This is a genomic window from Pseudomonas sp. (genome assembly GCF_040514055.1).
Classification (GTDB): Bacteria; Pseudomonadota; Gammaproteobacteria; order Pseudomonadales; family Pseudomonadaceae; genus Aquipseudomonas.
In genome coordinates, this window is the sequence record NZ_JBEVDL010000074.1 from 1 (window position 1) to 57,237 (window position 57,237).

Annotated in this window: 50 protein-coding genes (1 of these 50 only partly in view); 30 read left to right on the forward strand and 20 right to left on the reverse strand. The window is 64.0% G+C overall.

The features are described from left to right. Window positions 1–312: 312 nt before the first annotated feature. Window positions 313–960: a hypothetical protein gene (locus tag ABWY06_RS19160; protein WP_353927172.1), complete on the reverse strand. Its 648-nt coding sequence runs from the start codon at window positions 958–960 to the stop codon at window positions 313–315. A gap of 100 nt (window positions 961–1,060) precedes the next feature. Between ABWY06_RS19160 and ABWY06_RS19165 the strand changes: the two genes are divergently transcribed. Continuing rightward, the gene (locus ABWY06_RS19165) at window positions 1,061–1,846 is read left to right on the forward strand and encodes a TSUP family transporter (protein ID WP_353927173.1); all 786 of its coding nucleotides are present in this window, start codon (window positions 1,061–1,063) and stop codon (window positions 1,844–1,846) included. 584 nt (window positions 1,847–2,430) lie between these two features. Here the strand turns inward: ABWY06_RS19165 and nudC are convergent. The 7 genes from nudC to ABWY06_RS19200 all read right to left on the reverse strand — a co-directional run bounded on the left by nudC (window position 2,431) and on the right by ABWY06_RS19200 (window position 10,467). Beyond that, a complete protein-coding gene (nudC, locus tag ABWY06_RS19170) occupies window positions 2,431–3,261 on the reverse strand; it encodes an NAD(+) diphosphatase (RefSeq protein ID WP_353927174.1) in 831 nt (276 codons plus the stop codon). Between the two features lies 1 nt (window position 3,262). Continuing rightward, the gene (locus ABWY06_RS19175; protein WP_353927175.1) at window positions 3,263–4,945 is read right to left on the reverse strand and encodes a FimL-related protein; all 1,683 of its coding nucleotides are present in this window, start codon (window positions 4,943–4,945) and stop codon (window positions 3,263–3,265) included. 39 nt (window positions 4,946–4,984) lie between these two features. Continuing rightward, a complete protein-coding gene (locus ABWY06_RS19180) occupies window positions 4,985–5,797 on the reverse strand; it encodes a crotonase/enoyl-CoA hydratase family protein (RefSeq protein WP_353927176.1) in 813 nt (270 codons plus the stop codon). A gap of 288 nt (window positions 5,798–6,085) precedes the next feature. Next, window positions 6,086–8,335 carry an Orn/Lys/Arg family decarboxylase gene (locus ABWY06_RS19185; RefSeq protein ID WP_353927177.1) on the reverse strand — a complete coding sequence of 750 codons (2,250 nt, stop codon included), beginning with the start codon at window positions 8,333–8,335 and terminating at the stop codon, window positions 6,086–6,088. A gap of 148 nt (window positions 8,336–8,483) precedes the next feature. Continuing rightward, window positions 8,484–9,227, reverse strand: coding sequence for a DNA polymerase III subunit epsilon (gene dnaQ, locus ABWY06_RS19190; protein WP_353927178.1), 744 nt, complete (start codon window positions 9,225–9,227; stop codon window positions 8,484–8,486). A 23-nt stretch (window positions 9,228–9,250) separates the two neighbouring features. Continuing rightward, window positions 9,251–9,691 (reverse strand): ribonuclease HI, encoded by a 441-nt coding sequence (gene rnhA / locus ABWY06_RS19195; RefSeq protein ID WP_353927179.1) that lies wholly within the window; start codon window positions 9,689–9,691, stop codon window positions 9,251–9,253. 17 nt (window positions 9,692–9,708) lie between these two features. After that, window positions 9,709–10,467, reverse strand: coding sequence for a class I SAM-dependent methyltransferase (locus ABWY06_RS19200; protein ID WP_353927180.1), 759 nt, complete (start codon window positions 10,465–10,467; stop codon window positions 9,709–9,711). Between the two features lie 102 nt (window positions 10,468–10,569). On the opposite strand from ABWY06_RS19200, the gene gloB reads away from it, so the two are divergent. Both gloB and ABWY06_RS19210 read left to right on the forward strand, forming a co-directional pair. Continuing rightward, window positions 10,570–11,343 carry a hydroxyacylglutathione hydrolase gene (gloB, locus tag ABWY06_RS19205; protein ID WP_353927181.1) on the forward strand — a complete coding sequence of 258 codons (774 nt, stop codon included), beginning with the start codon at window positions 10,570–10,572 and terminating at the stop codon, window positions 11,341–11,343. Window positions 11,344–11,441: 98 nt separating this feature from the next. Continuing rightward, a complete protein-coding gene (locus ABWY06_RS19210; protein ID WP_353927182.1) occupies window positions 11,442–13,004 on the forward strand; it encodes a lytic transglycosylase domain-containing protein in 1,563 nt (520 codons plus the stop codon). A gap of 177 nt (window positions 13,005–13,181) precedes the next feature. Here the strand turns inward: ABWY06_RS19210 and ABWY06_RS19215 are convergent, their stop codons facing one another. Beyond that, window positions 13,182–14,609 carry an HDOD domain-containing protein gene (locus ABWY06_RS19215; protein ID WP_353927242.1) on the reverse strand — a complete coding sequence of 476 codons (1,428 nt, stop codon included), beginning with the start codon at window positions 14,607–14,609 and terminating at the stop codon, window positions 13,182–13,184. A 168-nt stretch (window positions 14,610–14,777) separates the two neighbouring features. On the opposite strand from ABWY06_RS19215, the gene ABWY06_RS19220 reads away from it, so the two are divergent. From ABWY06_RS19220 to fabI, 6 genes are read left to right on the forward strand one after another with little or no spacing between them, the layout of a single operon-like run. Further along, a complete protein-coding gene (locus tag ABWY06_RS19220; RefSeq protein WP_353927243.1) occupies window positions 14,778–16,607 on the forward strand; it encodes an extracellular solute-binding protein in 1,830 nt (609 codons plus the stop codon). Beyond that, complete coding sequence (locus ABWY06_RS19225; protein WP_502948230.1) at window positions 16,604–18,448, forward strand: extracellular solute-binding protein; 1,845 nt, start codon at window positions 16,604–16,606, stop codon at window positions 18,446–18,448. Before ABWY06_RS19220 ends, ABWY06_RS19225 begins: the two co-directional genes overlap by 4 nt. 1 nt (window position 18,449) lies before the next feature. Continuing rightward, entirely contained in the window at window positions 18,450–19,535 is a 1,086-nt protein-coding gene (locus ABWY06_RS19230) for a microcin C ABC transporter permease YejB (RefSeq protein WP_353927183.1), read from the forward strand. 1 nt (window position 19,536) lies between these two features. Next, complete coding sequence (locus ABWY06_RS19235; protein WP_353927184.1) at window positions 19,537–20,556, forward strand: ABC transporter permease; 1,020 nt, start codon at window positions 19,537–19,539, stop codon at window positions 20,554–20,556. Between the two features lies 1 nt (window position 20,557). Next, complete coding sequence (locus tag ABWY06_RS19240) at window positions 20,558–22,180, forward strand: ABC transporter ATP-binding protein (protein ID WP_353927185.1); 1,623 nt, start codon at window positions 20,558–20,560, stop codon at window positions 22,178–22,180. A gap of 18 nt (window positions 22,181–22,198) precedes the next feature. Beyond that, the gene (fabI, locus tag ABWY06_RS19245) at window positions 22,199–22,996 is read left to right on the forward strand and encodes an enoyl-ACP reductase FabI (RefSeq protein WP_353927186.1); all 798 of its coding nucleotides are present in this window, start codon (window positions 22,199–22,201) and stop codon (window positions 22,994–22,996) included. 231 nt (window positions 22,997–23,227) lie between these two features. Here fabI and ABWY06_RS19250 read toward each other — a convergent pair whose 3' ends face one another. The 7 genes from ABWY06_RS19250 to ABWY06_RS19280 all read right to left on the reverse strand — a co-directional run bounded on the left by ABWY06_RS19250 (window position 23,228) and on the right by ABWY06_RS19280 (window position 32,136). After that, window positions 23,228–25,102 (reverse strand): SurA N-terminal domain-containing protein, encoded by a 1,875-nt coding sequence (locus ABWY06_RS19250; protein WP_353927187.1) that lies wholly within the window; start codon window positions 25,100–25,102, stop codon window positions 23,228–23,230. A gap of 223 nt (window positions 25,103–25,325) precedes the next feature. After that, window positions 25,326–25,598: a nucleoid-associated protein HU-beta gene (gene hupB / locus ABWY06_RS19255; protein ID WP_010490206.1), complete on the reverse strand. Its 273-nt coding sequence runs from the start codon at window positions 25,596–25,598 to the stop codon at window positions 25,326–25,328. 135 nt (window positions 25,599–25,733) lie between these two features. Then, a complete protein-coding gene (gene lon, locus ABWY06_RS19260) occupies window positions 25,734–28,130 on the reverse strand; it encodes an endopeptidase La (RefSeq protein WP_353927245.1) in 2,397 nt (798 codons plus the stop codon). A 145-nt stretch (window positions 28,131–28,275) separates the two neighbouring features. Continuing rightward, a complete protein-coding gene (gene clpX / locus ABWY06_RS19265) occupies window positions 28,276–29,556 on the reverse strand; it encodes an ATP-dependent Clp protease ATP-binding subunit ClpX (RefSeq protein WP_353927188.1) in 1,281 nt (426 codons plus the stop codon). 99 nt (window positions 29,557–29,655) lie between these two features. After that, entirely contained in the window at window positions 29,656–30,300 is a 645-nt protein-coding gene (gene clpP / locus ABWY06_RS19270; RefSeq protein ID WP_353927189.1) for an ATP-dependent Clp endopeptidase proteolytic subunit ClpP, read from the reverse strand. A gap of 91 nt (window positions 30,301–30,391) precedes the next feature. Beyond that, window positions 30,392–31,702, reverse strand: a complete 1,311-nt coding sequence (gene tig, locus ABWY06_RS19275; protein WP_353927190.1) for a trigger factor — start codon at window positions 31,700–31,702, stop codon at window positions 30,392–30,394. 179 nt (window positions 31,703–31,881) lie between these two features. Then, window positions 31,882–32,136 carry a hypothetical protein gene (locus ABWY06_RS19280; protein ID WP_353927191.1) on the reverse strand — a complete coding sequence of 85 codons (255 nt, stop codon included), beginning with the start codon at window positions 32,134–32,136 and terminating at the stop codon, window positions 31,882–31,884. Window positions 32,137–32,330: 194 nt separating this feature from the next. Here ABWY06_RS19280 and ABWY06_RS19285 point away from each other — a divergent pair, with 194 nt between their 5' ends. The 3 genes from ABWY06_RS19285 (at window position 32,331) to ABWY06_RS19295 (ending at window position 34,700) form a co-directional block, all read left to right on the forward strand. Next, the gene (locus ABWY06_RS19285) at window positions 32,331–33,014 is read left to right on the forward strand and encodes a heavy metal response regulator transcription factor (protein ID WP_353927192.1); all 684 of its coding nucleotides are present in this window, start codon (window positions 32,331–32,333) and stop codon (window positions 33,012–33,014) included. Continuing rightward, complete coding sequence (locus ABWY06_RS19290; protein WP_353927193.1) at window positions 33,011–34,381, forward strand: heavy metal sensor histidine kinase; 1,371 nt, start codon at window positions 33,011–33,013, stop codon at window positions 34,379–34,381. Before ABWY06_RS19285 ends, ABWY06_RS19290 begins: the two co-directional genes overlap by 4 nt. A 130-nt stretch (window positions 34,382–34,511) precedes the next feature. Next, on the forward strand, window positions 34,512–34,700 hold the full coding sequence (locus ABWY06_RS19295) for a hypothetical protein (RefSeq protein ID WP_353927194.1): 189 nt from the start codon (window positions 34,512–34,514) through the stop codon (window positions 34,698–34,700). 48 nt (window positions 34,701–34,748) lie between these two features. On the opposite strand, the gene ABWY06_RS19300 is transcribed toward ABWY06_RS19295, so the two are convergent. Continuing rightward, a complete protein-coding gene (locus ABWY06_RS19300; RefSeq protein ID WP_353927195.1) occupies window positions 34,749–35,966 on the reverse strand; it encodes an MFS transporter in 1,218 nt (405 codons plus the stop codon). Continuing rightward, entirely contained in the window at window positions 35,963–36,403 is a 441-nt protein-coding gene (locus ABWY06_RS19305) for a RidA family protein (protein WP_353927196.1), read from the reverse strand. Before ABWY06_RS19305 ends, ABWY06_RS19300 begins: the two co-directional genes overlap by 4 nt. Before the next feature lie 88 nt (window positions 36,404–36,491). Here ABWY06_RS19305 and soxR point away from each other — a divergent pair, with 88 nt between their 5' ends. Beyond that, window positions 36,492–36,959: a redox-sensitive transcriptional activator SoxR gene (soxR, locus tag ABWY06_RS19310; RefSeq protein WP_353927197.1), complete on the forward strand. Its 468-nt coding sequence runs from the start codon at window positions 36,492–36,494 to the stop codon at window positions 36,957–36,959. Between the two features lie 157 nt (window positions 36,960–37,116). Here soxR and ABWY06_RS19315 read toward each other — a convergent pair whose 3' ends face one another. After that, window positions 37,117–38,334 carry an MFS transporter gene (locus ABWY06_RS19315; protein ID WP_353927198.1) on the reverse strand — a complete coding sequence of 406 codons (1,218 nt, stop codon included), beginning with the start codon at window positions 38,332–38,334 and terminating at the stop codon, window positions 37,117–37,119. A 231-nt stretch (window positions 38,335–38,565) separates the two neighbouring features. On the opposite strand from ABWY06_RS19315, the gene ABWY06_RS19320 reads away from it, so the two are divergent. The 17 genes from ABWY06_RS19320 (at window position 38,566) to ABWY06_RS19400 (ending at window position 56,533) form a co-directional block, all read left to right on the forward strand. Continuing rightward, window positions 38,566–39,138, forward strand: coding sequence for a TetR/AcrR family transcriptional regulator (locus ABWY06_RS19320; protein WP_353927199.1), 573 nt, complete (start codon window positions 38,566–38,568; stop codon window positions 39,136–39,138). 29 nt (window positions 39,139–39,167) lie between these two features. Next, complete coding sequence (locus ABWY06_RS19325; protein WP_353927200.1) at window positions 39,168–39,866, forward strand: dienelactone hydrolase family protein; 699 nt, start codon at window positions 39,168–39,170, stop codon at window positions 39,864–39,866. A 422-nt stretch (window positions 39,867–40,288) separates the two neighbouring features. Further along, window positions 40,289–40,960 carry a GntR family transcriptional regulator gene (locus ABWY06_RS19330; protein WP_353927201.1) on the forward strand — a complete coding sequence of 224 codons (672 nt, stop codon included), beginning with the start codon at window positions 40,289–40,291 and terminating at the stop codon, window positions 40,958–40,960. Between the two features lie 109 nt (window positions 40,961–41,069). Then, a complete protein-coding gene (locus ABWY06_RS19335; protein ID WP_353927202.1) occupies window positions 41,070–42,002 on the forward strand; it encodes a 4-hydroxyproline epimerase in 933 nt (310 codons plus the stop codon). After that, window positions 41,999–43,114, forward strand: a complete 1,116-nt coding sequence (locus tag ABWY06_RS19340; RefSeq protein ID WP_353927203.1) for an NAD(P)/FAD-dependent oxidoreductase — start codon at window positions 41,999–42,001, stop codon at window positions 43,112–43,114. Before ABWY06_RS19335 ends, ABWY06_RS19340 begins: the two co-directional genes overlap by 4 nt. Further along, entirely contained in the window at window positions 43,107–43,343 is a 237-nt protein-coding gene (locus tag ABWY06_RS19345; protein WP_353927204.1) for a (2Fe-2S)-binding protein, read from the forward strand. The genes ABWY06_RS19340 and ABWY06_RS19345 overlap by 8 nt, the downstream gene beginning before the upstream one ends. Next, entirely contained in the window at window positions 43,340–44,596 is a 1,257-nt protein-coding gene (locus ABWY06_RS19350) for an FAD-dependent oxidoreductase (protein ID WP_353927205.1), read from the forward strand. The genes ABWY06_RS19345 and ABWY06_RS19350 overlap by 4 nt, the downstream gene beginning before the upstream one ends. Window positions 44,597–44,669: 73 nt before the next feature. After that, window positions 44,670–45,419 carry an AraC family transcriptional regulator gene (locus ABWY06_RS19355; protein WP_353927206.1) on the forward strand — a complete coding sequence of 250 codons (750 nt, stop codon included), beginning with the start codon at window positions 44,670–44,672 and terminating at the stop codon, window positions 45,417–45,419. A 1,237-nt stretch (window positions 45,420–46,656) separates the two neighbouring features. Further along, a complete protein-coding gene (locus ABWY06_RS19360; protein WP_353927207.1) occupies window positions 46,657–47,475 on the forward strand; it encodes an ABC transporter substrate-binding protein in 819 nt (272 codons plus the stop codon). Window positions 47,476–47,486: 11 nt separating this feature from the next. Next, a complete protein-coding gene (lhpI, locus tag ABWY06_RS19365) occupies window positions 47,487–49,268 on the forward strand; it encodes a cis-3-hydroxy-L-proline dehydratase (protein ID WP_353927208.1) in 1,782 nt (593 codons plus the stop codon). Continuing rightward, window positions 49,261–49,926 (forward strand): amino acid ABC transporter permease, encoded by a 666-nt coding sequence (locus ABWY06_RS19370; RefSeq protein WP_353927209.1) that lies wholly within the window; start codon window positions 49,261–49,263, stop codon window positions 49,924–49,926. The genes lhpI and ABWY06_RS19370 overlap by 8 nt, the downstream gene beginning before the upstream one ends. A 10-nt stretch (window positions 49,927–49,936) precedes the next feature. Further along, complete coding sequence (locus ABWY06_RS19375) at window positions 49,937–50,587, forward strand: amino acid ABC transporter permease (protein ID WP_353927210.1); 651 nt, start codon at window positions 49,937–49,939, stop codon at window positions 50,585–50,587. Further along, a complete protein-coding gene (locus ABWY06_RS19380; protein ID WP_353927211.1) occupies window positions 50,580–51,302 on the forward strand; it encodes an amino acid ABC transporter ATP-binding protein in 723 nt (240 codons plus the stop codon). Before ABWY06_RS19375 ends, ABWY06_RS19380 begins: the two co-directional genes overlap by 8 nt. A gap of 77 nt (window positions 51,303–51,379) precedes the next feature. Further along, window positions 51,380–52,408, forward strand: coding sequence for a trans-3-hydroxy-L-proline dehydratase (locus ABWY06_RS19385; RefSeq protein ID WP_353927212.1), 1,029 nt, complete (start codon window positions 51,380–51,382; stop codon window positions 52,406–52,408). Between the two features lie 123 nt (window positions 52,409–52,531). Beyond that, window positions 52,532–53,449, forward strand: coding sequence for a dihydrodipicolinate synthase family protein (locus ABWY06_RS19390; protein WP_353927213.1), 918 nt, complete (start codon window positions 52,532–52,534; stop codon window positions 53,447–53,449). A gap of 73 nt (window positions 53,450–53,522) precedes the next feature. After that, the gene (abaF, locus tag ABWY06_RS19395; protein WP_353927214.1) at window positions 53,523–54,917 is read left to right on the forward strand and encodes a fosfomycin efflux MFS transporter AbaF; all 1,395 of its coding nucleotides are present in this window, start codon (window positions 53,523–53,525) and stop codon (window positions 54,915–54,917) included. A 26-nt stretch (window positions 54,918–54,943) separates the two neighbouring features. Further along, window positions 54,944–56,533 carry an aldehyde dehydrogenase (NADP(+)) gene (locus tag ABWY06_RS19400; protein WP_353927215.1) on the forward strand — a complete coding sequence of 530 codons (1,590 nt, stop codon included), beginning with the start codon at window positions 54,944–54,946 and terminating at the stop codon, window positions 56,531–56,533. 31 nt (window positions 56,534–56,564) lie between these two features. Here ABWY06_RS19400 and ABWY06_RS19405 read toward each other — a convergent pair whose 3' ends face one another. Further along, on the reverse strand, window positions 56,565–57,237 hold the 3' portion of the coding sequence (locus tag ABWY06_RS19405; RefSeq protein ID WP_353927216.1) for an Ldh family oxidoreductase. The gene runs 335 nt beyond the window's last position; 673 of the gene's 1,008 nt are visible here — the last part of the coding sequence; the start codon falls outside the window, past its right edge; it ends in the stop codon at window positions 56,565–56,567.

The following is a 57,237-nucleotide window of genomic DNA, read 5'->3' on the forward strand; positions in this document are numbered from 1 at the left end:
ATACGGCCGAAAACACGCCACCTCCCTCAGTGGGAACGTCCTGGAAGACCTCGAGCGCCGACTGCGCTACGAAGCGCAGCAACAAAGCCGAGTGGTGGGCTAAATATGTGGGGATCACTCAGACTCCGACCCCAATAGCTTGCGGTTGAGTGCTTAAACCGGTGTCCACGATTGCTGGGTAAGATCAATCCCGGAATAAGCTGAATGCATACCACCCGCTCTCCATCAGCCGTGCAAGGTGCCACCCCGTCCCCGGGTCGATACTCGCCCCACTAAGGTCTGCAAGAACGGAGCGCACCGCCCCAGGGCAAACTACCAGTCCTTCAGCGCCTGGGTCGCCGCCTGATTCATCGGCTGCGCCAGCAAGCCGGTGGGGGTTTCGCTGACCGCGTAGACGGCGCCATCGGCGATCGGCAAGTAGGTTACCCGCTGCGCCTGGGCGTCGAACAGAAACAAGTCATGCTGGCCCAGACGCAACCAGCGCCAGAAATCCACGTCATAGGGACTTTCCGCCAGCGGTACCTGGGCATGCTGGGCCAGGTCCTGCTGCTCGATGGCCAGGAAACGTCCGGAGAGCTTTTCCAGCCGGTAGCCTGGCTCCAGGCCGATCAAGGACGCCAGACCCTTCCACCTGAACAGGCGGGTGTCCAGCTGCCACATGTCGCCGTCCAGGGTGACCGAGCGTTCGCCAGCGCCTTCCAGCAGATTGACCCGATAGCGTTGCGGGCCTTCCGCCTGGAAACTGAGGGTTACTATGGGCTTGCCCAGGGGCAGCGCCGAATAGCTCACCAAGTCGTAGGCAACCACCCCGACCAATGCCGCCAGCCCCAGAAACGCCAGGCCGAAGGTGCCGCGCAGCCAGCCGAGAAACCAGTGTCGATTGAACAGGATGCGCGCACTGACCAGGGCCGCCAGGCCCGCCAGCAACGCGATAAACCATGCCAGGCCGTCATACTGCATGTGTGCCATTCCTTCTGCGTAAAATTGCCGGCATTATGCGCAGCTCCCTGGCTGCAGGCCAGCCGTCACGCCCTTCAAATGGACACAGGTCGACGTTTTCATGCCCTTTCCCTTCGAACTCGCCGTCGATCCCGCGACCCTGGCCATTCTCGCACTAGTCGCCTTCGCCGCCGGCTTTATCGATGCCGTCGCCGGCGGCGGCGGCCTGCTGACCATTCCCGCACTACTCACCGCCGGCCTGCCTCCGCACCTGGTGCTGGGTACCAACAAGTTATCCGCCACCTTCGGCGCCTGCGTCGCTAGCTACACCTTCTACCGACGCGGGCTGTTCGATCCGCGGCAATGGCGCAACGGCCTAATCGCCACTGCCGTGGGCGCCCTGCTAGGGGCGGTATTGGCCCAGTGGCTGCCGGCGGAATGGCTAAACCAGATGCTGCCGGGTGTGGTGTTCGCCTGCGGGCTATACCTGCTGTTCGGCAAGACGCCCACGGTGCCGCCACCGGCGGATGCCGTGATCCCTCGCCGCCGACAATGGCCACAGGGCCTGGGCCTGGGCCTGTATGACGGCGTGGCCGGCCCCGGCACCGGTGCCTTCTGGACCGTCAGCAGCCTGCTGCTGTACCCGCTGGACCTGCTGCGCGCCAGCGCCGTGGCGCGCAGCATGAACTGCGTCAGCAACGTCGTGGCATTGGCGGTGTTTATCGCCTCCGGGCAGGTGGCCTGGCTGCTGGGCATCTGCATGGGCCTGGCGCTGATGGGTGGAGCCTTTTTGGGCGCGCGCACGGCGATCCAGGGCGGCTCCCGGTTTATTCGCCCGGTGTTTATCCTGGTGGTGTTCGCGCTGACCGCACGCCTGGCCTGGCAGCACTGGTTCGCCGGCCCTTAAGGCCGGTTGTTGGCAGGACCAGTCTGCTTGCATAGGGGCAGCCTGCCCGCGTGGGTTACGCCGCGCGCCGGCCGCAGCGTGATCTGCCGGTCCGCTTTCCTCGCGGCTAACACCACCCTACGGCGCTTCGGTGACCACAGGATCGGGTTGCAATCAAAACACGCTGGTCGGGCGCTGGACTGCGCGCCGAGGCCACCCTACGAATAACTGGACACCTGCCCGCGTGGGTTACGCCGCGCGCCGGCCGCAGCGTGATCTGTCGGGCTGCTTTCCTCGCGGCTAACGCCACCCTACGGCGCTTCGGTGACCACAGGATCGGGTTGCAATCAAACACGGCGGGCTGGCGCTGGACAGCGCGCTGATAGCACCCCACGAATGACTGGCGCCTGCCCGCGTGGGTTACGCCGCGCGCCGGCCGCAGCGCGATCTGTCGGGCTGCTTTCCTCTCGGCTAACGCCACCCTACGGCGCTTCGGCGACTGCAGGATCGGGTTGCGATCAAAACACGCGCGGGCGCTGGACTGCGCGCCGAGGCCATCCTACGAATAACTGGACGCCGTCCGCGTGGGGTTTCGGTAAGCTCGGTCAGTCAGGCAGCCGAGGCTCGGGCTGGCCCAGGCGACGCGCCAGGTACAGGTCGATCAGATAGCGGGCGATGGAGCGCTGCGACGGCAGCGGCGGCAATGCATCGAGGGCGAACCAGCGTGCGTCTTCGATCTCTTCCGGTTGCGGGACTATGTCGCCACCGGCGTATTCGGCGTGGAAACCCAGCATCAGCGAATGCGGAAAGGGCCAACCCTGACTGCCCAGGTATTGCAGGTTGCGCACCTGCAGGCCGACCTCTTCGTGGACCTCGCGCGCGACGCAGGCCTCCACCGACTCCCCCGGCTCAACGAAACCCGCCAGGGTGCTGTAGACCCCGGTGGCGAAGCGTGGCGAACGGGCCAGCAGGATTTCCTCACCCCGGGTCACCAGCACGATCATGCTCGGCGACAGGCGCGGGTAATGGTGCACCGCGCAGCGCGGACACTGCATGGCCCGCTCGCCAGGCAGCTGCAGCAGGGTGCCGCCGCAGCTGCCGCAAAAGCGGTGCTGGCGGGCCCAGGTACCGATCTGGGTGGCATAGGCGAGCAACTTGAAGGTGGCGGGATCGCCCTGCAGCATAAACTGGCGTAGCCCCTGCCAGGCACAGCCCGCCACGCTCAATGGCTGCTCCAGCTCCAGCAGGAATACCGGCTGGTCGTCGAAATAGCCGAGGCCGTGTTCGGCCAGAGTCGGCAGCTCCTGGCGCTTGATCCAGTCCCGCGGGAACAACACCCCGTTGGCATCGCCCAGGAATTGCTGCTGGCAATGCACCACGGCCCAGCCGCCGGCCAGGTCGTTGTCGAGTATAGCCGCGCGCCAGCCGCTGCTCATCTCAAGCCGCCACGGACAAGCCCAGGGCCCGAACGCTCTCGGCGGCCAGGTCCAGCACACTCGGCTGGGTTTCCGGTCGCAATACGGCACCGGCTTCAAGGTAATACTCGAGGCTGGTCAGCGCATCGGCCAGGGTTTCCAGCATCTGTTCGGACGGCATCTGCTCAGCCTCCAGCATCTGCTTCTGGATATAGTCCGCGCACGCCCCCACCAGCACCGCCGCGCGCTCCTGGTCGAGGAACCAGAGGCCGCCGCGCACCGCCAGCAGGCTGAACGGCACGTTGGCCAGGTGCAACTTGTCGCCGTTGGACTCCAGGTAGGCGGTGATCGCCCGCTTGGACATGGCCAAGCCGGCCTGGGCCTCGTCGACCACTACGATGCGCGCTTCGTTGAGCTGGTGATTGGCGAACGACTCGCCCTCCTGCCCCGGCTGCACCGGTTGCCCGCGGTGATCACGGCGCTCGCCGCGCTCCAGGCTGGCAACCATGCTTTCGACATAAAGCACGGCATCGGCCAGCTTGTTCAAGGCCTCGGAGTCGATAGGCGTGGCATCGTTCCAGGCAGCCACCACCTGCAGCTGGGCGGCCAGCGCATTGCCGGCCGAGCTCAGGCCGACCATGCCCAGCGTCTTGCTCAGTTTGCCGAGCAAGGCATGCAAGTTGGTCAGGCTGTCGGCCTGGACGATGCCACGCTCCATCAGGTCGAGCATGTCCTTGACGCTGGCCATTTCCTCGCGAATTGCCGACGACAATGAACGCATCACCGCTTGACCCGGGCCCGACAGGCGCTGGTATTCCTCTTCCAGCAGGTGGTCGGTGAAGGGTAGCGGCGTCAGGCCGAACAGTTCGATGACTGGCGTCACCAGGGGACCGTTGCTGTTACCCAATGCCACCAGGTAGAGCAATTCCTTGAGCAGGTTGCGCGGAGTTTCGTACTGGGCGTTGCCGAGCAGCTGCTTGAGCTCCCGGTCCAGGCGCGAAAACAGCTGCTTACGCGCCTTGCGCGGCAGCAACTGACCGTCCAGCTGGGCCTCCAGCGCCGCGGCGCCTATCCAGCACAGACGCCCCCGCGACTCGTTGGCAAACAGGTGATCCAGACGAACCAACGCGCGAACCATCAGCTTCAGGCTGGCCTGGGGGTTCTGCTCGCGGATAAAGCCGAGCAGCCCGACTTGGTACATATGACGCAAGCGACGGGTTTCGGCATCGCGCGTCGCGCCGTCCATGGCGGCTGCCGCGGCGCTGGTCGGCCGTGGCTGGTCCAGACGGACGCTGAAGAAGTAACTTTCCGGCAGCGCCGGCTGGGCACCGGCCAGGCGCAGGTCGTTGATCGCCGGCAACAGCAGCTCCGGCATCTCCTGACGGTGCGCCTCGACGTTTTCCAGGTAGCGACGCAGCACGTGCAGGGCGTTGCTCAGCGCCGACAACTGAATGTCGCGCTCCTCGCCCGCGCCCGCCGGGATGTCGGTGGCCTGATCGAGGACTTCCTGGGCAAGCAGCTCGGCGCCCGCCAGTTCGATCAGGTTAAGGGTGCCGCGCACTTGCTTGAGGTTTTCAACCGCCTGCTGCAAGAGGCTGCCGTTATGCCGCTCGGCAATAAAATGCTCGAGGCTCGATTCGGCTTCTTCCATGGTCGCGAACAATTCATCGCGAACCAGGCTGAGGGATGTGGCTCCGGTGACCATAGGCCTAGTGCGCTCCCCGCGCTGAGTTCTCGTACGTCATCAGTCGGCGAATTCCGGCTTCTGCTTGCTCATCTGCGCGGCCATGGCCACACGCAAATCGGCGGACTGCAACATCGCGGCATTCCAGGTGGCGACGTACTCAAGACCGTCGTCGACGCGATGGTCGCGCATATATCGAATCATTTCCTTGGTGCCACGCACGGCGATCGGCGACTTGGCGGCGATCTCCCGGGCGATGTCCAGCACCCCTTCGAGCAACTGCGCCTGATCGTCATAGACCCGGTTGACCAGGCCGATCCGACGCGCCTCCTCGCCGTCGATGGTGCGGCCGGTGAAGGCCAGTTCACGCATCATGCCATCGCCGATGATCCGCGGCAGGCGTTGCAGGGTGCCGACATCGGCGGCCATGCCGATATCGATCTCCTTGATCGAGAACTGCGCGTCGCTACTGGCATAACGCATGTCGCAGGCCGCGATCAGGTCGATCGCACCGCCCAGGCAGTAGCCCTGGATGGCGGCGAGTACCGGCTTGCGGCACTGGTCGATGGCGGTGAACGAGGCCTGCAGCTGCAGGATCTTGCGCCGCAGGGTATCGGCGTTACGGCCCACGTCCGGGCCCAGCTGGGCACCGATCTGCGCCAGCATCATCAGGTCGATGCCGGAGGAAAAATGCTTGCCTTCGCCGCGAATGACCACCACGCGAATCTCATCGGTGGCATCGATCCAGCGAAAGATCTCGATGATCTCCGACCAGAAGTCGGCGTTCATGGCGTTGATTTTTTCCGGACGATTGATCACCACTTGGGCAATCTTGTCTGCCAACTCGACGCGGAAGGCTTTGTAGTCGGACACGGCAGTCAACCTCGACAACGAAATATGGCCCAGTCGGCCATAGAAACAATTCTGTATGTTCAGCCGTGCAACTATAACAAGCGTGCCATAAATGTCGATGCCGCCCACTGTGATACAGCCCACGGCGTCGACTTAAGTTCATGTCTGGATAACGCCGTTAAGCGTTTGATCTTTTTGGAGTCTAGCTGATTTTTGGGCTGCAGTTCGAGCCCCGTTAGCGGGCCTCGGCGCGGCGCCGGTGGCTCGCCAAACCCCGCCGGCAGGCGCCTGCGGGGTATGACCGCACGGTCAGGCTTTGATGCAATCCACCGTATAGGCGCGGCCGTCCGGGCCATCCTGGTGCTGCAAACCGTGCACATCGGCATCGAAGCCCGGGAAGCTGCGATCGAAGGTGCGGGCAAAATCCAGGTAGTCGATGATCGAGCGGGTGGTTTCGGTGAAGCGCTCCCCCGGCATGATCAGCGGAATGCCCGGCGGATAAGGCACCAGCATCACCGCGGCGATACGGCCTTCCAGCTGATCGATCGGCACCGCCTCGACTTCGCCGCGCACCAGTTGGTTGTAGGCATCCGCCGGCTTGATGGCGACCTCGGGCAACACGGTGTACATGCGCTTGAGCGCCTTGGCCGTGGCGTTCTCGCGGTAGCAGGCGTGCAACTGGTCGCAGAGGTCGCGCAGCCCCAGCCCGTGGTAACGGCTGCCGCCCTCCCGGGCAATCGACGGCAGGGCCTCGGCCAGCGACAGATTGGCATCGTAATGGCGCTTGAATTCCAACAGCTCGGTGAGCAAGGTGCTCCATTTGCCCTTGGTGATGCCCATGGAGAACAGCACCAGGAAGGAATACAGACCGGTCTTTTCCACCACCAGGCCGCGCTCCCAGAGGAACTTGCTGACCACCGCCGCCGGGATACCGCGCTCGCTCAGGGCCCCACCCGCGGTGAGGCCTGGCGTCACCAGGGTCACCTTGATCGGATCGAGCAAGACATAGTCGTCGACGATATCGCCAAAGCCGTGCCAATCGGCCCGCGGCGCCAGTACCCAGTCCGGGGTTGCCACACGGTCGGTGCCGGCCGCCAACGGCGGCTGCCAGATGCTGAACCACCAGTCGTCCGCACTCAGGCTCTGCTGCAGGTTGGCCAGCGCCCGGCGAAAGCTCAGGGCTTCGTCGAAGGTTTCCTGGATCAATGAGCGCCCCGCAGGCCCCTCCATCATGGCCGAGGCCACGTCCAGAGAGGCGATGATGCTGTACTGCGGCGACGTGGAGATGTGCATCATAAAGGCTTCGTTGAACCGGTCGCGGTCCAGCTGCCGGCTGCCGCCGTCCTGCACATGGATCATCGAGGCCTGGCTAAAGGCGGCCAGCAGCTTGTGCGTGGAGTGGGTGCTGAACACCAGCGGGCCGTCCGGCGAGGTGCCCATGCCATAGCGTCCGGCATAGAACTCGTGGAAGGCCGCATAGGCGAACCAGGCCTCGTCGAAATGCAGCACCTCGACGCTGTCGCCCAGGGTCTGCTTGATCAGCTCGGCGTTGTAGCACAGGCCGTCGTAGGTCGAGTTGGTGATCACCGCCAGCTTGACCTTGGGCGCACGACCCCGGGCCAGTGGGCTGGCATCGATCTTGGCCTGGATCGACTCGCGGGTGAATTCGCTGAGCGGAATCGGCCCGATGATGCCCAGTTCGTTGCGCTCGGGGCTCAGGTACAGAGGGATGGCGCCGGTCATGATGATCGAATGCAGGATCGACTTGTGGCAGTTGCGGTCCACCAGCACCAGGTCGTCACGGCCGACCATCGAGTGCCAGACGATCTTGTTGGCGGTCGAGGTGCCGTTGATCACGAAATAGGTATGGTCGGCACCGAAATTGCGCGCCGCGCGCGCCTCGGCCTCGGCCAGCGGGCCGGTATGGTCGAGCAGCGAGCCCAGCTCGGGCACCGATACCGACAGGTCCGAACGCAGGGTGTTTTCGCCGAAGAATTGGTGGAACGCCTGGCCGACCGGACTCTTGCGGTAGGCCACGCCACCGCCGTGGCCGGGGGTGTGCCAGGAATAGTTGGACTGCGCGGTGTGCTGCACCAACGCCTTGAAAAAGGGCGGCAGCAGGTCGTCCAGGTAGTTACGCGCGGCGCGCGCCACCTGCCGGGCCAGGAAGGGCACGGTGTCCTCGAACAGGTAGAGAATGCCACGCAGCTGATTGAGATCGGCCATGGCTTCGGCGGGCGCGTGTTCGATGGTCACCTGCTCGCCCAGCGCGAAAATCGGCAGTTTCGGTGCGCGCACCCGCGCCACGCGAATCAGCTCGACCATGTCCTGCAGCAGGTGTTTGTTCTCGCCGGCACCTTCGGCGGCCACCAAGATACAGGCCAGGCCATGGTGGGTGGAGGCGACGATGCGGCCTTCGGCGGAGCTGGCGGTGGAGAGAATGGAAAAGCCGTCCTGCTCCAGCTCGCGGGCAATCTCGCGCACCCGATCACCGGCCACCGTATCGGCCTTGATGTCACGGTGAACGATAAGGACGGGGAATTTTAGGTCTTTATACATTGTGGCGTCCTGAAGGTGACGGACCCGCGTCCGTCTATCCCGTTCAGGTTAGAGACTCGTCCGGGCGGACGTAACCCCCACTGCTTCACGCTGTACGAAAAGGTCGCATGGACGAAGGTGAGCTTCGCCCAGGTACCGGTTGGCGACCTTATCCGACCGGCTGCTCCAGTTGCACCCAGAGCGCCGGCGCACCGGCGGATTTCTCGATCAGCGCCAGGCGCGTGGCGTGTTCGACCAGCTCCTCGGCACTGGCGCGAATCACCCGGGTCCGCGGGCGATCGGCCGGCAGGCGGCGGATATCGCTGGCTTCATTGCCCGAACGGGCGTTGTCGCCGTCGGAGGCATTGCCCGCCAGGGACAGGCTGGTCTGGCCACCGGTCATGGTCAGGTAGACGTCGGCGAGGATCTCGGCGTCGAGCAAGGCGCCGTGCAGCTCACGCCCGGAGTTGTCCACCCCATAGCGCTTGCACAGGGCATCCAGGTTGTTGCGCTGTCCGGGGTGACGTTCGCGGGCCATCAGCAAGGTGTCGAGCACCGAGCAATGCTCGGTGATGTCGGCCCGCTCCGACTGGCCGAGCAAGGCGAACTCGTTGTTAATAAAGCCGATGTCGAACGCCGCGTTGTGGATGATCAGCTGCGCGCCCTGGATGAATTCGAAGAACTCGTCGGCCACTTCGCGAAAACGCGGCTTGTCGGCCAGGAACTCATTGGTGATGCCGTGGACCGCGATCGCGCCTTCGTCACTTTCGCGGTCGGGCTGCAAATAGACGTGAAAATGGCGCCCCGTCAGGCGCCGTCCAATCAATTCGACACAACCGATTTCAACGATGCGGTGGCCGTCGTTGACCGGCATACCGGTGGTTTCAGTATCGAGCACAACACTGCGGAGCATGGAATCCTGCCTCTGGGTAGCGGTTATTTCTTCAGTTCACTGACGCCACGGTTGGCCAGTTGGTCGGCCCTTTCGTTACCCGGGTGGCCGGTATGGCCGCGCACCCACTGCCAGGTCACCTGATGGCGTCCTACCTGGGTATCCAGCTGCTGCCACAGGTCGGCGTTTTTCACCGGTTGCTTGGCGGCGGTCTTCCATCCGCGCTTTTTCCAGTTCGGCAGCCATTCCTGCATGCCGCGCATCACGTACTCGGAATCGGTGACCAGGCGCACTTCGCACGGACGCTTGAGCTCCTCCAGCGCCCGGATGGCCGCGGTCAGCTCCATACGATTATTGGTGGTGTCGGCCTCGCCGCCCCAGAGCTCCTTCTCCACACCCTTGAACACCAACAACGCGCCCCAGCCACCGGGCCCTGGATTGCCCTTGCAGGCACCGTCGGTGAAAATTTCGATCAACTCGCTCATGTCGTCTGTCTTATGTTTTATGACTTGGAATCGCGCCGGCTGACCTTGGCCACCGGCATGGGCACCAGCTTGCCCATAGGCACCCGCTGGGCCTGACGCAGCGGGCGTAAACCGACTACCAATTTGCGCGCCACCAATAGATAGAAGCCGCCGCCCGGCAGTTGCCAGGCGTCGCCCCAACGTTCCAGCGCGGCCAGGCGCGTTTGCCAGGCCATGGTGGTCAGCGGCGGACGATAGCACCCGAAGCGGCGTTTCTCCAGCGCGAAGCCCAACAGGTGCAGCCAGTCGCTGACCCGATTGGGGGCGATGCAGCGCGCGTCGCCCAAGGCATCCTGGGCAAACAAATGGCGCACGCCCCAGCTGCTTAACGGATTGATGCCGACAATCAGCAGGTGTCCACCGGGCCTGACGCTGCGCGCGGCTTCGCGCAGCAAACCATGAGGCGACAGGCAGAAATCCAGGCCGTGCTGCAACACCACCACGTCCGCGGCCGATTCACCGAGCGGCCAGGCCTGCTCCTCACAGACGATCTCCACGCCAGGCAAGGGCGCCCCCAGGCGCACGCTGCGCTGAATCTGCCGCGCCTCGGGTGGACACTCCGCACTGGGCCCGTAGTGCACCAGGTAGCCGCCGAAGAAACGCGCCTGCTCCTCTTCCAGCAAGCGGCGCTCTTCACTCAACAGCAGCTGACCGAGGGGCGACGCGCACCATTTACGGGCCTCACCGATCAGGCTTAACCATTGTGCATCGGCTTGGGCAAAGGCTTTTTCGGTCATCCGGACTTCCTGCAAGACGCGAGACCGCGACTTATGCGGCTGGCTCGTGGACGGCAACAGTGCCTAAGATGCACCATCGTTTTCCGCTTGGCGAACTCCCTCATGATACAGATCGATGCCCTGCCCGCCTTCACCGACAACTACCTGTGGTTGTTACAAGACACTGCCAGCCGTCGCTGCGCCGTGGTCGACCCGGGCGACGCCACGCCAGTACTCAACTGGCTGGAGGCCCATCCGGGCTGGATCCTGACCGATATCCTGGTCACCCATCACCATTTCGACCACGTCGGCGGCGTCGAAGCGCTCAAACAGGCCACCGGTGCCCGGGTCTTCGGGCCCGCGCGGGAAAGCATACCCGGGCGCGACCAGGCCCTGCTCGACGGCGTCCGCCTCGAGGTGCTCGGGCAGGCCTTCGATGTGCTGGAGGTACCCGGGCACACCCTGGGCCATATCGCCTACTACCAGGCCGAGCACGGCTGGCTGTTCTGCGGCGACACCCTGTTCGCCGGCGGTTGCGGCCGGCTGTTCGAAGGCACCCCGGCGCAGATGCACCAGTCCCTGCAGCGCCTGGCCTATCTGCCCGAGTCGACCCGGGTGTATTGCACCCACGAATACACGCTGAGCAATTTGCGGTTCGCCCAGGCCGTCGAACCGGGCAATGGGTTTATCGCGCGGCGCCTGAGCCAGGTGGCCGAGTGGCGAGCGGCTGGACGGATCAGCCTGCCCTCGACCCTGGCCCTGGAAAAGGCCAGCAACCCCTTCCTGCGTTGCGACGAACCTGAGGTGCGGGAAAAAATCGACGAACGGGAAGGCGTCCAGCAACGCTCGCCCGCCGAGGTGTTTGCCCGGTTACGCGCCTGGAAAGACCAATTCTGAAACACACCCGAGCCTAGCGGCCGGCCACAAAACTTGACCCCCTCCAGGTGGGTTCCTAGAATCGGCCGATCTTTTTGCCTGGATCCTGACCCTCACCCATGTCGCCAGCCGCGTACACCTCCCGGGCACAGGACAGATTGGCACGCTGCGCCCGGCTGCTGGGCGTGCTGCTGGCCGCCAGCCTGGCCGGCTGCCAAAGCACCGCACCGGTGCAGGTGCAGGCACCCAGCCAGGACACCGATGTCGCCATTGGGCTGCAGAACCCGTCCCATTGGATGACCGAAATACCCGCCGAGCCCAGCCCGCCACAGGACATCTGGGAACGGGTACGCGAAGGCTTCGACTTGCAGGACGAGATCGGCATGAACCCGCGGATCGAGCGCCAGCGCCTGTGGTTCGCCAGCAAACCCGATTTTCTGCAAAAGTGCAGCGAACGCAGTGGCCTGTATATCCATTACATCGTCGAGCGCCTCGAAGAGCGCGGCATGCCCATGGAGCTGGCACTGCTGCCCATGATTGAAAGTTCCTACAACCCCTTTGCCTACTCGCGTAGCGACGCGGTCGGCTTGTGGCAATTCATCCCGTCCACCGGCCTGCACTTCAATCTGCGCCAGACCAATTGGTACGACGGCCGGCGCGACATCACCGCCTCCACCACTGCCGCCATCAGCTACCTTGGCAAGCTCCACGACATGTTCAACGGCGACTGGCTGCTGGCCCTGGCCGCCTACAATGCGGGCGAAGGCACGGTCAGCCGGGCCATCGAGCGCAACCAGAAGCTGGGGCTGCCAACCGACTACTGGAACCTGCCGCTGCCCAAGGAGACCCAGGAGTACGTGCCCAAGCTGTTGGCCCTGTCACAAATGGTCATGGCCCCGGAGGCCTACGGGGTGAGCCTCAGCCCGATTGCCGACGAGCCCTATTTCGAGACGGTGCAGATCCGCCAGGGCATGAACCTGTCGAGCATCGCCGCCATGGCGCAGCTCGACGAAGACGAACTCTACCTGCTCAACCCGGCCTTCAAACAACGGATCACCCGGGACGGGCCGCAGATGTTGTTGATTCCGACGGACAAGGCCGACCTGCTGACCGCCAATATGCTGCTGATGAAACCCGAGGAGCAGGTAGACTGGCAGCAATACCGGGTGCGTACCGGCGACAGCCTCAACAGCATCGCCAACCGTTACCACCTGACCGCCACCACGCTCAAGGATGTCAATCGCCTGCCCCACAACAAGTTGAGCGTTGGCCAGGTATTGAATATCCCGGTGCAACCCGGCTTTACCCCGAGCCAACCGCTGTTCCAGATTCATGCCAGCGAACCCGCACCCAGCTACAAGGTCAAGAGCGGCGATAACCTGTGGCAGATCGCCAAGGCTCACGACATCGAGGTCAAGGATCTGCAGCGTTGGAATGGCTTGGCCGGCAAGAACCTGACGGTAGGCCAACGCCTGGTGGTCAGGGCCGCCGGTGCCGGCGCGCCAGTTTCGGCGGCGAACGCGGGCCGCTCGGCAGTCACCTACTACAAGGTGCAGAAAGGCGATTCCCTGTACCTGATCGCCAAGCGCTTCAAGGTCGAGGTCGACCACCTGCAGCGCTGGAACCCTAGCAGCGGGCGCGACCTCAAACCCGGCCAGACCCTGACCCTGCGCTTGCCCTGAGGACAGGTTGATGGATGGACGCTGTGCAGCATGGGTATCGCTTCGCTCAACCCATCCTACGGCTCCACCCATCCTACGTGCTCGTGCCGAACGTGCTCGGCGACGCAGAGCATCGCAGGTGGCATTCCCACGCGGAGCCCGGAAACCCTCCATCGCGCACCGACATCGCCGTCTCCTTCAGCTGCGGGGTTTACTCAACGCCTCCAGGCAGCGTCCAGTCAACTGGGTGAAACGCTGGAAGGCCACGAACTGCTCATGTTTCAGCGCCCGCCCGGACGGACGATTGTCGACGTAGAGCACGCCGATCGGACGGGTACCCGCGCGCAGCGGGGCGATGAAAAACATGCCCATGCCCAGCAACTTGCGCAAGGGCTGGGTGACCAGCTCGTTGAGGCTGTAGCTGGCCGGCACCCCCATCCACAGCGCCTCCTTGTTGCGCAGCACGTAGCTGAAGATATGCGGCTGCTCAGGTTGCTCGGCCGGCAAGAGAAAATCGCTCAGCCAGTGCTGGCTGCCCTCGCCGACCGCCCGCTTGGCGCGAAACAGCGTATGCCCATCGGCCAGCACCACCAGCATCACCCGCTCCAGGCCCGCCCCCTGGTGCAGCCCCTTGAGCAGGGTATCGAGGATCAGGCCGATATCGCCACGCTTGGACACCAGCATGCCGAGGTCCTGCAGCGCCTGCTGCATCAACAGCAGGTCCGGTTGCAGCAGCCTGGCTCGGCGCGCCTCCTGCTGCACACGGATCTGTTCGGGATCGGTGGAGGGGATCAACCGACAGAGTTTGCTCGCGCCGAAGGTGGCGGCCACCTTGACCGCCTCATCGGCGCTGGCCAGCACCTGCTGCAGCGCATCCTCGCGCGACACACCGATAAAATCGGCCAATTGCCCGATCAGCGCGTCCATGGCCGGCGAATCCCAGCCCTCCAGCGCCGCCTCGCTGATCCGTGCGCCGAGGTTGACCGATTGCGAGGCCGGGTCCAGTCGGCTGCCGCCGCTGTGGGCCAGGCTGACGATTTCACCGAGGTTCCAGCTTTTGACCAGCGCCTGGGTCAGTTGGCGAAAGCTGGTTCCCAGGATCTCGCGCACCGCCTCGTCGGCATCCACCCCGGGTTGCGCCAGGCGGCTCGCCAGTTCGTCGGCCTGCTCGCCACCGCACCCCCAAAACGCCAGTTCGCCGAGGTTGTACAGCAGCGCGGCGATAAACACCTCCTCGGGTTGCTGCGACAACACGTAACCGGCGATGGTGCGCGCCTGCACGGCCGCATGGAAGGAACGCGCCAGCAACTCCTGCAACTGCTCACGGGGGGCACGGGTCAACAGCCCGTCGATCAGGCTGACCGACAGGCCGATCAATCGCACATTGTCGAAGCCGATCAGCACGATGGCTCGGGAAATGGTGCGAATGCTTTCCTGGGAGGGGTTGTAATAGACGCTGTTACCGACCCGCAGCACCTTGGAAGTGAGGCTGGCGTCGCGCAACAGCACGTTCGCCAACTGTTGTACGGAGGATTTGTCCGCTTGCGCCAATCGATGCAGGTCCTGCACCACTGCGGCTAATGCGGGTAACTCGGCTTGGTTCAAGCGATCGATCCATGACTGCAGACCGTGGCTACGTGGACCCAATATGCAAACCTCGCCCGAAGTAAAAACAACTGTCTGAAAAGCATGGCACAAATAGCCGAAAAGCTTGTGCTTTTTCCAGCCGATACAAGCTGTTACTGTACCAGCCCATAAGCCCGAAAAGCCGCCATGGATCGGATCACCAGCCTGATGCGTCCCCTGCTCCTGCTGCTCCTCACGCTGGTTCCAAGCTTTCCCGCCACCGCGGCCATCAGCGCAAGCCATGGTTACGCCCAGTTCGGTCATCTGAAGTATCCCGCCGATTTCAGCCATTTCCAGTGGGTCAACCCCGAGGCGCCCAAGGGCGGCACCGCGCGGATCATGGCCTTTGGCACCTTCGACACCCTCAACCCCTACACCTTCAAGGGCACCAGCCCGACCGCCACGGCCAATTTCCTGCAGTACGGCGTCAACGAGCTGAACGAGCCCTTGATGGTCGGCACCGGCCTCTACGACCCCTCCGGCGATGAAACCGCCAGCAGCTATGGCCTGATCGCGGGCTCGGTGGAGTACGGCGAGGACCGCAGCTGGGTGGTGTTCAATTTGCGGCCCGAAGCGCGTTTTCATGACGGTCGGCAGATCACCGCCTACGACGTGGCCTTTTCCTACCGCGTGCTGCTCAAGGACGGCCACCCGCAGTACCGCACCAGCCTGCAGGAAGTCCAGCGGGTCGATATCCTCGGCCGCCAGCGCATCCGTTTTGTCTTCAAGCGTGCCGGCAACCCGCTGCTGATCCTGCGCCTCGGTGAACTGCCGGTGCTGCCGCAGCACTACTGGAAGAACCGCGATTTCAAGGCCACCACTTATGAGCCACCGCTGGGCAGCGGGCCCTATCGCATCAGCAAGGTGCTGCCGGGCCGCAGCCTGGTGTTCGAACGGGTCAAGGACTGGTGGGGCAAGGACCTGCCGGTCAATCGTGGCAAGTACAACTTCGACCGGGTGGAGGTGGAATTCTACCGCGACAGCACGGTGGCCTTCGAAGCGTTCAAGGCCGGTGAATTCGACCTGTATATCGAGCACCAGGCAAAAAACTGGGCCAACGGCTATCACTTTCCGGCGGTGGTTCGCGGCGAGGTGATCAAGGCGCAGATCCCCCACCAGATCCCGACCCAGACCCAGGCGCTGTTTATGAACCTGCGCCGCGACACCTTCGCCAAGCGCAAGGTGCGTGAAGCCCTGGGCCTGATGTTCGACTTCGAGTGGACCAACCGCACCCTGTTCAATGACGCCTATGCCCGCGCGCGCAGCTACTACCCCAACAGCGAGTTCTCCGCCACCGGCACGCCCCAGGGCGCCGAATGGCTGCTGCTGGCACCCTACCGCGAGAAGCTGCCGGCACGCCTGTTTCGTGAAGCCTTCGAGGTACCGCGCACCGACGGCAACGGCATCCCACGGGAAACCTTGCGCCGGGCACTGGGTCTATTGGCCGATGCCGGCTGGCAGCTGTCGGGCCAGCGTTTGCTGAATGCGCGCGGCGAGCCGCTGCGCTTCGAGATTCTGCTGGTCAACCCGAACCTGGAGCGCATCCTGCAGCCCTATACCGACAACCTGGCCAGTATCGGTATCCAGGCCAGTCTGCGCACCGTCGACCGCGCCCAATACAAACAACGCCTGGACCAGTTCGATTTCGACATGATTCTGCTGACCTTGCCGCAAACCCTGAGTCCCGGCCTGGAGCAATCGCTGTATTTCCATTCCAATCAGGCGGCCGTCAAGGGTGGCAAGAACTACGCCGGTATCGCCCATCCGGTGGTCGACCAGTTGCTGGAAAAGCTCCTGGCGGCCCAGACCCGCGAGGACCAGGTGGCCGCCACCCAGGCCCTGGACCGGGTGCTGCTCTGGCAGCATTACAGCATTCCCAACTGGTACCTCAACTATCACCGCCTGGCCTACCGCAACCGGTTCGCCTTCGTCACCACGCCCCCCTATACCCTGGGGCTGCGCAGCTGGTGGCTGAAACCCACGGAGAAGTCCCGATGATCGAGCGCCCCCTGCGCGTGTTGCTGCACCGCGCCAGCCTGAGTCTGTTGCTGGGCCTGGCCGGCCTGGCCCAGGCCGCCCCGCAACACGCCCTGACCCTCTATGGCGAGGCGCCCAGGTACCCGGCGAACTTCACGCATTTCGACTATGTAAACCCCGACGCGCCCAAGGGTGGGACTTTCCGCTTGGCGGGCAATGGCAGTTTCGACAGCCTTAATCCCTATATCAGCAAAGGGGTGGCCGAAGAAAACATCGGCCTGATCTACGACAGCCTGACCCGTCATGGCCTGGACGAACCTTTTACCGAGTACGGCCTGCTGGCGGAAAAAATCGAAAAGGCCCCGGACAACAGCTGGGTACGTTTCCACCTGCGCCCCGAAGCCCGGTTCCACGACGGCCAGCCCGTGACCGCCGCCGATGTGGTCTTTACCTTCAATACCTTGCTAGAACACGGCGCACCGCTCTACAAGGCCTACTACGCCGACGTGGCCAAGGTCGAGGCCGAGGACAAGCTGCGGGTCCGTTTCGACTTCAAACACCCCGGCAACCGCGAGCTGCCGCTGATCCTTGGCCAACTGCCGGTGTTGCCCAGCCACTGGTGGACCAGCCGTGATTTCAGCAAAGGCAATCTGGAGGCGCCGCTGGGCAGCGGTCCCTACCGGGTCGCCGAAGTCCAGGCCGGGCGCTCGATTCGCTATGAACGGGTCAAGGACTGGTGGGGCAAGGACCTGCCGGTCAACCGCGGTTTCCACAATTTCGACAACCTGACCGTCGACTACTACCGCGACACCACGGTCGCCCTGGAAGCGCTAAAGGCCGGGCAATTCGACTATGCCCTGGAAGTTAGCGCAAAAAATTGGGCCACCGCCTATGACGTGCCCGCGGTCAAGGACGGTCGCTTGATCAAGGAAGAAATTCGCAACCACAACCCCACCGGTATGCAGGGCTTTGTTTTCAATATCCGCCGCCCGCTGTTCCAGGACCGCCGCGTGCGTGAGGCGTTCGCCCTGCTGCTGGATTTCGAATGGACCAATAAACAACTGTTCAATGGTGCCTACAGCCGCACCCACAGCTATTTCGACAATTCCGAACTGGCCTCCAGTGGCTTGCCCAGCGTGGCTGAACTGAAGCTGCTCGAGCCGCTGCGCGCCCAAGTGCCCCCTCAGGTGTTCAACGAACCCTTTAAAGTCCCGGTCACCGATGCGACAGGCATTATCCGCGACCAACAGCGCCGCGCGTATCAGTTGCTGCAGGAAGCCGGCTGGCGGGTGGACGGCGATCACATGCTGAATGCCCAGGGTCAACCGGTGCGGTTCGAGTTTCTGCTGGCGCAAACCGAGTTCGAGCGCATTCTGCTGCCCTATAAACGCAACCTCAGCGAACTGGGCATCGAACTGGTGATCCGCCGGGTCGATGTCTCGCAGTACGTCAACCGGTTACGCTCACGGGACTTCGACATGATCGTGGGCGGCTTTGGCCAGTCCAATTCCCCAGGCAACGAACAGCGTGAATACTGGCACTCCAGCAGTGCCGACAATCCGGGCAGCCGTAACTTTATCGGTCTCAAGGACCCGGCGATCGACAAGTTGGTCGATGGCCTGATCAGCGCCGACTCGCGGCAAAGCCTGGTAGATTACTGCCGGGCCCTGGACCGGGTACTGCTGTGGGGCCACTACATCGTACCCAACTGGCATATCAAGACCTGGCGCGTGGCGTACTGGAAGCATATCCGCCACCCCAAGGTGACGCCGCTTTACGATATCGGCACGGCCACCTGGTGGTACGACGCCGGCCAGCCGGCCCCCGCCGCCGCTGTCCCAGCCACCCCCGCGGAGCAGTAAGATGCTGGCCTATATCCTGCGACGCCTGTTACTGATCATTCCCACGGTGTTGGGCATCCTGCTGATCAACTTCATCATTATCCAGGCGGCCCCGGGCGGGCCGGTGGAGCAGATGATCGCCAAGCTGGAAGGCTTCGACGCCGCCGCTGGCGGCGCCACCGGGCGCATCTCCGGGGGCGGTTCCGAGGTCGCGGTCGGCGGCTCCAGTTACCGGGGCGCCCAGGGTCTGGACCCGGAGCTGATCGGTGAAATCGAACGCATGTACGGCTTCGACAAGCCGGCGCCGGAGCGCTTCTGGATCATGCTGACCAGCTACCTGAAGCTGGACTTTGGCGACAGCTTCTTTCGCGACGCCAAGGTCACCGAGCTGATTGCGGAAAAACTGCCGGTATCGATCTCCCTGGGCTTGTGGAGCACCCTGATCACCTACCTGATCTCCATTCCGCTGGGCATCGCCAAGGCCACCCGCCATGGCAGCCCGTTCGACGTCTGGACCAGTTCGGCGATCATTCTCGGCTACGCCATCCCGGCCTTTCTGTTCGCCATCCTGCTGATCGTGGTCTTTGCCGGCGGCAGCTACTACGACTGGTTTCCCCTGCGCGGCCTGACCTCCAACGACTTCGACTCGCTCAGCCTGGGCGGCAAGATGCTCGATTATTTCTGGCACCTGGCGCTGCCGGTCACCGCCCTGGTGATCGGCAACTTCGCCACCTTGACCTTGCTGACCAAGAACAGCTTCCTCGACGAAATCAACAAACAGTACGTGGTGACGGCCCGGGCCAAGGGACTGACTGAGTCCCGGGTGCTGTACGGCCATGTGTTCCGTAACGCCATGCTGCTGGTGATCGCCGGCTTCCCCGCCGCCTTCCTCGGGATATTCTTCACCGGCTCCATGCTGATCGAGGTGATTTTTTCCCTCGATGGTCTGGGCTTGCTGGGTTTCGAGTCGATCATCAACCGCGACTACCCGGTGGTATTCGGCACCCTGTTCATCTTTTCCCTGTTCGGCCTGATCATGAAATTGATAAGCGATGTCACCTACACCCTGGTCGATCCGCGCATCGACTTCGAAAATCGGGAGGGTTGAGATGCACCTCTCCCCATTGAATCGACGCCGCTTCGAGCGCTTCAAGGCGCACAAACGCGGGTGGTGGTCGCTCTGGCTGTTTCTCGGCCTGTTCGCCCTGAGCCTGGGCGCGGAGTTGATCGCCAACGACAAGCCGCTGGCCGTGCGCTACGACGGCGACTGGTACTTCCCGGTGCTCAAACGCTACCCGGAAACCACCTTCGGCGGGGAATTCCCCCTGCAGGCCAACTACAAGAGCCCCTATATCCGCGACTTGATCGCCCAGAAGGACGGCTGGATGCTGTGGCCGCCGATTCCCTTCAGCTATTCGAGCATCAACTACGACCTGCGCGTGCCCGCCCCGGCCCCCCCCTCGGCGCAGAATTGGCTGGGAACCGACGACCAGGCCCGCGACGTCCTGGCCCGGGTGATCTATGGCTTTCGCATTTCGGTGCTGTTCGCCCTGATCCTGACCTTTATTAGCACCCTGATCGGGATCTTCGCTGGCGCCCTGCAGGGCTTCTATGGCGGCTGGGTCGACCTGCTCGGCCAGCGCTTCCTGGAGATCTGGTCGGGCCTGCCGGTGCTGTTTCTGCTGATCATCCTGTCGAGTTTTATCCAGCCTAATTTCTGGTGGCTGCTGGGCATCATGCTGCTGTTCTCGTGGATGAGCCTGGTCGATCTGGTACGCGCCGAATTCCTCCGTGGCCGTAACCTGGAATACGTGCGCGCCGCCCGCGCCCTGGGCATGCAGAACGGCGCGATCATGTTCCGCCATATCCTGCCCAACGCCATGGTCTCCACCCTGACCTTCCTGCCCTTTATCCTGACAGGCGCGATCGGCACCCTGACCGCCCTGGACTTCCTTGGCTTCGGCCTGCCGCCCGGCGCGCCCTCGCTCGGGGAGCTGGTGGCCCAGGGCAAATCCAATCTGCAAGCCCCCTGGCTGGGCATCAGCGCCTTCGTCGTGCTCGGCCTGATGCTGACCCTGCTGGTATTTATTGGTGAGGCCGCGCGCGATGCCTTCGACCCGAGGAAGTGAGATGAGCACCGCCGCTGATAACGACATCCTGATCGAAGTGCGCGACCTGTCGGTCGAGTTCGTGGTGGGCCAACAGGTGCAACGGGCCGTCGACGGTGTCAGCTTCGCCATCCGCAAAGGCCAGACCCTGGCCCTGGTCGGCGAAAGCGGCTCCGGCAAATCGGTGACCGCCCATTCGATCCTGCGCCTGCTGCCCTACCCGCTGGCCCGCCATCCGTCCGGCAGTATCCACTACGCGGGGCAGGACCTGCTGACGCTGGAGACCGAGGCACTGCGGCGCATCCGCGGTAACCGCATCGCCATGGTCTTCCAGGAGCCGATGACCTCGCTCAACCCCTTGCACAGCATCGAGAAGCAGATCAACGAGGTCCTGACCCTGCACAAGGGACTGACCGGTAAAGCCGCCACGCGACGCACCCTGGAGCTGCTGGAGATGGTGGGCATCCCCAACCCGGTCTCCCGACTCAAGGCCTACCCCCACGAACTGTCCGGCGGCCAACGTCAGCGCGTGGTGATCGCCATGGCCCTGGCGAACGAGCCGGAACTGCTGATCGCCGATGAGCCGACGACCGCCCTGGACGTCACCGTGCAACTGAAAATCCTTGAGCTGCTCAAGGAGTTGCAAGCCCGCCTGGGTATGGCCCTGTTGCTGATCAGCCATGACCTGAACCTGGTACGGCGCATCGCCCAAGACATATGTGTCATGCAGCACGGTCGCATCGTCGAACAGGCGTCGTGTGAAACATTGTTCCGCGCGCCGCAGCATCCCTATACCCGGGAACTGCTCGGCGCCGAACCCAGTGGCGATCCGGTGCCTCATCCGCCTGGTCCGCCGCTGCTCGAGGTCACTGACCTGCGGGTATGGTTTCCGATCAAGAAAGGCCTGCTGCGGCGCACGGTCGATTACGTGAAAGCGGTGGATGGCATCACCTTCAGCCTGCCCCAGGGCCAGACCCTGGGCATCGTCGGCGAAAGCGGATGCGGCAAATCCACCCTGGGGATGGCGATCCTGCGGCTGCTCGGCAGTCAGGGCGACATCCGCTTTCAGGGCCAGGCGCTGAACGGCTTGTCGCAACAGGCCATCCGCCCGTTGCGACGACAGATGCAGGTGGTGTTCCAGGATCCGTACGGTAGCCTTAGCCCGCGCATGGCGGTGGGGCAAATCATCGGTGAAGGCCTGGACATCCACCAGATCGGTAACGCGGCGCAACAGGAACAAGCGGTGATCGACGCGCTGGTGGAAGTCGGCCTGGACCCGGAAACCCGCCACCGTTACCCCCACGAGTTTTCCGGGGGCCAGCGGCAGCGGATCGCCATCGCCAGGGCCCTGGTGCTGAAGCCGGCACTGATACTGCTGGATGAACCGACCTCGGCACTGGACCGTACCGTGCAGCGTCAGGTGGTGGAGTTACTGCGGCATTTGCAAGGCAAGTACAACCTGACCTACCTGTTCATCAGCCATGACCTGGCGGTGGTCAGGGCATTGAGCCACCAATTGATAGTGGTCAATCAGGGACAGGTGGTCGAACAGGGGCCGGCGTCGACCATTTTCGCCGCCCCGCAACACCCTTATACCCGGCAGTTACTCGAGGCCGCCTTTATGGCCCCGGTGGCTGCCGACTAATCAGAAAAGGAGCAACACATGGGTTTTCTCGCCGGTAAGCGCGCGTTGATCGTCGGCGTCGCCAGCAAACTGTCCATCGCCTCCGGCATCGCCGCGGCGATGCACCGCGAAGGCGCCGAACTGGCTTTCACCTATCAGAACGACAAGCTCAAGGGCCGTGTCGAGGATTTCGCCACGGGCTGGGGCTCCAGCCCGGAGCTGTGTTTCCCCTGCGACGTCGCCAGCGACGAGGAAATCGCCGCGGTGTTCGAGGCCCTGAGCCAGAAGTGGGACGGCCTGGACATCATCGTCCACTCGGTGGGCTTCGCGCCAGGCGACCAGCTCAACGGTGACTTCACCGAGGTCACCACCCGCGAGGGTTTCCGCATCGCCCACGACATCAGTGCCTACAGCCTGGTGGCGCTGGCCAAGGCCGGACGGCCGATGATGCAGGGTCGCAATGGCAGTGTACTGACCCTGTCCTACCTGGGTGCGGAACGCACCATGCCCAACTACAACGTCATGGGCATGGCCAAGGCCAGCCTGGAAGCGGGTGTGCGCTACCTGGCGGGCAGCCTCGGTCCGGAAGGCACGCGGGTCAACGCCGTCTCGGCAGGGCCGATCCGCACCCTGGCCGCGTCCGGCATCAAAAGCTTCCGCAAGATGCTGGCAGCCAACGAGAAACAGACGCCCCTGCGGCGCAACGTGACCATCGAGGAAGTCGGTAATGCCGGGGCGTTCCTCTGTTCCGACATGGCCTCAGGTATCAGCGGTGAAATCCTCTATGTCGACGGCGGTTTCAATACCACCGCGATGGCCGCCATCGAAGAAGAGTGACGCTCGCCTGGGCCGCGCTCACCGTGCGGCCCAGGATCCGTTCACAGCCCCCCCCGCACGGACCGCGATAAGCAACATCCTGCCGCGTGAGTACAGACGTCAGACACGGCTGGGGGATGCTTCTTCCCTGGGGCTTTCTTCGCTGCAACATGACTCGTTGATGGCAAGACCAACCGGCCCTCGCCATAAAAAAGGCCGCTCGAGAGCGGCCTTTTCATTTTCCAAGCGGGCTTAGAAACGCTCGATCTTGGCCTTGGCTTGCAGCTGGTTACGGAAAGCAGAGAAATCCTGCTCGCCGCTGCGCGAGGCGAGGAAACGTCGGAACAGGGCCTTATCCTCTTCCTTCAATTCCGATTGCGGCTCACTGACTCCCTTGAGCTGCAGCACCACCAAATCGCCATTACCCAGGGTCACGCTGGAGAACACTGGCTTGCCCTCGCCCACCGGACGCGGCATGCGGAACAGCGCTTGGGCGACCGCCGGATCGAGCCCTTCCTGGTTGCGGGTCGCAGCCTCCACGACTTTCCACGGCTGGCCATCCTGCGTCGGGCTAAGCGGTGTCTTGCCCTCACGCAGTCCCGCCAACAGGGCATCACCCTTGGCCTTCACCGCTTCGTTGGCACGTTCACGGGTCAACTGGGCACGGATGCTGGCATCGACTTGCTCCAGCTTCTGCTGCTCCGGCTTTTTATGCTCCTTGACGCGCAATACCACCACGGTATCAGGGTCCAGCTCGATCGCCGTGCTATTGGCACCCTCCTCCAACACTTCAGGGCTGAACGCGGCTTCCAGCACTTGGCGATTGGCTGCCAGGCCTTCGCCGCCTTCACGGCCGATGGCCACGCTGGTTTGCACCTTGAGTCCCAGTTCCTGTGCCGGCTGGGCCAGATCGGAGGCTTCGAACGCGGCATCCTCAAGCGACTTGGACACCTCGACGAAACGCTGTTCGACCTGCTGGGTTTTCAAGTCACGCTCGATCTTGTCCTTCAGACTGGCGAAGGTCGGGACCTCAGGCGCCTGGACGCCCAACAGCTTGATCAAGTGCCAACCGAACTGGCTGCGCACCGGTACCGAGACCTGGTCCTGCTTGAGCTCATAAAGCGCCTTCTCGAAGGCGGGGTCGTAGACCCCCGGACCGGCATAGCCGAGGTCGCCACCGTTGGCCGCCGAGCCCGGGTCCTGGGACACCGACTTGGCCACTTCGGCAAAGGACTCGCCCTGGTCCAGACGCTTTTGCGCCTCATCCAGTTTGGCCTTGGCCTGCTCATCGGTCACCTTGTCGTCAACCGCGATCAGGATATGTGCGGCCTGGCGCTGTTCGGCCAGGCTGGCAACTTCCTTCTTGTACTGCGCTTGCAATTCCGCCTCGGCGACCGTGACCTGGGCGAAGAAGGATTCCTTCTTCAGCTCCACGTACTCCAGCACCACCTGCTCGGGGCTCATGTATTGCGAAGCATGAGCGGTGTAGTGAGCCTTGACGTCGTCATCGGTCAACTTGACTGCGGCCGGATCGGCCTTGAACGTCAGGGTGGCGAAATCGCGGGTCTGATTTTCCAGGCGGGCGAAGGCCGCCACTTCCTCATCGGTCACAAAGCTGCTGGCGGAAAGGCTGGCACGGACCTGGCCAATCAGCATTTCCTCTTCCAGCATGCTGCGAAACTGCAGACGGGTATAGCCCATCTGACGGATCACTTGGTCGAAGCGGTCCGGACTGAACTTGCCTTCCACCTGGAATTCCGGCAGGCGCAAAATCTGTTGGTCCAGGCCTTGCGGCGAGAAGGCGAAGTCGGCGTTCTTGGCGCTCTGCAGCATCAGCTCACGTTCGATCAGCCCCTTGAGGGCCGCTTCGCGCAACAGCTTTTCATCCAGCATCGAGGCGTCAAAGTCCTTGCCCAATCGCTGGGACAGCTGACGACGTTGCATCTCTGCGGCACGGCTCAGGTCGTTCAAGGCAATGGCCTCGCCATTGACCTCGGCGGCGTTCTGCTGGTTGCTGGAGAAATTGAAAATGGCGTCGAAACCGGTCAACGCCATCAGCGCGACGATGATGCCGATGATGGTTTTGGCAATCCAACCCTGTGAATTGTCCCTGATATTCTGAAGCATGCGTCCCCCAGAACGGCTGCACATGATCAGCAGCCGCGCAGCGTGGGTAAAATCCGGATAGAAGAAAGGCGCATCGAAGATGCGCCTTCTCGTAACTGGCGGAGCGGAAGGGATCTAGAGTGACGAATCCCACATGCCAGACCGGTAAGCTAACCGGTTGGATGACCGCTCCACGTCCATTTCGAGCCAGGCCCGAAATGGCTGGGCAACTCCCGAAGAACGCTTAGTTGACAGCGTCTTTCAGGGCCTTGCCGGCTTTGAAACCTGGAATCTTGGCGGCAGCGATGCTGATCGGGTTACCGGTCTGCGGGTTGCGGCCAGTACGGGCAGCACGTTCCTTGACAGCGAAAGTACCGAAGCCCACCAGCACGACGGAGTCGCCAGCCTTCAGAGCGCCAGTTACGGACTCGATTACAGCATCCAGCGCACGGCCAGCTACAGCTTTAGGAATATCAGCAGATGCGGCGATGGCATCAATCAGTTCCGACTTGTTCACTCTAAGTCCCCTTATTTCTGTTGAGTTTGTTTCTTAATTTTTGGGTGTAGGCAAAGCGGTGCTGGTGGGCCTGCCGCCACATAAAGAGCCGCTTTATAACAAGGGCTCTAAAAATGTGTCAAGGAAGCCCCCCGGCTAATGCGTGCTGATTCTCTCCTTAGAGTCAGACTCGCGCTTGTCATCCTGCGCTACCAGCTCCGGAGCCGCATCAGGCAAGGGCTCCGGGGCGTATTGCAGCGCAATTTGCAGGACCTCGTCAATCCATTTAACCGGTTTAATCTGAAGGTCCTGCTTAATATTCTCCGGAATCTCTTTCAGATCACGCACATTCTCTTCCGGAATGATCACCGTCTTGATTCCGCCACGGTGCGCCGCCAGCAATTTTTCCTTCAGCCCGCCGATGGCCAGCACCTGCCCACGCAGGGTGATTTCGCCAGTCATGGCGACGTCGGCACGCACCGGGATCTGGGTCAGTGCCGATACCAGGGCCGTGCACATGCCTACGCCCGCGCTGGGGCCGTCCTTGGGTGTCGCCCCCTCGGGCATATGGATATGGATGTCGCGCTTCTCATGGAAGTCCAGGGCCACTCCCAGGCTTTTGGCGCGGCTGCGCACCACAGTCAGCGCCGCGGTGATGGATTCGACCATCACATCCCCCAGCGAACCGGTCTTGATCAGTTGCCCTTTGCCAGGAACCACGGCTGCCTCGATGGTCAGCAGTTCGCCACCCACCTGGGTCCAGGCCAGACCGGTCACCTGACCGATCTGGTCTTCCACTTCGGCCAAGCCATAGCGGTACTTACGTACCCCGAGGAAACGCTCCAGCAGCTCAGCGGTGACCAGCACCTTGAAGCGCTTGGCGCTGGCATGTTCCTTCACCGCCTTACGGCAGACCTTGGCGAGTTGCCGCTCCAGGTTGCGCACTCCCGCCTCGCGGGTGTAGTAGCGGATGATGTCGCGGATCGCCGCCTCTTCGAATTCCAGCTCGCCTTTTTTCAGGCCATTGGCCTGGGTCTGCTTGGGCGCGAGGTACTTGACGGCGATATTGATCTTCTCGTCTTCGGTGTACCCCGGCAGGCGAATCACCTCCATGCGGTCCAGCAGCGGCGCCGGAATATTCATGGAGTTGGCGGTGCAGATGAACATCACGTCGGACAGGTCGTAGTCGACCTCAAGGTAGTGATCATTGAAATTGTGGTTCTGCTCCGGATCCAGCACCTCGAGCAGCGCCGAGGCCGGATCGCCGCGCATGTCGTTGCCCATCTTGTCGATTTCATCGAGCAGGAAAAGCGGATTGCGCACGCCGACCTTGGTCATTTTCTGGATCAGGCGACCCGGCATGGAACCAATGTAGGTGCGCCGGTGCCCGCGAATTTCCGCTTCATCACGGACCCCGCCCAAGGCCATGCGCACGAACTTGCGGTTGGTGGCATGGGCGATCGACTCGGCCAGCGACGTCTTGCCCACCCCCGGCGGTCCGACCAGGCACAGCACGGGTCCCTTGATCTTCTTCACGCGCTTCTGCACTGCGAGGTACTCGAGAATGCGCTCCTTGACCTCTTCCAGACCGTAATGGTCAGCGTCAAGAATGCCTTCGGCCTTGGACAGGTCCAAGCGCACCTTGGTCTCGGCCTTCCAGGGGACGTTCACCAGCCAATCGATATAGGAGCGCACCACCGTGGCTTCCGCCGACATGGGCGACATCTGCTTGAGCTTGTTCAGCTCGACCGTCGCCTTGGCATGCGCCTCCTTGGTCAGGCCTGCGCCCTCGATACGCTTTTTCAGCTCCTCGAGTTCGTTGTGGCCCTCGTCGCTGTCGCCGAGTTCCTTTTGAATGGCCTTCATCTGCTCATTCAGGTAGTACTCGCGCTGGCTGCGCTCCATCTGCTTTTTAACGCGACCACGGATGCGCTTTTCCACTTGCAACAGGTCGATCTCGGCATCCAGCAGCGCCAACACATGCTCGACCCGCTCCGACAACTCGGTGACCTCGAGAATCTCCTGTTTCTGCTCGATCTTCAACGCCATGTGCGCGGCCATGGTATCGACCAGGCGACCAGGCTCGTCGATGCTGTTGAGGGAGGACAGTACCTCGGCAGGCACTTTCTTGCCCAACTGCACGTACTGCTCGAATTGGCTCAGCAGGCTGCGGATAAAGACTTCGGATTCGCGCTCGGCGACCTCGACCTCTTCGATCAGGCTGACATCCGCGCGGCAATGCCCCTCGACTTCGACAAAACGCTCGATGGTGCCGCGCTGTTCACCTTCGACCAACACCTTGACGGTACCATCAGGCAGCTTGAGCAGCTGCAACACGGTGGCAACCGTGCCGACCCGATACAGGGCCTCCTCGCTGGGATCGTCATCAGCCGGGTTCCTTTGCGCGACCAAGAGAATCTGCTTGTCGCCGGTCATCGCAGCTTCCAAGGCCTCGATGGATTTTTCACGCCCCACGAACAGCGGGATAACCATGTGCGGATAGACCACGACATCGCGCAATGGCAGGAGAGGCAATTCGACGGTTGTCTTCATCATTTAGGCCCTACGGCGGCCAGACGGCCATAAACAGATGGGAGTACCCAAACCAAGATGGGGGCTACAACCGGAAAAAACAAGCGCAGCGCCCGCAAAAACAAAGGGGCCCGCAGGCCCCTTGGTACAGCGGTTACGGACCCGCTCAGGCCTCGGGAACAGCCTTGGCTTTGGGCTCGTTGTTCTCGTAGATCAACAGCGGCTTGGAGGTGCCGGCGATGACACTTTCGTCGATGACCACCTTGCTGACTTCAGACTGCGAGGGGATTTCGTACATGGTGTCCAGCAGCACGCCTTCCAGGATCGAACGCAGGCCGCGGGCACCGGTCTTGCGCTCCAACGCACGATGGGCGACCGACTTGAGCGCGTCCGGACGGAACTCCAGGTCGACACCTTCCATTTCGAACAGCTTGGCGTATTGCTTGGTCAAAGCGTTCTTCGGCTCGGTGAGGATCTGCATCAGCGCCGCTTCGTCCAGCTCGTCCAGCGTGGCGATGACCGGCAGACGCCCGACGAACTCGGGGATCAGGCCAAACTTGACCAAATCGTCCGGCTCGACTTCACGCAGCGACTCGCCGATCTTCTTGCCCAGGTCCTTGCTACGGACATCGGCATTGAAACCGATACCGCCCTTGGTGGACCGCCCCTGGATGACCTTTTCCAGGCCAGAAAACGCGCCACCACAGATGAACAGGATATTGCGGGTGTCGACCTGCAAAAACTCCTGTTGCGGGTGCTTGCGCCCACCCTGAGGTGGAACCGAGGCCACAGTGCCCTCGATCAGCTTCAGCAGCGCCTGCTGCACGCCCTCGCCAGAAACGTCGCGGGTAATCGACGGGTTGTCCGATTTGCGCGAAATCTTATCGATCTCATCGATGTAGACGATGCCCATCTGGGCCTTTTCCACATCGTAATCGCACTTCTGCAACAGCTTCTGGATGATGTTCTCGACGTCCTCACCTACATAACCGGCTTCGGTCAAGGTGGTGGCATCGGCTATGGTGAAGGGCACGTTGAGCAGACGCGCCAGGGTTTCGGCCAGCAGGGTTTTACCCGAACCGGTCGGCCCGATGAGCAGGATGTTACTTTTGCCCAGCTCGACGTCGTCCTTTTTCTCACGCTGGTTAAGGCGTTTGTAGTGGTTGTACACCGCCACCGCCAGCACCTTCTTCGCTCGCTCCTGACCGATCACATACTGGTCGAGGATGCCGCTGATTTCCTTCGGGGCAGGAAGTTTATGTGCACTGCTCTCGGCCTGGGCTTCCTGCACCTCCTCACGGATGATGTCATTGCACAGGTCGACGCACTCGTCACAGATAAAGACCGAGGGGCCGGCAATCAATTTGCGCACTTCATGCTGGCTTTTGCCGCAGAAGGAGCAATAGAGCAATTTGCCGTTGTCCTCGCCGTTGCGGGTGTCAGTCATTCGATCAATCCAATCCGGTAGGCTTGAAACACAAGATGGAGGCAATTGCGGGCTTTTACAAGCCCGCAACGCATCTGAATATTACCAGCGGGACGCCGTTTAGGCGCCTGGAGCGGCGCCTGGGCGCTTGCTGAGGACCTGATCAATCAGGCCATACTTGACCGCCACCTCGCCGCTCATAAAGTTGTCGCGATCCGTATCACGGGCGATCACTTCGATGGGCTGGCCGGTGTGGTGGGCCAGAATCTGGTTCAGGCGGTCGCGAATGGTGAGGATTTCGCGGGTATGGATCTCGATGTCCGAGGCCTGCCCCTGAAAGCCACCGAGCGGCTGGTGAATCATCATCCGCGAGTGCGGCAGGCAGTAACGCTTGCCGGCGGCACCGCCGGCCAGCAGCAAGGCGCCCATGCTGCAGGCTTGGCCGATGCAGGTGGTCGAGACGTCAGGCTTGATAAACTGCATGGTGTCGTAGATCGACATGCCGGCAGTCACCGAACCACCTGGCGAGTTGATGTACAGGTGAATGTCCTTGTCCGGGTTCTCGGCCTCGAGGAACAACAGCTGTGCGGCCACCAGATTGGCCATGTAGTCCTCTACCGGGCCGATCAGGAAAATCACACGCTCCTTGAGCAGGCGCGAGTAGATGTCATAGGCGCGTTCGCCACGGGCGGACTGCTCGATGACCATGGGCACCAAACCGCCAGCGGCCTGAATGTCTTGCTGCACAAAAGGATTACGGGACATGTCTTACGCTCGCTCCCTTACTAGTCATGTCTCAAATACGCATAAGCCAGCACGAAGGCTGGCTTATGGTGTGCTCTAACTAAAGGGACGATCAGGCTGCTTGCGGGGCTTCCGCTGGCTTGACCGCTTCTTCGTAAGAGACCCGTTTGTCGGTCACATTGGCCTTCTGCAGAACAGTATCCACAACTTGTTCTTCGAGCACAACAGAACGCACTTCGTTCAGTTGCTGGTCGTTCTTGTAGTACCACGCGACCACTTGCTCAGGCTCCTGGTAGGCCGAAGCCATCTCCTGGATCATCTCGCGCACGCGGGCTTCATCAGGCTTGAGTTCGAACTGCTTGACCACCTCGGCGACGATCAAACCCAACGCGACACGGCGCTTGGCCTGCTCTTCGAACAGTTCGGCAGGCAATTGCTCCGGCTTGACGTTGCCGCCGAACTGCTGGACGGCTTGCACGCGCAGGCGATTGACTTCATTGCCCAGCAGGGATTTCGGCACGTCCAGCGGATTGGCCGTCAGCAGACCGTCCATCACCTGGTTCTTGACCTTGGATTTGACCGCCTGGCGCAGTTCGCGCTCCATGTTCTTGCGGACCTCGGCACGGAAGCCTTCCAGGCCGCCATCCTTGATCCCGAACAGGGCGAAGAACTCGTCGTTCAGCTCCGGCAGCGTGGGGGCGGCGATGCGGGTGACAGTCACGGTAAACTCGGCCGCCTTGCCGGCCAGTTCCAGGTTCTGATACTCAGCCGGGAATTCCAGGTTCAACACGCGCTCTTCACCAACAGTGGCACCGACCAGACCGTCTTCGAAACCCGGGATCATGCGCTTGGAGCCCAGCACCAGTTGCGTGCCCTTGGCGGAACCGCCAGCGAACACCTCGCCGTCGACCTTGCCAACGAAATCGATCGTCACCTGGTCGTCCAGTTGAGCGGCACGCTCGGCGTCCGCGAAGCGGGTATTCTGCTTGCGCAGGATTTCCAGCATGTTGTCCAGATCAGCATCGGCCACATCGGCCTGCAGGCGATCGATAGCCAGGCTCTCGAAGCCGGCCACCTGGAACTCGGGGAAGACTTCAAAGGTGGCAACATATTCCAGATCCTTGCCTTTTTCGAACACCTTGGGCTCGACGGCAGGGTTGCCGGCCGGGTTGAGTTTGTGCTCAACCACAGCTTCGTAGAAGGTCGCTTGAATCAGGTCGCCCAGGGCTTCCTGACGAGCGGAGTCCTCGTAACGCTGACGGATCACGCTCATCGGCACTTTGCCCGGACGGAAGCCAGGCACTTTAGCGCGACGGGCAGTCTGCTGCAGACGCTTGTTGACTTCGGTCTCAATGCGCTCGGCCGGAACGCCGATGGTCATGCGACGCTCGAGAGCGGAAGTGTTTTCAACAGAAACTTGCATGGATATTCCTCGTTGCACAGACGTAAGCCGGCCGTTTCCGGCCCCAGAATCAAGGGCAAGCATTCTAGAGGGTCAAACTGAAGAAGTCACCTTATGCAGAATGTCAGCGAAATCCGAACCAGCCCCGGCGACCTCACAGCGTCGCCCCAAAGGCCCCTCACGCCCTTCCGGGCTAGTACTCAAGTTTCGTTCGCATCGGGCTCGGCACTGACCAGGCAGGCGTACAAGGGACTCAGCCGGGGGGCCTGGCCGGTGCCACTGTTACTGGCGATCCATTGGCGAGTCTTGTCCACATCGAACACCATGTCGCCCATGGTCGACAGCAAGGTTTGCGCCACCTTGTAGCGGCCGCACTGGGCACACTCGCGCTCCTCCCAATCGGCGACGCCGGTTTGCAGCACCTGGGCACCCGCCCCGCATATCAGACAACTCATCGTATCCGCTCCATTTGATTCGATTGAGCGCTCCACTGTAGCCGCTTCTGCGCGCGCTGCCGGATGACTGGCCGACAATCGCGCCCCGAGCGACAATCGGCCTGCTGCGGGCAGGTATCCACGTCAACGCTGCTGATTCGCCCACCGCCGTGGTTTTTCCCACGTACTCGCACCACTGATCGGGAGCTCGCCTTATGAAACTGCTGATTGCGGAAGATGAGATCACCACCGGCACCTACCTGCAGCAGGGCCTCAGTGAAGCCGGCTTTACGGTCGAGCGGGTCACCGACGGCCGTGCAGCCCTGCAGCATGCCCTGAGCGATCAATACGACCTGCTGATCCTCGATGTGCTGATGCCAGGAATGCAGGGCTGGGAGGTACTGAGCGGGATACGTAGCGCGGGACTGACCCTGCCGGTGTTGTTTCTGACCGCCCGCGATGGCGTGGCGGACCGGGTCAAGGGCCTGGAGCTAGGCGCCGACGACTACCTGATCAAACCCTTTGCCTTCTCGGAACTGCTGGCACGGGTACGTACCCTGCTAAGACGTGGCACGGCCGCCGCGCAGGCGACCCGACTGAGCCTCGCTGACCTGCACATCGACCTGCTGACCCGTCGCGCCACGCGCGCCGGGCAGCGGATCGAGCTAACCGCCAAGGAATTCGCCCTGCTCGAGTTTTTTATGCGGCGGCGCGGCGAAGTACTGCCTAAATCGCTGATCGCGGCCCAGGTTTGGGACCTGCATTTCGACAGCGAAACCAACGTCATCGAGGTCGCGGTGCGCCGCCTGCGGACCAAGATCGACGAAGGTTTTGCGCCCAAACTGATTCATACCGCACGTGGCCTGGGCTACCGCTTCGACAGTGAGGCGAACCCATGATTCGGCTGTCGCTGACCACCCGCCTGAGCCTGATGTTTATGGTCGCGGTGGTCGCGGTGCTGGCCGTCGCCGCGTTGAGCTTCACGGCGCTGAGCCGGCACCACTTCGAACTGCTTGATCGGCAGGCGCTGTTGGAAAAACTCGAGGCGACCCGCCAGCTGATGGCGCAGATGCCGCCCAACGAGCCGATCTCCGCGCTGGCGCCTCGCCTGCGAACCCTGCTCGGCGCGCACCCGGACCTGAGCGTTCTGTTGCTGGCCGCCGACGGCAGCACAGTGCTGGCGATTCCCGAAGCGACCCCAACGCCCGCGGATTATCGACAACGGCCCGAGGACCACCCCTGGGATTGGCAGCGGGAGGGACGCCTGTACCGCGTCCTGAAGGCCAGGGTGTCGCCCACGGGGCAACCGGCGCCGACCAGCGCCGTGCTGATGCTCGACGTGACCACCCATATGCATTTCTTCCAGCAATTGCACCGCTGGTTCTGGATCGGCCTGACCCTCAGCGCCCTGATCAGCGCCGGGCTGGGCTGGCTAGTGGCCCGCAATGGACTACGCCCGGTACGGCAGGTCACCCGACTGGCCGCATCCATGTCAGCGCGCGCCCTTAAGGAGCGGATTCCGCTGGAACCGGTACCCCACGAGCTGCGCGACCTGGTGAGCGCCTTTAATGCCATGCTCGCCCGGCTGGACGATGCCTTCGGTCGCCTGTCGAACTTTTCCACCGACATTGCCCATGAACTGCGCACTCCGGTCAGTAACCTGATGACCCACACCGAAGTGGTACTCAGCCACGCGCGGGGCCGTGAGGCCTATGAGGACACTCTGTACGCCAACCTCGACGAATTCCGGCGAATGGCGCGCACCATCGATGACATGTTGTTTCTGGCCAAGTCGGAGAACGGTTTGGCGATGCCGAGCCGGGCCGATATTGACCTGGGCCCGTTGGTGCTCAAGCTGTTCGAATATTACCAGCTGTTGGCCGACGAACGCGGCATTCGCCTGACACTTGAGGGGGCCGGCCAGCTGAGTGGCGACCGCTTGATGCTGGAGCGCGCGCTGTCCAACCTGCTGTCCAACGCGCTGCGCTACACCGCCGATGGACAGGCGATCAGGGTGCTTATCACGCGCACGGCCAAGGACCTTCAGCTGACCGTCGAAAACCCCGGCGAGGCGATCGCTCCGGGGCAGCTGGAACGACTGTTCGAGCGGTTCTACCGCATCGACGCGGCCCCCCACACGGCCGCCTCTCGGCACGTCGGGCTCGGCCTGGCCATTACCCGGGCCATAGTCGAAGCCCACGGTGGCACCGTTCGCTGCCTGTCGAGCGAGGGGTACACCCGATTCCAGATGACGTTCAGCGGCTAACGATTGGCGGCCACTCCCAGAAGCCTGCTGAAAAAATTCAATATTTTTACCTGGCCGAGGTCGACTTAGCACAGCAGGCTCCCGGGCCATGTCAGGGCGGTGGAGCCGCTTTTCCAGGGAGGAGACGACCGTGATCAACTTGAGAAAAAAACCCTTCGCCGTGCTCTGTTATCGCAGACGCAGCATCCGGGAACTGCAGCTCGATCTTCAAGGCTTTGCCAACAGCGAGGACTGCCAGGCGTGGTCCCTGACCGCCCATGAGTGGCGCGAGCAGATCAAGCTGGCACTCAGGGCGCGCATGGAAAATCAGCCTATTTGATCCCGTCCAAAGGCCGGATGAGCGTACAGGCGCGGGGGCGTGCTCCCTCTATTCAGGGCTGCGTGCGCGCCGTACCAGCCACTGGTCATACCCCAGGATCACACCACTGAGCAGCGCCAGCGCCGCCCCGACCGCGCAGGTCAGCTGCCAGCCGCCGCGGTGCCACGCCAGGGCACCCAGCGCCGAACCACTGGCCGCGCCCGCAAAGTAGCAGGTCATGTAGACCGCATTGATGCGCGAACGGGCATCCGCGGCCAAGCCGTAGATCACGCTCTGATTGCTCACATGCACGCCAGGCAACGCCAGATCGATGATCAGGATTCCCAGCACGAACCAACCCAGGTGCGCTTCCCCCAAGGCCAGGCACGCCCAGCCGACCAGCAGCAGCAACACTGAAGCGGCGCTGGTGATTTGCCGCCAGCCTCTGTCGGCCAGGCGCCCCGCCACGCTGGCCATCAGCACCCCAACCACCCCCACCACGCCGACCAGGCCAATATCACGATCGCTCAGACCATGCGCGGGTCCCGACAGCAGCAATGCCATGGTGGAAAACAGCACGCTGACCGAGGCGAACGCCAATGCCCCCAGCAAGGCCCGGCTGCGCAGGCGCGGGTGGCGCTTGACCAACCCGCCCAGGGAACGCAGTACCGCGAGATAACTGGCGGGGTTCGGCTGGCGACTGCGAGGCAGCACCCACCATAACGTCAGGGCCAGCAGCACCATACACACCGCCGCGTAGCGGTAGACCGTGTTCCAGCCGCCCAGCGCCGAGAGCAGCCCGGCCGCGCTGCGCGCCAGTAGAATGCCAGCAAGCAGGCCACTCATCACCACCCCGACCGCTCGACCGCTGCGCTGCGGGTCCGACAAGCCGGCGGCCATGGGTACCAGCGTCTGGGCGGCGACCGAGAACAGCCCGGTGATCAGGGTGCCCACCACCAGCACGGAAAAATTCGGCGCGTAGCCGCTGATCAGCAAGCCCAGCGCGGCCAGCAGCATCAGGCCAACCACCAGGCCACGCTGCTCAAGCTTGTCGCCCAGGGGCACCAGAAACAGCAACCCCAGGGCGTAAGCAAGCTGGGAAAGGGTCACGGTGAACGCCGCCATCCCTTCGCTGATCTGCAACGCTTGGGCGATGGAGTGCAACAACGGCTGATTGAAGTAATTGCTGCCGGCACACAGGCCGGTGGCCGCCGCCATCAACAGCAGCACGGGCAGGCTCAAGTAAGTCGGGCGCTCTGGCGCCAGATCCAGCACCGCGGCGCTCATGACCCCACCTGCATTACCGCCAAGGCCTCGATTTCGAACAGCATGCCGTCCAGCGCCAGGCGCGGCACCGGAATCAGGGTGCAGGCCGGTGTAGGCTGGTCGCCCCAAAGGCGCAATAGTTCGCGGCTGAGGACGGCCAGCCGGTCCTCATCGTGATCGACGATCAACACGCTGAGCTTGATCACATCGGCTAAGGTGGCCTGGGCCGCGTGCAGCGCCAGCTGCAGGTTGTCCAGGGCCTGGCTGACTTGCGCAGGGAAACCCTTTGCCAACTGACCTTCGGCGTTTTCCCCGCCCTGGCCGGCGATCTGGATCAGGCGAATCGGCGCACTCGCGGTGGCCGTCACCACATGGCTGTAGCCATTGGCACGGGGATCATAGAGACCCGGCGGATTGATAAAAGCGAGGACCGGTGACAACGCTTGCGGGTTCTTCATGGGACTCCTTGAGCGGGGCTTGAGCGCGAAGACCCGGGCACTCTATGATCTCAACTTAACTTGAGGTCAAGCGCTTTACGGAGCCGCCATGAAACCACCCGCCGAGGATTCCACCACGGCCCTGCCCGGCACCGACCTGGCGATCGGCGAAGCGGCCGCACGCAGCGGCCTGGCCGTGTCCACCCTGCATTTCTACGAATCCAAGGGACTGATTCGTGCGCGGCGCACCGCGGGCAACCAACGGCGCTACCCGCGCTCGATCCTGCGTCGACTGGCGGTGATCAAGGTCGCGCAGCGGGTCGGTATTCCGCTGGCCGCCATTGCCGAGGCCCTGCAGGCGCTGCCGGCCGAGCGCACCCCCACCGCCCAGGACTGGCAGCGCCTGTCGCGTTCCTGGAAGGCGGAATTGGACGAGCGCATCCACAGCCTGAGCCAATTGCGCGATCAACTAGACGGTTGCATCGGCTGCGGCTGCCTGTCCCTGAAAGCCTGCCCATTGCGCAATGCCGAGGACAACTTGGGACAAGCCGGGCCAGGGCCGCATTTCGAGCATTGAACCACCCACGCACCGGTGCGGCAGGCGAGGACCCGCTGGCCGCTGGCAAATCAGGCGGAATCGTCGTGCCTGCCCCCCATCTCGACCTGACAGCCGCCATCCGCTGGGCGCCGTCGCGCCCGGTGAATCTGACGCAGCCGGCTCCAAGTGCCCCTTCTCAAGGCCGCTTGACCACCGCCAGCCCCGCGATCGGGGCTCTTCCGCGCAGCAGTTGGAACGCACAGAAGGCCGCCGCCGCAAACAGGCTGTTGAGCAGCACCATGGGCCATGCCGAACCATCCTGCAGCAGGCTGAGCAGGACACCACTGAGGGTCGCACCGGCCATCTGCGCAAAGCCCATAAAGCCGGCCGCCAGTCCGGCACGCTGGGCATTGGGCATCACCGCCCCGGCGACGCTGGCCGGCAGCACCATGCCGCCCCCCAGCGTGACCAGCACCTGGGGCAACGACAGGCCAAGCACGGACAACCCCAGGCCTTGGTAGATTGCCCAGGTCGAGAGCGAGCCCATCGCCACCAGCGCGACGCCCAACGCCACGATCTTGTCCGGGCCCCAGTGCATAATCATCCGTTGGGTGAAAAAGGCCCCGGCGATCAGGCCCGAGACAATCAGGCCGAAAATCAGGCCGTACTGCGCCGCGCTCAACCCCAGCAGACCCATATAGACTGCCGACGACCCGGCGATCATGGCGAACATCGCACCATAGGTGCACGCCAGGGTCAGGGCAAAAGCCTGAAACGAACGCGCCTTGAGCAAGTCGGCATAGTTGCCCGCCAGGGTTTTCAACTGCCCGGCCTGAGGATCCAGCCGCGGGTTGCTTTCGCGGTACAGGTTGAGGACCGCCACCAGAGTGCAGGCACCTACCAGCAGCGCCAGCGCGATCGGTGCACGCCAGCCGGCATGGAGACTTAGGGCACCACCGAGCATGGGCGCGACGGCAATGGCACAGAGCATGCCGATCACCGTCTGGGCCAATGCGGGGCCGGCCTGGGCCTGCCACACATCACGCACGATGGCCCGTGCCAACACGATGGCCGCGCACGCGCCGAGCCCCTGGAGCACGCGGGCGGCAATAAACTCCGCCATGCTGCCGGCCAACAACAGCCACAGGGTGGCCAGCAGGTAGACCGACAGCCCGGCGAGCAGCACCGGTCGGCGGCCAATGCGGTCGGACAACGGCCCCAGGACCAACTGACCCAGCCCAAAGGCCCCCACGAACACCGAAAGCGCTAGCAGGCTGCTGCCCGGACGGGCGGACATGGCCAGCTCCAGCGCCCCCAAACTGGGCACTATCAGTTGCGTGGAGATTTCCCCCAGGGCGGTCAGTGCCACCAGGATCAGAAATAGGCTTCGGGATGGAGACGCTGGATGCGCCATGGCTCAGCTCCTGCTTCGCACGGTCGGCGGTAGTCGCCAACAGTTATATTTCGACCATAATATTATATTGGTATGCTGTCCATCATTTAGTCAGCGCCACAGCCTGATGACTGCCACGGCGTGCTGGCGGTCGACCTGAAAGGCGCGTTTCAGCGGCCCGAACTGTCACTGCCGGGCGAATGGCGTTAGATTATGCTCAACATCTAGCTCAGTCGCCCTTGCAGGACAGCCATGCGTTATTCAGAAGACCATAAAGCCCAAACCCATCAACGCATCCTCGAGGAGGCCGCTCGCCTGTTCCGCCGTGACGGCGTGGCCGCGACCGGGTTGCAGCCCTTGATGAAGGCCCTGGGGCTGACCCATGGCGGCTTTTATGCCCACTTCAAGTCCAAGGATGACCTGGTGGAACAGGCATTGGGCCAGGCGATACGGCAAACCGACGCGGCGACCGCCGAGATGGCAACACGCGAAAACCCCCTGCAGGCCTTGATCAGCGGCTACCTGTCCGAGGCTCATCGGAACGACCCGGGGGCTGGCTGCCCCTTGCCCACGCTGTGCGCCGAACTCGGCCAACGTGGTACGCCCAGCGCCACCACGGACCGGGTCATCCGCAGTCGGCTGGAGATGATCCAGAACCACTTGGAGGGCGAAACTGCCGCGCAGCAGAGCATGCTGATCCTTTCAACGCTGATCGGCGCCCTACTGCTGTCGCGCAGCGTTCAGGATCCCGAGCTGTCCAAAGAGCTGCTGGCTGCGCCAAAACGCTTACTGCTGGAACAACTCAGCGACACCCGGGCACACTGACCACTCACCGAAAACCGACAGGGAAGCCTATGAGCATCACCAGCCAATGGATCGAGATCGACAGCCAGGATGGTCGCTTCGGCGCCTACCTGGCGCTACCCCACACCGGTAAAGGCCCGGGCATCGTGTTGCTGCAGGAAATTTTCGGCGTCAACGCGCACATTCGCTCGGTGGCCGAGCAATACGCGGCGGACGGTTATGTGGTGCTGGTACCCGACCTGTTCTGGCGCAGCGGTGCACGTATCGAGCTGGACTACGACCAGGCCGGCTGGCAACGCGCCGTCGAGCTGATGAACGCCACCCCGGTCGATCAGGCAGTGGCCGATATCGCCCTCACCGTCAGCGCCTTGAAATCCCACCCCGCACTGGATGGCAAGCTGGCGAGCCTGGGGTTCTGCTTCGGCGGCCTGTTGGCCTACCACAGCGCCGTCCAGGGGTTGGTCGATGCCGCGGTGTGCTACTACGGCGGTGGTATTCAGCACCAGCTGCAACGTGCCGACGCCATAACGGTGCCCGTGCTGATGCACTTCGGCGAACAGGACAGTCATATCCCGATGGATGCCGTGGCAGGCATCAGGGCAGCGTTCGCGCAGCGTGGGGCGGTGGACATCCGCAGCTACCCGGATGCCGAACATGGGTTCAATTGCTCGCATCGCAGCAGCTATCACCAGCGCCGCGCCGCCGAGGCCCATGGGCATTCGCTGGTCTTTCTCAGCGGCAAGCTGTAGACAGACGAAACCAGGCCAGGCGTCGGCTAATTTTCCGGCCGCCCTACCCGCGTTGGCGGATACCTTGGCATGTCCCCTGCGCTGGACCGATCCGCGTGGGTTACGCGGCGAAAGACCTGCGTAGGGGCAGGTCGATGTTGATATGCGCCGCTAACCCACCCTACGCCTGCAGGTAGACCCGGGGGATTCTCAAGCCCGTGTTCCCCATCCCGGCACGCTCGCCCGGCGCCAGGCCGATTGGCGTGGATTAGGCGGCGTGTTATCCGCGGCAGGAGCCTGTCGCTTCGCCGCTTGCGCCGCTGCCCCAGCCTACGCCAAGCCTCTGACTGGCCGAGCGGCATGCCCTTCGAAACGCCAGCGGCTAGTTCGCGTTGAGAAAACTCGTATACCCTAGTCACAAACCACCTCGAACGACCCTTGCCGTGACCCTACCCAAACTCAACGCACCCGATCTGGGCAACTCCCCGTCCACGTCGGAAATCATCACCCGGCACCTGCGCGAGGCCATTATCGGCGGCCAGTTCGACGAAGATGAGCCGATCCGCCAGGACGATATCGCCCGCCAGTTCAATGTCAGCAAAATCCCGGTCCGCGAGGCACTCAAGCGCCTGGAGGCCGAAGGGCTGGTGGTGTTCCAGCGCAATCGCGGGGCGATGGTCACCCGGGTCTCCGAACCCGAACTGGCGCAGATGTTCGAAGTGCGCATGTTGCTCGAGGACAAGGTGCTGCGCCTGGCCATCCCCAACATGACCGACGCCACCTTTGCCCGCGCCGAACGCATCTGCCAGGAGTTTATCGGGGAAAACGACGTCGGGCGCTGGGCCGAGCTCAACTGGGAACTGCACGCCTGCCTCTACGAACCGGCGCAACGGCCCTTTTTGGTCGGCCTGATCCGTTCGGTCAACGACAAGCTGGAGCGCTACCTGCGCCTGCAGATGAGCCTGTCGGCCGGCAAGGAGAGGGCCGATCACGAGCACCGGGAAATCCTCGACGCCTGCCGCGCCAAAGATGTGGAGCGCGCCGTGGCCCTGCTCGACCAACATATCGCCGGCGTCTGCACGACCTTGCTCGAGCATCTGCCCCGCGCTCATTGAGAGGGCACGATTGTGCCGATTTCGTCATCTGCATCGACTAAAACCCTCAAGCCGCCAGCCCTCGCACAGGCCACTCTTTCGTTCATTCTCCCGAATGGACTGACCTGTGATGAAACGCATCAGCGTGATCGACTCCCACACCGGCGGCGAACCGACCCGCCTGGTCATCGACGGCTTTCCGGACCTGGGCACCGGCAGCATGGCCGAACGGCGGCAACGCCTGGCCGACCAGCACGACCCATGGCGCGCCACCTGCATGCTCGAACCGCGCGGCAGCGATGTGCTGGTCGGCGCGCTGCTGTGCCAGCCGGTGGACCCCAGCGCCTGTGCCGGGGTGATATTTTTCAACAACACCGGTTACCTCGGCATGTGCGGTCACGGCACCATCGGCCTGGTCGCCTCGCTGGCGCATCTGGGCAGGATCGGCGCCGGTGTGCACCGCATCGAAACCCCGGTGGGCACGGTGCAAGCCACCCTGCACGAGGACGGCTCGGTCAGCGTGCGCAATGTCCCCGCTTACCGGCATGCCAAGGGGCTCAGCCTGCAGGTGCCGGGGTTCGGCGAGGTGGTCGGCGATGTCGCCTGGGGCGGCAACTGGTTCTTTCTGATCGCCGATCACGGCCTGGAGGTCAGCAGCGCCAACCTCGAGGCCTTGACCGTCTACAGCTACGCCGTGCAACAGGCTCTGGAGGTCCAGGGCATCCGCGGTGCGGACGGCGGCCTGATCGATCATGTCGAACTCTTCGCCGAGGATCCCCAGGCCGACAGCCGCAACTTTGTGCTGTGCCCGGGCAAGGCCTACGACCGCTCGCCCTGTGGCACCGGTACCAGCGCCAAGTTGGCCTGCCTGGCGGCCGACGGCAAACTGCAACCGGGTGAGGTCTGGCGCCAGGCGAGCGTGATCGGCAGCGAGTTCGAGGGCTCGTTCGAGCGCCAGGGCGAGGCCATCGTACCGACCATCCGCGGCCGCGCCTTTATCAGCGCCGAAGCCACGCTGATCCTGCAAGCGGACGATCCGTTCGCCTGGGGCATTCGCCTGTGAACACCGGCGCCGCGGCCGAGGTCATCATCGTCGGCGCCGGCATCATCGGCGCCGCCTGCGCCCAGGTCCTGGCCCGGCGTGGTCTGCGGGTGCTGGTGCTGGACGCCGGTTTGCCGGGCGCCACCGCAGCCGGCATGGGCCATTTGCTGGTACTGGACGACAACCCGGCCGAACTGGCCCTGAGCGCGTATTCCTTGCGGCGCTGGCGCGAACTGGCGCCGGCGCTGCCCGAGGCTTGCGCCTTTCGCCAGAACGGCACCCTGTGGCTGGCGGCCAACCCCGAGGAAATGGCGGTGGCCCAGAGCAAGGCGCACAACCTCGAGGCCCATGGCGTGGCCGGCGAACTGATCGGCAGTGCCGCCTTGCGTCGCCTCGAACCCCAGCTGCGCGAGGGCCTGGAAGGCGGCTTGCTGCTGCCGGGCGACGGCATCCTCTATGCGCCCAGCGCCGCCCGCTGGATGCTCGACACCCCGGGCATCGAGCAGCGCCTGGGATGCGTCAGCGAAATCGAGGGCAACCGGGTGCGCCTCGACACTGGCCAGTGGCTAAGCGCCGACGCGGTGGTCCTGGCCAATGGCGTGCAGGCCAAGGACCTGTGTCCGGAGCTGCCGATCGAGCCGAAGAAAGGCCACCTGCTGATCACCGACCGCTACCCGGGCAGCGTCACCCACACCCTGGTGGAACTGGGTTACGTCACCAGCGCCCATAACGCCAGCGGGCCATCGACCGCCTGCAATATCCAGCCACGCCCCACCGGCCAGCTGTTTATCGGTGCCTCGCGGCAGTTCGGCACCAGCGACCCGCAAGTAGAAGGCTGGATGCTGGCCAAAATGCTCAGGCGTGCGGTGGAGTACATGCCCGGCCTGGCCCAGCTCAATGGCATCCGCGCCTGGACCGGCTTTCGCGCCGCCAGCCCCGACGGGCTGCCGCTGGTGGGCCAGCACCCGCAGCGACCGGGCCTGTGGCTGGCGGTCGGCCATGAAGGCCTGGGCGTCACCACCGCCCTGGGCACCGCCGATCTGCTGGCCGCCCAGCTGTTTGACGAGGCGCCGCCGCTCAACGCCCAGCCCTATCTGCCACAGCGTTTTCTGGGAGCACAGCCCCATGCCTGAAGTGATGTTGAACGGCCGCGCACTGCAGGTCGCCGAAGGCACCAGTGTCGCCGCCGCCCTGGCCCTGGGGGGTGACGGCAGCAGCCGCACCTCGATCAGCGGCCAGCGCCGTGCCCCACTGTGCGGCATGGGGGTCTGCCAGGAGTGCCGGGTGACCATCGACGGCCGCCGTCGCCTGGCCTGCCAGACCCTGTGCCGGGACGGCATGCGCGTGGAGTCCCTGGCATGAGCGAACACACCGACCTGCTGATCATCGGTGCCGGACCGGCCGGCATGGCCGCCGCCCTCGCGGCCGCCCCCAGTGGCGCACGCATCCTGTTGCTCGACGACAATCCCCTGGCCGGCGGGCAAATCTGGCGCGACGGTCCCCAGGCCAAACTGCCCGTCCAGGCGCAGCGAATGCGCGAACAGCTGGCCGCCCTTGGCAATGTGCGGCATTGCCCCGCTACCCGGGTTATCGCCCGTGCCGGCGCAAAGCAATTGCTGGTCGAAGATGATGAGCGCGGCTGGACCATCACCTACCACCAACTGATCCTGTGCACCGGCGCACGGGAATTGCTGCTGCCCTTCCCCGGCTGGACCTTGCCCGGGGTCACTGGCGCCGGCGGCCTGCAAGCCCTGATCAAGGGCGGGCTCCCGGTGCGCGGCGAACGCCTGGTGGTCGCCGGCAGCGGGCCGCTGCTGTTGGCCAGCGCCGCGACCGCCAAGCAACAGGGGGCGCAACTGCTGCGTATCGCCGAACAGGCCTCGCGTGGTGCCGTGGCCGGGTTTGCCGCGCAGCTGCCGCGGTGGCCGCACAAGCTGCTGCAGTCCGTTACCCTGTTCGATGCTCACTACCGGACCGGAACCCAGGTGCTGGCCGCCCTCGGCCGCGAGCGCCTGGAAGGGGTACGCCTGCTGCAACAGGGCAAGGTCGTCGAACTGGCCTGCGATCGATTGGCCTGCGGCTTTGGCTTGATTCCCAATACCCAGCTGGGCCAGGCCCTGGGCTGCGCGCTGGCAGGGAACGCTCTCGCGGTCGACCCTTGGCAGGCGACCAGTGTCATCGACCACTACGCGGCAGGCGAATGCACCGGCTTTGGCGGCAGCGAGCTGGCGCTGGTGGAAGGCCGGATCGCCGGTCATGCCGCCGTGGGCGAGCGAAATGCGGCCCAGCGTCTGTGGCCACAACGCGCGCGCTGGCAGGCCTTTGCCCGGGCACTCAACCAGGCCTTCGCCCTCGACCCAGGGCTCAAGACCCTGGCGGCGGCCGATACCCTGGTGTGCCGCTGCGAGGACGTGCCCTACGGGGCGTTGGCCGGGCAGCGCGATTGTCGGGAAGCCAAGTTGGCCACCCGCTGCGGCATGGGCGCCTGTCAGGGACGCGTCTGTGGAGGCGCGGTGCAACACCTGTTTGGTTGGCAGCCCCCCGCCCCACGACCACCGTTCAGCCCGGCACGCATCGAGACCCTGCTGTGCCTGGATGACGTCCCCGGTGCCTGATGGCTGCCCGGGGCTTACCGGCGCGGCGGCGAGCCTCTATGATCCCGGGGGTCCCCTTCAGGCCCCCGGCGCCATGCATGCTTCGCTAACCGACTTTACCCCCTGCGACCTGCCGACCCTGCTCACCAGCCTGCAGCCCATCGCGCCGCTGCTCGACAGCCTGGCGGACCTGGTGTTTTTCATTAAAGATCGCGAAGCCCGCTATGCCTTCGTCAACCAGACCCTGGCCCGTCGCTGCGGTTTCAGCCACAGCCATGAACTGCTGGGGCGCACCGCCGAGATGGTTTTCCCGGAGCGCTTCGGCCCGCTTTATACCCGGCAGGACCACCAGGTGCTGGGCAGCGGCCGCGAACTGACCGACCAGTTGGAACTGCACCTGTATTACGGCAACCAGGCTATCTGGTGCCTGACCCATAAATTGGCGTTACTCGACGCCCAAGGCCAGGTGGTCGGTCTCGCCGGTATCTCCCGCGACCTGCAGGTGCCGCAGTCCAGCCACCCCGCGTTCGACAGGCTGGCGGCGGTCGACCTGCATATCCGCCAGCACTTCGCCCGCCCGATCAGCCTTGGCGAATTGACCGCCATCGCCGGCCTGTCGGTGGCCCAACTGGAGCGCCACTGCAAGCGCATCTTTCAGCTCACCCCGCGGCAAATGATTCACAAGGCCCGCCTGGGCGAAGCCTCGGCCTTGTTACTGGACTCGACACTGCCCATCACCGACATCGCCCTGCGCTGCGGATACACCGACCACAGCGCTTTTAGCCGGCAATTCCGCGCCCTGACCGGGCTGTCTCCCAGCCAGTACCGCGCGACACATCGTTAGTCGCGCATTGATTGCCCGGCTGCGCGGGTATCACGGTGCGTGGGGGCGGGGCCGAGGTGTCTGGCCCGGTCCCGAGCAGGCGACCGGACAATCGTGATTGAGGTGCAGCATGGGGCAATGCGTCTGCCCCGCTCCTTCCACGCCCGGTTCGGCAGCCTAGCGATGGCCATCGCGCGCGTCCTCGTGCCGGGACTGCTATGGCATGACGCCCTGACTCTGATTTGGCAGTCCTCTACGGCGGTTCCGGCTCAGGCCCGCGCAGGCCTTTATGCGTCGGCCCCACGAAACCTCCCTTCCCCGTCATTCCCGCAAAGGCGGGAATCCAGTCGCGGGGGTCAAGCCGGTCGCAGGACAGAAGACCCGGACACGCCACGACGACACCTCATCCGAGCCCTACCGAAGCACAGGTGTCAGCCGCTCTGGATACCCGCCTGCGCGGGTATGACGAGGTGGTGGCTAACGCGTCCGACCCGATCCATGCCCCACACTTCCCCAATCCAGTCAGGCTGCCACTCGGCATGACGCCCTGTCTCTGATTCTCCAGTCTCCTGGGGCGGTACCGAACCAGCCCGCGCAAAGCCAGTTCGTCAGCCCCGCGAATCTCCCTCCCCGTCATTCCCGCAAAGGCGGGAATCCAGTCGCGGGGGCAAGTCGTTCGCAGGGCAGAAAATCTTCGGTGGGTACCGAATCAGACCCGCGCAAAGCCAGTTCGTCGGCCCCACGAAATCTCCCTCCCCCGTCATTCCCGCGAAAGCGGGTATCCAGTTACGGGGGGGCTGTCGGTCGCAGGCCGAAAGACCCGGACTCCCCAGACAGCACCTCAGCCGAGCCTCACCGAAGCACAGGTGCCAGCCGCTCTGGATACCCGCCTGCGCGGGTATGACGAGGTAGTGGGTAACGCGTCTGATTCGGTCTACGCCCCCAGTTTTCACTTCTCCCATGTCGGCTCCCAAGTGACGTATCCCCAGCTGCGCCTTCGGGGCAGAGTTTGATATCCAATGTGCAGCCAAGTGGTGCTTAGGCGCTGCGGTGCTCCCTTAGGTAACACCGATTTGGGGCAACGGCAGGGAGACAGGGAGGGTGTGCGTTCAACCGACCCCCTGCACGACGCAGTAACCAAGGCCTGCGAGCCGATTGCACGGACCAGTAGCGGTTCGGCACGCTGCTTGCTTATCTAATATCGTATACGAAATTCTTGATACGATAATTAACGCCAACCTCCAACGAAGAGGCTTTTATGAAAAACCCCGCAGTTGTCGTCGCCCTTAGCGCTGCTCTCAGCACCTCGTTTATCGCCACCGCCCAGGCGGACAAGCTCGACGACATCATCGAATCCGGCAAGCTTCGCTGCGCCGTAACCCTGGACTTCCCGCCCATGGGCTTTCGCGACGCCGGCAACAACCCGGCGGGTTTTGACGTGGACTATTGCAACGACCTGGCAAAAGTCCTCGGGGTCGAGGCCGAAGTGGTCGAAACGCCGTTCCCCGACCGTATCCCGGCGCTGATTTCCGGGCGCGCCGACGTGATTGTCGCCTCCACCTCCGACACCCTGGAGCGGGCCAAGACCGTGGGCCTGACCGTGCCCTACTTCGCTTTCCAGATGGTGGTGCTGACCCGCAACGACACCGGCATCAAGAGTTTCGACGACGTCAAGGGCAAGGCCCTGGGCAATACCAGTGGCACCTTCGAGGCCATCGCCCTGGAGAAGGACGTGAAAAGCTGGGGCACGGGCACCTTCCGCGCCTACCAGTCGCAGAACGACACCTTGCTGGCGGTCGCCCAGGGCCATATCGAGGCCACCGTGGTCACCAACACCGTGGCAGCCGCTACCCTCAAGTCGGGCAAGTACAAGAACCTGGTGATCGCCGGTAACGCGCCCTATGTGATCGACTACGTCTCCCTGGCGGCCAAACGCAACGAATACGGCCTGCTCAACTACCTCAACCTGTTCGTCAACCAGCAAGTCCGCACCGGGCGCTACAAGGAGCTGTTCGTCAAGTGGATCGGCACCGACGTGCCACCGACCGACCTGACGGTCCCTCAGGTCTACTACTGAGGAAAACCCCCATGGCCACCACCCCTTCTTCCATTACCGGGCGCAGCCTGGTCGCCGGCACGGGTGAAGGCCTGCTGCTGTATGCCGAAGTCGGCCTGAGTTTCTGGGGCGGGGTCGACTCCTCCAGTGGCGAGGTCATCGACCGTCACCACCCCCTCAGTGGCGAACGGCTGGCGGGGCGCGTGCTGGCCATTCCCAGTGGGCGGGGTTCCTGTACCGGCAGCAGCGTGCTGATGGAGCTGATCAGCAATGGCCACGCCCCGGCCGCGCTGGTACTGGCCGAACCCGATGAAATCCTCACCCTCGGCGTGCTGGTCGCGCAGATTATCTTCCAACGCTCGTTGCCGGTGCTGTACATCGGCCGGGAGGCCTTTGCCGCACTGCGCGGCACGGCCTTTGTGCGCGTAGAAGGGGCAAGCCTGCGGACCTTCGATCAACCGCCGAGCGATGGCTGGCAGGCCACGGACGAGTTGCCCGAGCCGCCGACGGACGATCATTCGATCACCCTCGGCGACCTGGACCGGGCACTGCTCGACGGCCAACACGGCAAGGCCGCCCAGGTGGCCATGCAGGTGGTGCTGCGCATGGCCCAGCTGCAAGGCGCCACGGCGCTGGTGGATGTCACCCAGGCCCATATCGACGGTTGCATCTACACCGGGCCGGCCAGCCTGCGCTTCGCCCAGCAGTTGGTGCACTGGGGCGCCGCGGTGCGGGTGCCGACCACCCTCAATGCCATCTCGGTCGACCAGCGGCGCTGGCGCCAGCTGGGCATCGACCCGGAACTGGGCGAACCGGCCAGTGCCCTGGGTGATGCCTATATGGCGATGGGTGCTACCCAAAGTTTCACCTGCGCACCCTACCTGCTGGACAGCGCGCCCAAGGCCGGCGAGCAGATCGTCTGGGCCGAATCCAACGCGGTGGTCTACGCCAACAGCGTATTGGGCGCCCGTACCCTGAAATACCCGGATTACCTGGACATCTTTATCGCCCTGACCGGCCGGGCGCCGCTAATCGGCTGCCACCTGGACGCCCAGCGCAAGGCCCGCCTGCGAGTGGAACTGCCGGCCCTGGGCGCGCTGGACGACGCGTTCTATCCGCTGCTCGGTCACCATATCGGTGCCCTGGCCGGCAGCCGTATTCCCCTGGTGGTGGGATTGGAGCGGGCCCGACCAAGCCTGGACGACCTCAAGGCCTTCGGTGCGGCCTTCGCCACCACCTCCGCCGCGCCCATGTTCCATATCGCCGGTATCACCCCGGAAGCGCTGGACCCGACCCAGGTCGTCGAACCGGGTGAAGCGCTGCCGCTGGAGCGCATCGGCCTGGACGAGCTGCTGGCCAGCTGGCGCGAACTCAATAGCGCCGGCAACCGACCGGTGGATCTGGTCGCCCTGGGCAACCCGCATTTTTCCCTCAGCGAGTTCGCCCGGCTGGCGCAGCTGTGCCAGGGCCGCCAGAAACACCCCGAGGTGGCGCTGGCGATCACCTGCGGGCGCACGGTGCTGGAGCAGGCGCGCCAGGCCGGCTACCTGGCGCCGCTCGAAGCCTTCGGCGCCACCCTGATCACCGACACCTGCTGGTGCATGCTCGGCGCGCCGGTGATCGCGCCGGGTGTGCGCAGCCTGATGACCAACTCCGGCAAATACGCCCATTACGGCCCGGGGCTCGCCGGCCGGCCGGTGCATTTCGCCAGCCTCGCCGAGTGCGTCGAGGCGGCCTGCAGCGGCACCGCCAGCGGTCGCCTGCCTACCTGGCTGGCGCCCGCCCCCCCTGAGGAGAACCCGCTCGATGTTTGACTACAGTTTCCAGTGGCGGGCGGCCCTGCGCGCCCTGCCAGACATGCTCGGCGGCGCCTGGGTCACCTTCGAGACCGCCGCGCTGTCGATGATCTTTGGCGTGCTGATCGCCCTGCTGCTGACGGTGATGCGCGAAGCGCGCCAACCGCTGCTGCGCGGCATCGGCAACGGCTGGGTGTCGATCGCCCGTAATACGCCGTCGCTGTTCCAGGTCTACATCCTCTATTTCGGCCTCGGCTCCCTGGGGCTGCACGTCAGCTCCTGGCTGGCCTTGCTGGTGGGCATCACCTTCAACAACGCCGGCTACCTGGCGGAGAACTTTCGCGGCGGCCTCAAGGCCGTGCCCGACACCCAGGTGCGGGCCGCCCGCTCGCTGGGCATGAGCGCCTTCCAGGCCTACCGCCTGATCATAGTGCCGCAGCTGTTGCGCATCGTCTTCTACCCGCTGAGCAACCAGATGGTCTGGGCCGTGCTGATGACGTCCCTGGGGGTGGTGGTCGGGTTGAACAACGACCTGACCGGGGTGACCCAGGACTACAACGTCAAGACCTTCCGCACCTTCGAGTTCTTCGCCCTGGCGGCGGTGCTCTATTACCTGATTGCCAAGTTGATCGTAGCGGTAGCCCGGCTGCTGGCCTGGCGGCTGTTCCGTTACTGAGGACGCGCCCATGTTTTCCACCAGCTTTTCCTGGAACGACCTGCTGTTCCTGCTCGACGGCGCCTGGGTCACCCTGCAACTGACCTTTTGGGCGATCCTGCTCGGATCGACCGCCGGCTTGCTGTTCGGCTTGGCCCGGGCCCTGTTGCCACGGGCCAGCCTGCCCCTGGCCTGGCTGCTCGACGTGTTTCGCAGCGTGCCGCTGCTGATCCAGTTCGTGCTGTTCAACGCGCTCAAGAGCATCGTCGGCCTGAATATCAGCGCCTTCAGCGTCGGCTGCATCGTGCTGGCCATCTACACCGCCGCCTACTTCACCGAGATCGTGCGCAGCGGCGTGCTCGCCGTGCCGCTCAGCGTGCGCCGCGCCAGCCGCTCCCTGGGCCTGAGTTACCTGCAGGACCTGCGCTGGATCGTGCTACCGATGGCCACCCGGGTGGCCTTTCCCGGCTGGCTGAACCTGGTGCTGGGGGTGATGAAGGACACTGCCCTGGTCATGTGGATCGGCATCGTCGAACTGCTGCGCGCCTCGCAGACCATAGTCACGCGCATCCAGGAGCCGCTGCTGGTGCTGTGCATCGCGGGCCTTATCTACTACGTCATGAGCCTGGTGGTCGCCCGCCTGGGCGCCCGTCTGGAAACAAGGTGGCAAGAAAATGATTGAGATCGATAACGTGCATAAGTCCTTTGGCGACCTCGAAGTGGTCAAGGGGGTCAGCCTGACCGTCAGCAAGGGTGAGGTGGTTTCGATCATCGGCGGCTCCGGCTCCGGCAAATCGACCCTGCTGATGTGCATCAACGGCCTGGAACCGATCCAGAAAGGCAGCATCCGCGTCGACGGCATCGAGGTCCATCACCCGGCCACCGACCTTAATCGCCTGCGCCAGCGCATCGGTATCGTGTTCCAGCAGTGGAACGCTTTTCCGCACCTGACCGTGCTGGAAAACGTCATGCTGGCGCCACGCAAGGTGCTTGGCAAAAGCCGTGAAGAGGCCGAGGCCCTGGCCGTCAAGCAGCTGACCCACGTCGGCCTGGCCGACAAACTCAAGACCTTTCCCGGGCGCCTGTCCGGCGGCCAGCAGCAACGCATGGCCATCGCCCGCGCCCTGGCCATGTCACCGGACTACATGCTGTTCGACGAGGCCACCTCGGCCCTGGATCCCCAGCTGGTGGGTGAGGTGCTGGACACCATGCGCCTGCTCGCCGAGGACGGCATGACCATGGTGCTGGTGACCCACGAAATCCGTTTTGCCCGCGATGTGTCCGACCGCGTGGCGTTCTTTCGCGCGGGCGTGGTGCACGAGATCGGTCCGCCCGAACAGGTCATCGGCAACCCGCTGCAGGCGGAAACCGCCGCCTTTCTGCAATCGGTCAAATAGTCCCACCCTCGCCTCGTCGGCCGGGGGCCACGGGGCTTTTCCTCCCTGTCCCGAGCGACACCCAGCAGGAGCCGGTTATGCGTTCATCGAAAGTGATTCATGTGGTCAGTTGTCATGCCGAAGGCGAAGTCGGCGACGTGATAGTCGGCGGCGTAGCGCCGCCGCCCGGCGCCACCGTCTGGGAACAGTCGCGCTGGATTGCCCAGGACGAAACCCTGCGCAACTTCGTGCTCAACGAACCGCGCGGCGGGGTGTTCCGCCACGTCAACCTGCTGGTGCCGGCCAAGGATCCACGGGCGCAGATGGCCTGGATCATCATGGAGCCGGCCGACACACCACCGATGTCCGGCTCCAATTCGCTGTGCGTGGCCACCGTGTTGCTCGACACTGGCATCCTGCCGATGCAGGAGCCGCAGACCCACCTGGTGCTCGAGGCGCCCGGCGGCCTGATCGAGGTGGTCGCCGACTGCCGCGACGGCAAGGTGCAGCGGGTGGAGGTAAAGAATGTTCCCTCCTTCGCCGACCGCCTGGACGCCTGGATTGAAGTCGAGGGCCTGGGGTCGCTGCAGGTCGACACGGCTTACGGCGGCGACAGTTTTGTCATCGCCGATGCCCAGCGTCTGGGCTTCGCCATCCGCCCCGACGAAGCCGCCGAGCTGGTGGAGGTCGGGCTGAAAATCACCCAAGCGGCCAACGAACAGTTGGGCTTTGTCCATCCGCTGAACCGCGACTGGTCGCATATCTCCTTCTGCCAGATCGCTGCCCCCGTCCGCTATGAAAATGACGTCGCCACCGGCGCCAACGCGGTGGTGATCCAGCCCGGCAAGATCGACCGCTCCCCCACCGGTACCGGCTGCTCGGCACGCATGGCGGTGCTGCAGGCCAAGGGCTTACTCGGGGTCGGCGACCGTTTTATCGGCCGCTCCATCCTCGGCTCGGAATTTCACTGCCGCATCGACTCGCTGACCGAGGTGGCCGGGCGCCCGGCGATCTACCCTTGTATCGCCGGACGGGCCTGGATCACCGGTACCCACCAGCTGCTGCTGGACCCCAGCGACCCCTGGCCCCAGGGCTATCGGCTGTCGGACACCTGGCCCGGCGCCTGAGCGCAGCGGCTGAAGGCCAAGCCACCGAACATCGGCTCATTGCATTCCCCGTAAAAAACGCTGGCCAGATTTGCTATTTTTAAATATCGTATACGAAATACAATTACCAACCGGAGACAACCCATGAGCAAGCGCATCAACTGGAGCGGCGTTTTTCCCGCGGTCACCACGCAGTTCAACGACGATTTCTCGATCAACCTGGAAAAGACCCACCAGGTGATTTCCAACGTGATCCGTGACGGCGTCTCGGGCCTGGTGGTCTGTGGCTCGGTCGGGGAAAACACCTCCCTGAGCGCCGAAGAAAAAATCGCCGTGACCGAAGTGGCGGTGGACGCCTCCCGCGGCCGGGTGCCGGTGATCTGCGGGGTGGCCGAGTTCACCAGCGTGCAGGCGGCCAAGGTCGCCAATGCCGTGCGCAGGGCCGGGGTCGACGGCGTGATGCTGATGCCGGCGCTGGTCTATGGCTCCAAGCCCTTCGAAACCGCCGAGCACTACCGCTACGTGGCCAAGAACGCCGACGTGCCGCTGATGGTCTACAACAACCCGCCGATCTACAAAAACGACGTCACCCCGGACATCCTGATCTCCCTGGCCGACTGCGACAACGTGGTGTGCTTCAAGGATTCCTCGGGCGACACCCGGCGCTTTATCGACGTGCGCAATGAAGTGGGCGACCGCTTTGTGCTGTTCGCCGGTCTGGACGACGTGGTGCTGGAAAGCATCGCGGTGGGCGCCGAAGGCTGGGTCTCGGGCATGTCCAACGTCTTCCCCCAGGAAGGCGAGACCATCTTTCGTCTGGCCAAGGCCGGGCGTTTTGCCGAAGCCATGCCGATCTACGAATGGCTGATGCCGATCCTGCACCTTGATGCCCGCGCCGACCTGGTGCAGTGCATCAAGCTCTGCGAAGCCATCGCCGGCCGCGGCAGCGCCCTGACCCGTCCGCCGCGCCTGGCCCTGCCCCAGGCCGACCGCGAATACGTCGAGCGCATCATGGCCAAGGCCCTGGCCAACCGTCCGCCGCTGCCGGACGTCGGTCTCTAAACCGAGCGCCGGGCCGGGCCTTCGCGGCCGGACCCGGCCTGCCTGTCATTGCGCCTTCAAAGGAACTGCCCGCATGTCGACTCGCCCCTGCACCGCTCCTGCTACCACCCCCGCGGGCCTTAAACGCGTGGTGGCCGCCGCCATGGCCGGCACCGTCGCCGAATGGTATGAGTTCTTTCTCTACGGCACCGCCTCGGCACTGGTGTTCGGCCAGCTGTTCTTTCGCCAGACCGACAGCCCGATCGACGGCATTCTCGCCGCCTTCGCCCTCTACGCCGTGGGCTTTCTCGCACGCCCCCTGGGCGGCCTGGTCTTCGGCCATTACGGCGACAAATTCGGCCGCAAGCGCCTGCTGCAACTGAGCCTGGTGGTGGTCGGCGTGACCACCTTCCTGATGGGCTGCCTGCCCGGTTTCGCCAGCATCGGCTATGCCGCGCCGATCCTGCTGGTGCTGCTGCGGTTGATCCAGGGGTTCGCCTTCGGCGGCGAATGGGGCGGCGCCATCCTGCTGGTGTCCGAACACTGCCCGGACAACCGGCGCGGCTTCTGGGCCAGCTGGCCCCAGGCCGGGGTGCCGGCCGGCAACCTGCTGGCCACGGTCGCCTTGCTGGCGCTGTCGAGCACCCTGTCGGAAGAGCAGTTCCTCGCCTGGGGCTGGCGCGTGGCGTTCTGGCTCTCGGCGGTGGTGGTGCTGATCGGCTACTGGATCCGCACCAGCGTCGACGACGCGCCGATCTTCAAGCAGGCCCAGGCGCGCCAGGCGCAGCAAAAAAGCCAACAGCTGGGCGTGGTGGAGGTGTTGCGTCATCACTGGCGCGCGGTGCTGGTCGGCATCGGCGCGCGGTTCGCCGAGAACATCCTCTACTACACGGTGGTGACCTTCTCGATCACCTACCTGAAGCTGGTGGTGCACAAGGACACTTCGCAGATCTTGCTGCTGATGTTCGGCGCACACCTGCTGCACTTCTTCCTGATTCCGCTGATGGGTTACCTGTCCGACCTGGTCGGGCGCAAGCCGGTTTACCTCACCGGCGCGGTGCTCACCGCCACCTGGGGTTTCATCGGTTTTCCGCTGATGGACACCGGCAACAACTGGCTGATCATGGCGGCCATCACCCTGGGCCTGGCCATCGAGTCCATGACCTATGCGCCCTATTCGGCGCTGATGGCGGAAATGTTCCCGACCCATGTGCGCTACACCGCCCTGTCGCTGTGCTACCAGGTGGCACCGATCTTCGCCGGCTCCCTCGCCCCGCTGATCGCCCTGACTTTGCTCAACAAATACCAGAGCTCGACCCCCATCGCCTTGTACCTGGTGGGCGCCGCGGTGATTTCCATCGTCGCCGTCGGCCTGACCCGGGAAACCCGCGGCAAGTCGCTGCACCAGGTCGACGCCGAAGCCGCCGCGCGGGTCGCCGCCCATGGCCGTGTCGACACCGCCGCTCGCCCAGGCCACTCGCTGGCCTGAGCCCGTTGTTTTTTTAGGAGCCATTTATGCCTCACCGATCCGAGATCCTCGGCCAGCAGTACATTGGCGGCGCCCGCAGCGCCGCCGGCACCCAGGTGCTGCACAGCCATGACGCCAGCAGCGGCGATGCCCTGCCCTATGCCTTCAGGCAAGCCACCGGCGAGGAAGTGGACGCCGCCGCCCGCGCCGCAGCCGCCGCTTACCCGGCCTACCGTCAATTGGCGGCCAGTCGCCGCGCGGACTTCCTCGACGCCATCGCCGGCGAACTGGACGCCCTGGACGAACCCTTCATCGCACTGGTCTGCCGCGAAACGGCGCTGCCGACCGCCCGTATCCAAGGCGAACGGGCCCGCACCAGTGGTCAGTTGCGTTTGTTCGCCCGGGTGCTGCGCCGTGGCGATTTTTATGGCGCGCGCATCGACCGCGCCCTGCCCGACCGCCAGCCGCTGCCGCGGGTGGACCTGCGCCAGTACCGTATCGGTGTGGGTCCGGTGGCGGTGTTCGGCGCCAGCAACTTCCCGCTGGCCTTTTCCACCGCCGGTGGCGATACCGCGGCCGCCCTGGCGGCCGGCTGCCCGGTGGTGTTCAAGGCCCACAGCGGCCATATGGCAACCGCCGATCGAGTCGCCGCGGCGATCATCCGCGCGGCCGAAGCGACCGGGATGCCGACGGGCGTGTTCAATATGATCTACGGCGGCGGCGTGGGCGAAGCGCTGGTCAAACACCCGGCGATCCAGGCGGTGGGCTTTACCGGCTCGCTCAAGGGTGGCCGTGCCCTCTACGACATGGCCGCCGCGCGTCCCCAGCCGATTCCGGTGTTCGCCGAGATGAGCAGCATCAACCCCGTGCTGGTGCTGCCCGCGGCCGTGCAGGCACGCGGCGAGCAGATTGCCGGCGAACTGGTCGCCTCGGTGGTCCAGGGCTGTGGCCAGTTCTGCACCAACCCGGGTCTGGTGTTGGGCCTGCGCTCGCCTGCCTTCGACGCCTTCAGCACGCGTTTCAGTGCCCTGATGGCCGAACAGCCGGCGCAGACCATGCTCAATGCTGGCACGCTCGCCAGCTACGAACAGGGGGTACGCGCGCTGCATGCGCACCCGGGCATCACCCATCTCGCCGGCCAGGCGCAGCAAGGCCGGCAGGCGCGACCGCAGCTGTTCAAGGCCGATGTCAGCCTGCTGCTCGAGGGCGACCCGCTGCTGCAGGAAGAGGTCTTCGGACCGACCACCGTGCTGGTCGAAGTGGCCGACGCCGCCGAACTAAGGCGGGCCCTGGAGGGTCTGCATGGCCAACTGACCGCCACCCTGATCGCCGAGCAGGAAGATCTGCAGGCCCATGGCGAGCTGTTGGCGTTGCTGGAACAAAAGGTCGGCCGGGTGCTGTTCAACGGCTACCCGACCGGCGTCGAAGTCGGCGAGGCGATGGTCCATGGCGGCCCCTATCCCGCCACCTCGGACGCCCGTGGCACCTCGGTCGGCAGCCTGGCCATCGAGCGTTTCCTGCGCCCGGTGTGTTACCAGAACTGCCCGGATGCCTTGCTGCCCCCGGCCCTGCAGAACGCCAACCCGCTGGGCATCGACCGCCTGGTGGACGGCCGCAACCAGCGCGACGCGCTATAACCACGGCAGGCCCCTGGGCGCCTGCCTGGCATCAGACCAGCAGTGCCTTGAGGTCCCGGTACAGGGCCTCGGGGATCTGCACCCCTTCCCGCTCATGGTGCGCACGGGCTTCGAAACGACGTTGCGACGGCAGGCGCGCACCCTGGCCCTGGATGCTCTCGAACAGCACTTCGGCCCGCGCCAGGTGCTGTTCGGTGGCCTCGCCGAGAAAGCGCCGCGGGTCCAGGGCAATCAGCAGTTCACCGTGGTAGGGCGAGGACTTGCTGCCGGCGTCGTAGGCCAGGGATTCGGCACTGGTCAGGTCGCCGATCAAGGGCCCGGCGATCAGCTCCACCATGGCCGCCAGGGCCGAGCCCTTGTGCGCGCCGAAGGTCAGCATCGCCCCGCTGTCGAGCACCACATTGGCGTCGGTGCTGGGTTGGCCCTGGGCATCCACGCCCCAGCCTTCGGGAATCGCCTTGCCGGCGCGGCGATGCAGTTCGATCTCGCCGCGGGCGATGGCGCTGGTGGCGAAGTCGAAGACAAAGGGCTGTTGACCGGCACGCGGCCAACCGAAGGCGATGGGGTTGGTGCCGAACACCGGCTGATGCCCCCCCGCTGGCGCGACCCAGGCATGGCTGGGGTTACAGGCCAGGGCCACCAGGCCGGCGGCGGTGAGCTGCTCGATCTCCACCCAAAGCGCGGAAAAATGCACGCAGCGGTTG

Bases quoted from the DNA above. Each gene is read 5' to 3' on its own strand.
- ABWY06_RS19160 (WP_353927172.1), bottom strand. From the start codon at position 960: ATGCAGTATGACGGCCTGGCATGGTTTATCGCGTTGCTGGCGGGCCTG.
- ABWY06_RS19165 (WP_353927173.1), top strand. From the start codon at position 1,061: ATGCCCTTTCCCTTCGAACTCGCCGTCGATCCCGCGACCCTGGCCATT.
- nudC (WP_353927174.1), bottom strand. From the start codon at position 3,261: ATGAGCAGCGGCTGGCGCGCGGCTATACTCGACAACGACCTGGCCGGC.
- ABWY06_RS19175 (WP_353927175.1), bottom strand. From the start codon at position 4,945: ATGGTCACCGGAGCCACATCCCTCAGCCTGGTTCGCGATGAATTGTTC.
- ABWY06_RS19185 (WP_353927177.1), bottom strand. From the start codon at position 8,335: ATGTATAAAGACCTAAAATTCCCCGTCCTTATCGTTCACCGTGACATC.
- dnaQ (WP_353927178.1), bottom strand. From the start codon at position 9,227: ATGCTCCGCAGTGTTGTGCTCGATACTGAAACCACCGGTATGCCGGTC.
- rnhA (WP_353927179.1), bottom strand. From the start codon at position 9,691: ATGAGCGAGTTGATCGAAATTTTCACCGACGGTGCCTGCAAGGGCAAT.
- ABWY06_RS19200 (WP_353927180.1), bottom strand. From the start codon at position 10,467: ATGACCGAAAAAGCCTTTGCCCAAGCCGATGCACAATGGTTAAGCCTG.
- gloB (WP_353927181.1), top strand. From the start codon at position 10,570: ATGATACAGATCGATGCCCTGCCCGCCTTCACCGACAACTACCTGTGG.
- ABWY06_RS19210 (WP_353927182.1), top strand. From the start codon at position 11,442: ATGTCGCCAGCCGCGTACACCTCCCGGGCACAGGACAGATTGGCACGC.
- ABWY06_RS19220 (WP_353927243.1), top strand. From the start codon at position 14,778: ATGCGTCCCCTGCTCCTGCTGCTCCTCACGCTGGTTCCAAGCTTTCCC.
- ABWY06_RS19225 (WP_502948230.1), top strand. From the start codon at position 16,604: ATGATCGAGCGCCCCCTGCGCGTGTTGCTGCACCGCGCCAGCCTGAGT.
- ABWY06_RS19230 (WP_353927183.1), top strand. From the start codon at position 18,450: ATGCTGGCCTATATCCTGCGACGCCTGTTACTGATCATTCCCACGGTG.
- ABWY06_RS19235 (WP_353927184.1), top strand. From the start codon at position 19,537: ATGCACCTCTCCCCATTGAATCGACGCCGCTTCGAGCGCTTCAAGGCG.
- ABWY06_RS19240 (WP_353927185.1), top strand. From the start codon at position 20,558: ATGAGCACCGCCGCTGATAACGACATCCTGATCGAAGTGCGCGACCTG.
- fabI (WP_353927186.1), top strand. From the start codon at position 22,199: ATGGGTTTTCTCGCCGGTAAGCGCGCGTTGATCGTCGGCGTCGCCAGC.
- ABWY06_RS19250 (WP_353927187.1), bottom strand. From the start codon at position 25,102: ATGCTTCAGAATATCAGGGACAATTCACAGGGTTGGATTGCCAAAACC.
- lon (WP_353927245.1), bottom strand. From the start codon at position 28,130: ATGAAGACAACCGTCGAATTGCCTCTCCTGCCATTGCGCGATGTCGTG.
- clpX (WP_353927188.1), bottom strand. From the start codon at position 29,556: ATGACTGACACCCGCAACGGCGAGGACAACGGCAAATTGCTCTATTGC.
- clpP (WP_353927189.1), bottom strand. From the start codon at position 30,300: ATGTCCCGTAATCCTTTTGTGCAGCAAGACATTCAGGCCGCTGGCGGT.
- tig (WP_353927190.1), bottom strand. From the start codon at position 31,702: ATGCAAGTTTCTGTTGAAAACACTTCCGCTCTCGAGCGTCGCATGACC.
- ABWY06_RS19280 (WP_353927191.1), bottom strand. From the start codon at position 32,136: ATGAGTTGTCTGATATGCGGGGCGGGTGCCCAGGTGCTGCAAACCGGC.
- ABWY06_RS19285 (WP_353927192.1), top strand. From the start codon at position 32,331: ATGAAACTGCTGATTGCGGAAGATGAGATCACCACCGGCACCTACCTG.
- ABWY06_RS19290 (WP_353927193.1), top strand. From the start codon at position 33,011: ATGATTCGGCTGTCGCTGACCACCCGCCTGAGCCTGATGTTTATGGTC.
- ABWY06_RS19300 (WP_353927195.1), bottom strand. From the start codon at position 35,966: ATGAGCGCCGCGGTGCTGGATCTGGCGCCAGAGCGCCCGACTTACTTG.
- ABWY06_RS19305 (WP_353927196.1), bottom strand. From the start codon at position 36,403: ATGAAGAACCCGCAAGCGTTGTCACCGGTCCTCGCTTTTATCAATCCG.
- soxR (WP_353927197.1), top strand. From the start codon at position 36,492: ATGAAACCACCCGCCGAGGATTCCACCACGGCCCTGCCCGGCACCGAC.
- ABWY06_RS19315 (WP_353927198.1), bottom strand. From the start codon at position 38,334: ATGGCGCATCCAGCGTCTCCATCCCGAAGCCTATTTCTGATCCTGGTG.
- ABWY06_RS19320 (WP_353927199.1), top strand. From the start codon at position 38,566: ATGCGTTATTCAGAAGACCATAAAGCCCAAACCCATCAACGCATCCTC.
- ABWY06_RS19325 (WP_353927200.1), top strand. From the start codon at position 39,168: ATGAGCATCACCAGCCAATGGATCGAGATCGACAGCCAGGATGGTCGC.
- ABWY06_RS19335 (WP_353927202.1), top strand. From the start codon at position 41,070: ATGAAACGCATCAGCGTGATCGACTCCCACACCGGCGGCGAACCGACC.
- ABWY06_RS19345 (WP_353927204.1), top strand. From the start codon at position 43,107: ATGCCTGAAGTGATGTTGAACGGCCGCGCACTGCAGGTCGCCGAAGGC.
- ABWY06_RS19350 (WP_353927205.1), top strand. From the start codon at position 43,340: ATGAGCGAACACACCGACCTGCTGATCATCGGTGCCGGACCGGCCGGC.
- ABWY06_RS19355 (WP_353927206.1), top strand. From the start codon at position 44,670: ATGCATGCTTCGCTAACCGACTTTACCCCCTGCGACCTGCCGACCCTG.
- ABWY06_RS19360 (WP_353927207.1), top strand. From the start codon at position 46,657: ATGAAAAACCCCGCAGTTGTCGTCGCCCTTAGCGCTGCTCTCAGCACC.
- lhpI (WP_353927208.1), top strand. From the start codon at position 47,487: ATGGCCACCACCCCTTCTTCCATTACCGGGCGCAGCCTGGTCGCCGGC.
- ABWY06_RS19370 (WP_353927209.1), top strand. From the start codon at position 49,261: ATGTTTGACTACAGTTTCCAGTGGCGGGCGGCCCTGCGCGCCCTGCCA.
- ABWY06_RS19375 (WP_353927210.1), top strand. From the start codon at position 49,937: ATGTTTTCCACCAGCTTTTCCTGGAACGACCTGCTGTTCCTGCTCGAC.
- ABWY06_RS19380 (WP_353927211.1), top strand. From the start codon at position 50,580: ATGATTGAGATCGATAACGTGCATAAGTCCTTTGGCGACCTCGAAGTG.
- ABWY06_RS19385 (WP_353927212.1), top strand. From the start codon at position 51,380: ATGCGTTCATCGAAAGTGATTCATGTGGTCAGTTGTCATGCCGAAGGC.
- ABWY06_RS19390 (WP_353927213.1), top strand. From the start codon at position 52,532: ATGAGCAAGCGCATCAACTGGAGCGGCGTTTTTCCCGCGGTCACCACG.
- abaF (WP_353927214.1), top strand. From the start codon at position 53,523: ATGTCGACTCGCCCCTGCACCGCTCCTGCTACCACCCCCGCGGGCCTT.
- ABWY06_RS19400 (WP_353927215.1), top strand. From the start codon at position 54,944: ATGCCTCACCGATCCGAGATCCTCGGCCAGCAGTACATTGGCGGCGCC.